General features: G+C 70.0%; 49 protein-coding genes (1 of these 49 running past the window's edge). 33 read left to right on the plus strand and 16 right to left on the minus strand.

From position 1 onward, the window contains the following. The 3 genes from DS843_RS22205 to DS843_RS22215 form a co-directional block, all read right to left on the minus strand. Positions 1–134, minus strand: the start of a protein-coding gene (locus tag DS843_RS22205) for a tetratricopeptide repeat protein (protein ID WP_149471013.1). The gene continues 2029 nt to the left of window position 1, outside the view; 134 of the gene's 2163 nt are visible here — the first part of the coding sequence; its start codon is at positions 132–134; the stop codon falls past the left edge of the window. 133 nt (positions 135–267) lie between these two features. Further along, positions 268–1641 carry a sigma-54-dependent transcriptional regulator gene (locus tag DS843_RS22210; RefSeq protein WP_149471014.1) on the minus strand — a complete coding sequence of 458 codons (1374 nt, stop codon included), beginning with the start codon at positions 1639–1641 and terminating at the stop codon, positions 268–270. Beyond that, positions 1638–3359 (minus strand): sensor histidine kinase, encoded by a 1722-nt coding sequence (locus DS843_RS22215; RefSeq protein ID WP_149471015.1) that lies wholly within the window; start codon positions 3357–3359, stop codon positions 1638–1640. The genes DS843_RS22210 and DS843_RS22215 overlap by 4 nt, the downstream gene beginning before the upstream one ends. A 302-nt stretch (positions 3360–3661) precedes the next feature. Between DS843_RS22215 and DS843_RS22220 the strand changes: the two genes are divergently transcribed. The 8 genes from DS843_RS22220 (at position 3662) to pflB (ending at position 16390) form a co-directional block, all read left to right on the plus strand. Next, entirely contained in the window at positions 3662–4963 is a 1302-nt protein-coding gene (locus DS843_RS22220) for a dicarboxylate/amino acid:cation symporter (protein WP_149471016.1), read from the plus strand. Between the two features lie 179 nt (positions 4964–5142). Then, complete coding sequence (locus DS843_RS22225; RefSeq protein ID WP_149471017.1) at positions 5143–7461, plus strand: NADP-dependent malic enzyme; 2319 nt, start codon at positions 5143–5145, stop codon at positions 7459–7461. 47 nt (positions 7462–7508) lie between these two features. Beyond that, complete coding sequence (locus DS843_RS22230) at positions 7509–9287, plus strand: tetratricopeptide repeat protein (protein ID WP_149471018.1); 1779 nt, start codon at positions 7509–7511, stop codon at positions 9285–9287. A gap of 75 nt (positions 9288–9362) precedes the next feature. Next, the gene (locus DS843_RS22235) at positions 9363–10064 is read left to right on the plus strand and encodes a hypothetical protein (RefSeq protein WP_149471019.1); all 702 of its coding nucleotides are present in this window, start codon (positions 9363–9365) and stop codon (positions 10062–10064) included. A 185-nt stretch (positions 10065–10249) separates the two neighbouring features. Next, positions 10250–11509 carry a paraquat-inducible protein A gene (locus DS843_RS22240; protein WP_149471020.1) on the plus strand — a complete coding sequence of 420 codons (1260 nt, stop codon included), beginning with the start codon at positions 10250–10252 and terminating at the stop codon, positions 11507–11509. Continuing rightward, positions 11502–13193 (plus strand): PqiB family protein, encoded by a 1692-nt coding sequence (locus tag DS843_RS22245; protein WP_149471021.1) that lies wholly within the window; start codon positions 11502–11504, stop codon positions 13191–13193. Before DS843_RS22240 ends, DS843_RS22245 begins: the two co-directional genes overlap by 8 nt. Positions 13194–13201: 8 nt before the next feature. Further along, on the plus strand, positions 13202–13798 hold the full coding sequence (locus DS843_RS22250) for a PqiC family protein (protein WP_286192255.1): 597 nt from the start codon (positions 13202–13204) through the stop codon (positions 13796–13798). 309 nt (positions 13799–14107) lie between these two features. Beyond that, positions 14108–16390: a formate C-acetyltransferase gene (gene pflB / locus DS843_RS22255; RefSeq protein ID WP_149471023.1), complete on the plus strand. Its 2283-nt coding sequence runs from the start codon at positions 14108–14110 to the stop codon at positions 16388–16390. A gap of 149 nt (positions 16391–16539) precedes the next feature. On the opposite strand, the gene DS843_RS22260 is transcribed toward pflB, so the two are convergent. Beyond that, positions 16540–17976: a sigma-54 interaction domain-containing protein gene (locus DS843_RS22260; protein WP_149471024.1), complete on the minus strand. Its 1437-nt coding sequence runs from the start codon at positions 17974–17976 to the stop codon at positions 16540–16542. 203 nt (positions 17977–18179) lie between these two features. On the opposite strand from DS843_RS22260, the gene DS843_RS22265 reads away from it, so the two are divergent. From DS843_RS22265 to DS843_RS22280, 4 genes are all read left to right on the plus strand, one after another. Next, a complete protein-coding gene (locus tag DS843_RS22265) occupies positions 18180–18755 on the plus strand; it encodes a sigma-70 family RNA polymerase sigma factor (RefSeq protein WP_149471025.1) in 576 nt (191 codons plus the stop codon). A gap of 2 nt (positions 18756–18757) precedes the next feature. Beyond that, entirely contained in the window at positions 18758–19408 is a 651-nt protein-coding gene (locus DS843_RS22270) for a ChrR family anti-sigma-E factor (protein WP_286192263.1), read from the plus strand. A 68-nt stretch (positions 19409–19476) separates the two neighbouring features. Continuing rightward, on the plus strand, positions 19477–20676 hold the full coding sequence (locus DS843_RS22275; protein WP_149471027.1) for a DNA polymerase IV: 1200 nt from the start codon (positions 19477–19479) through the stop codon (positions 20674–20676). A gap of 94 nt (positions 20677–20770) precedes the next feature. Beyond that, complete coding sequence (locus DS843_RS22280; protein ID WP_014198555.1) at positions 20771–21163, plus strand: DUF4280 domain-containing protein; 393 nt, start codon at positions 20771–20773, stop codon at positions 21161–21163. A 154-nt stretch (positions 21164–21317) separates the two neighbouring features. On the opposite strand, the gene DS843_RS22285 is transcribed toward DS843_RS22280, so the two are convergent. The 11 genes from DS843_RS22285 to DS843_RS22340 all read right to left on the minus strand — a co-directional run bounded on the left by DS843_RS22285 (position 21318) and on the right by DS843_RS22340 (position 34282). Then, complete coding sequence (locus tag DS843_RS22285) at positions 21318–21998, minus strand: toxin-antitoxin system YwqK family antitoxin (RefSeq protein ID WP_149471028.1); 681 nt, start codon at positions 21996–21998, stop codon at positions 21318–21320. A 1-nt stretch (position 21999) separates the two neighbouring features. Then, the gene (locus DS843_RS22290; RefSeq protein ID WP_149471029.1) at positions 22000–24075 is read right to left on the minus strand and encodes a type VI secretion system Vgr family protein; all 2076 of its coding nucleotides are present in this window, start codon (positions 24073–24075) and stop codon (positions 22000–22002) included. A 16-nt stretch (positions 24076–24091) separates the two neighbouring features. Next, a complete protein-coding gene (gene tssH / locus DS843_RS22295) occupies positions 24092–26698 on the minus strand; it encodes a type VI secretion system ATPase TssH (RefSeq protein WP_149471030.1) in 2607 nt (868 codons plus the stop codon). A gap of 90 nt (positions 26699–26788) precedes the next feature. After that, the gene (tssG, locus tag DS843_RS22305) at positions 26789–27916 is read right to left on the minus strand and encodes a type VI secretion system baseplate subunit TssG (RefSeq protein ID WP_286192256.1); all 1128 of its coding nucleotides are present in this window, start codon (positions 27914–27916) and stop codon (positions 26789–26791) included. Next, complete coding sequence (tssF, locus tag DS843_RS22310) at positions 27913–29709, minus strand: type VI secretion system baseplate subunit TssF (RefSeq protein WP_149471032.1); 1797 nt, start codon at positions 29707–29709, stop codon at positions 27913–27915. Before tssF ends, tssG begins: the two co-directional genes overlap by 4 nt. 15 nt (positions 29710–29724) lie before the next feature. Further along, positions 29725–30198 (minus strand): type VI secretion system baseplate subunit TssE, encoded by a 474-nt coding sequence (tssE, locus tag DS843_RS22315; protein ID WP_149471033.1) that lies wholly within the window; start codon positions 30196–30198, stop codon positions 29725–29727. A gap of 210 nt (positions 30199–30408) precedes the next feature. Continuing rightward, positions 30409–30924, minus strand: a complete 516-nt coding sequence (locus DS843_RS22320; RefSeq protein ID WP_149471034.1) for an Hcp family type VI secretion system effector — start codon at positions 30922–30924, stop codon at positions 30409–30411. A gap of 38 nt (positions 30925–30962) precedes the next feature. Then, on the minus strand, positions 30963–32432 hold the full coding sequence (gene tssC, locus DS843_RS22325; RefSeq protein WP_094306711.1) for a type VI secretion system contractile sheath large subunit: 1470 nt from the start codon (positions 32430–32432) through the stop codon (positions 30963–30965). Positions 32433–32481: 49 nt separating this feature from the next. Continuing rightward, a complete protein-coding gene (gene tssB / locus DS843_RS22330) occupies positions 32482–33018 on the minus strand; it encodes a type VI secretion system contractile sheath small subunit (RefSeq protein WP_014198564.1) in 537 nt (178 codons plus the stop codon). Positions 33019–33203: 185 nt separating this feature from the next. After that, entirely contained in the window at positions 33204–33839 is a 636-nt protein-coding gene (locus tag DS843_RS22335; protein ID WP_286192257.1) for a hypothetical protein, read from the minus strand. A gap of 137 nt (positions 33840–33976) precedes the next feature. Continuing rightward, positions 33977–34282, minus strand: coding sequence for a hypothetical protein (locus DS843_RS22340; RefSeq protein ID WP_149471036.1), 306 nt, complete (start codon positions 34280–34282; stop codon positions 33977–33979). Positions 34283–34437: 155 nt separating this feature from the next. On the opposite strand from DS843_RS22340, the gene DS843_RS22345 reads away from it, so the two are divergent. From DS843_RS22345 to modC, 19 genes are all read left to right on the plus strand, one after another. Then, positions 34438–35199, plus strand: coding sequence for a hypothetical protein (locus tag DS843_RS22345; RefSeq protein WP_149471037.1), 762 nt, complete (start codon positions 34438–34440; stop codon positions 35197–35199). After that, the gene (locus DS843_RS31880) at positions 35196–37139 is read left to right on the plus strand and encodes a hypothetical protein (RefSeq protein WP_286192258.1); all 1944 of its coding nucleotides are present in this window, start codon (positions 35196–35198) and stop codon (positions 37137–37139) included. Before DS843_RS22345 ends, DS843_RS31880 begins: the two co-directional genes overlap by 4 nt. After that, the gene (locus DS843_RS22355) at positions 37136–39172 is read left to right on the plus strand and encodes a SpoIIE family protein phosphatase (protein WP_149471038.1); all 2037 of its coding nucleotides are present in this window, start codon (positions 37136–37138) and stop codon (positions 39170–39172) included. Before DS843_RS31880 ends, DS843_RS22355 begins: the two co-directional genes overlap by 4 nt. Positions 39173–39333: 161 nt before the next feature. Beyond that, on the plus strand, positions 39334–39933 hold the full coding sequence (locus DS843_RS22360; RefSeq protein WP_286192259.1) for a lytic transglycosylase domain-containing protein: 600 nt from the start codon (positions 39334–39336) through the stop codon (positions 39931–39933). A gap of 10 nt (positions 39934–39943) precedes the next feature. Then, entirely contained in the window at positions 39944–40447 is a 504-nt protein-coding gene (locus DS843_RS22365) for an SPOR domain-containing protein (RefSeq protein WP_149471040.1), read from the plus strand. Between the two features lie 216 nt (positions 40448–40663). Further along, complete coding sequence (locus tag DS843_RS22370) at positions 40664–41404, plus strand: SPOR domain-containing protein (protein ID WP_149471041.1); 741 nt, start codon at positions 40664–40666, stop codon at positions 41402–41404. Positions 41405–41439: 35 nt separating this feature from the next. Continuing rightward, positions 41440–41859 (plus strand): hypothetical protein, encoded by a 420-nt coding sequence (locus DS843_RS22375; protein WP_286192260.1) that lies wholly within the window; start codon positions 41440–41442, stop codon positions 41857–41859. Between the two features lie 30 nt (positions 41860–41889). Then, positions 41890–43233 (plus strand): type VI secretion system baseplate subunit TssK, encoded by a 1344-nt coding sequence (gene tssK / locus DS843_RS22380; protein ID WP_149471043.1) that lies wholly within the window; start codon positions 41890–41892, stop codon positions 43231–43233. A 17-nt stretch (positions 43234–43250) separates the two neighbouring features. Beyond that, positions 43251–44120 (plus strand): DotU family type IV/VI secretion system protein, encoded by an 870-nt coding sequence (locus DS843_RS22385; RefSeq protein WP_286192261.1) that lies wholly within the window; start codon positions 43251–43253, stop codon positions 44118–44120. A 15-nt stretch (positions 44121–44135) separates the two neighbouring features. Further along, positions 44136–48284, plus strand: coding sequence for a type VI secretion system protein (locus tag DS843_RS22390; protein WP_149471045.1), 4149 nt, complete (start codon positions 44136–44138; stop codon positions 48282–48284). 8 nt (positions 48285–48292) lie between these two features. Beyond that, entirely contained in the window at positions 48293–49396 is a 1104-nt protein-coding gene (tssA, locus tag DS843_RS22395) for a type VI secretion system protein TssA (protein WP_286192262.1), read from the plus strand. Positions 49397–49399: 3 nt separating this feature from the next. Further along, positions 49400–49957: an Hcp family type VI secretion system effector gene (locus DS843_RS22400; protein ID WP_149471047.1), complete on the plus strand. Its 558-nt coding sequence runs from the start codon at positions 49400–49402 to the stop codon at positions 49955–49957. Next, positions 49954–50541, plus strand: coding sequence for a TIGR00645 family protein (locus DS843_RS22405; RefSeq protein WP_149471048.1), 588 nt, complete (start codon positions 49954–49956; stop codon positions 50539–50541). The genes DS843_RS22400 and DS843_RS22405 overlap by 4 nt, the downstream gene beginning before the upstream one ends. Before the next feature lie 26 nt (positions 50542–50567). Beyond that, a complete protein-coding gene (locus tag DS843_RS22410) occupies positions 50568–51509 on the plus strand; it encodes a ligand-gated ion channel (protein WP_149471049.1) in 942 nt (313 codons plus the stop codon). A gap of 83 nt (positions 51510–51592) precedes the next feature. Next, on the plus strand, positions 51593–52324 hold the full coding sequence (locus DS843_RS22415; RefSeq protein ID WP_149471050.1) for an SIMPL domain-containing protein: 732 nt from the start codon (positions 51593–51595) through the stop codon (positions 52322–52324). A gap of 102 nt (positions 52325–52426) precedes the next feature. Continuing rightward, on the plus strand, positions 52427–53218 hold the full coding sequence (locus DS843_RS22420) for a TOBE domain-containing protein (RefSeq protein ID WP_149471051.1): 792 nt from the start codon (positions 52427–52429) through the stop codon (positions 53216–53218). 26 nt (positions 53219–53244) lie between these two features. Beyond that, a complete protein-coding gene (gene modA / locus DS843_RS22425) occupies positions 53245–54003 on the plus strand; it encodes a molybdate ABC transporter substrate-binding protein (RefSeq protein WP_149471052.1) in 759 nt (252 codons plus the stop codon). Positions 54004–54037: 34 nt separating this feature from the next. Continuing rightward, positions 54038–54706 (plus strand): molybdate ABC transporter permease subunit, encoded by a 669-nt coding sequence (gene modB / locus DS843_RS22430; protein ID WP_149471053.1) that lies wholly within the window; start codon positions 54038–54040, stop codon positions 54704–54706. After that, positions 54703–55794: a molybdenum ABC transporter ATP-binding protein gene (gene modC / locus DS843_RS22435; RefSeq protein ID WP_149471054.1), complete on the plus strand. Its 1092-nt coding sequence runs from the start codon at positions 54703–54705 to the stop codon at positions 55792–55794. Before modB ends, modC begins: the two co-directional genes overlap by 4 nt. On the opposite strand, the gene DS843_RS22440 is transcribed toward modC, so the two are convergent. Next, positions 55760–56680 (minus strand): DMT family transporter, encoded by a 921-nt coding sequence (locus DS843_RS22440; RefSeq protein WP_149471055.1) that lies wholly within the window; start codon positions 56678–56680, stop codon positions 55760–55762. The genes modC and DS843_RS22440 overlap by 35 nt on opposite strands. Positions 56681–56829: 149 nt before the next feature. On the opposite strand from DS843_RS22440, the gene DS843_RS22445 reads away from it, so the two are divergent. Further along, on the plus strand, positions 56830–57135 hold the full coding sequence (locus DS843_RS22445) for an acyl carrier protein (RefSeq protein ID WP_353618372.1): 306 nt from the start codon (positions 56830–56832) through the stop codon (positions 57133–57135). Positions 57136–57223: 88 nt separating this feature from the next. After that, the gene (locus DS843_RS22450) at positions 57224–57652 is read left to right on the plus strand and encodes a DUF1489 family protein (RefSeq protein WP_149471057.1); all 429 of its coding nucleotides are present in this window, start codon (positions 57224–57226) and stop codon (positions 57650–57652) included. Positions 57653–57671: the final 19 nt, after the last annotated feature.

The following is a 57671-nucleotide window of genomic DNA, read 5'->3' on the forward strand; positions in this document are numbered from 1 at the left end:
AGTGCCGCGGCTTGCTCCACGCGCCCGGTCTGCCCACACAGCACGCCGAGCAGGTGCCGCGCGTCCGCCTGCTCCGGATCGGCGTCCAGGATGCGCCCGTACAGGATCTCCGCCTCGGCCAACCGTCCGTTCATGTGGTGGTCGAGAGCGGCGGCGAGGGCTTCGGCTATGGTCGCCAGGGCGGGCCTCCGGTGTCCGGGTGCGCGGTTGAGGGTCGGAAGTTCTTTTCGCCCATCGCGGCCCGTCCGTCCACTGCCGGACGGGCGCTCATTCGACGAAATCCTCGCGGCTGAGCCCGTAGCGTTTCAGCTTGTCGTAGAAGGTCTTGCGGGGAATGTTCAGCGCCTCGATGGCGGCCTTCACGCTGCCCTTGGCACGCGCCAGTTCGCTTTCGATCAGGCTCTTCTCGAACAGGTCCACGCGCTCCGCCAGCGACAGGCCGTTGGCCGCCGGGGGTGGAGCGGCGGCGCCCACTGCGGACAGCGCGTCGTCCAACCCCAGGACAAAGCGGTCGGCGGCGTTGCGCAACTCGCGGACGTTGCCGGGCCAGTCGTGGGCCATCAGCCGCTGCACCTGCGCCGGGGACGGCGCGCGCGGCTCGCGGTTGTAGCGGGCGGCGGCCTGGACGACGAAATGCTGGAACAGCAGGGGAATGTCGTCGCGGCGGTCGCGCAGCGGCGGGATGGTCACCACGACGACGTTGAGGCGGTAATAGAGGTCCTCGCGGAACTTGCCCTCGCTGGCCGCCTTGCGCAGGTCCACCTTGGTCGCGGCGACGACGCGCAGGTCCACGGGGATCAGTTCGTTCGAGCCCAGCGGCTCGACCACCCGCTCCTGGATCACCCGCAGCAGCTTGACCTGGAGCGACAGCGGCATGCTCTCGATCTCGTCCAGGAAGAGGGTGCCGCCGCTGGCGTGCTCGATCCGTCCGATGCGGCGCTTGCCGGCCCCGGTGAAGGCCCCGGCCTCATGCCCGAACAGTTCGCTTTCGAAGATCGCCTCGGGCATCGCCCCGCAGTTCAGGGCGACGAAAGGGTTCTTGCGGCGGATGCTGCCGGCGTGGAGCGCGCGGGCGACCATTTCCTTGCCCGTTCCGGTCTCGCCCAGCACCAGCACGTCGGCGTCGGTGTCGGCCACGGCGGCGATGGCCCCGCGCAGCCGCTCGATCCCCGGCGTCCGCCCGACGATGGGGGAGGCGTCCCCGGCGGGCAGTCCGGCCAGCCGGTCGCGCAGGAGCCGGTTCTCCAGGACCAGCCGGCGCTTCTCCACCGCGCGCCGCGTCACCTCGACCAGCCGGTCCGACGGGAAGGGTTTTTCCAGGAAGTCGTAGGCGCCGCGCCGCATCGCTTCCACCGCCATCGGCACGTCGCCGTGGCCGGTGATGAGGATGACCGGCAGCTCGGGGTCCAGCGCCAGGGCGCGTTCCATCAGTTCCAGGCCGTCCATCTGCGGCATGCGCACGTCGGTGACCAGAGCGCCGGGCCAGTCGCGGCCCAGATGCCGCAGGGCGCGCTCCGCCCCGTCGCAGGCGGTGACGTCGAAGCCCGCAAGCTCCAGCGCCTGCTGCCCGGCGAGGCGGACGGCCCGCTCGTCGTCCACGAAAAGGACGGAGCCGCCCGTGGCGATGCTGCCGGTCGTCATGTCTGGGTTTCCCTGCGCTTGAGGCGGACGGTGAAGAGGGCGCCGCCCTCCGGATGGTTGGCGGCGGAAAGGCTGCCGCCGAAATCCTCCACGATGCCGTGGCTGATCGACAGGCCGAGCCCCACCCCGTCGCCCGCCTCCTTGGTCGTGAAGAAGGGCACGAAGATGCGTGGCAGATCGGCCTCCGCGATGCCGGGGCCGCTGTCGTGGACGGTCAGCACCGCCTCGTCCCCTTCCTCGGACAGGGCGATCCGGACATGGCGGCGGGGGGAGCCGCGCATGGCGTCGGCGGCGTTGCCGATCAGGTTGACCAGCACCTGCTGCAACCGCACGTCCTCCCCGGTGACCGGCAGGGGGCCGGGCGGCAGGTCGGTCTCCACCGTCACGGAGTCGCGACGCAGCCGGGCCTCCAGAAGCGCGAGAGCCTGCCCGACGGCGGCCTGGACAGAGACGGGGCCGAGCGTGCCGGACGCCCGCCGGGCGAAGCCCTTCAGGCTGCGGGTGATGGCGGCCATGCGGTCGGTCAGGTCGGCGATTTCGGTCAGGTTGTCGCGCACCGAGTCGGGGCGCCCGCGCTCCAGAAGCACCACGGCGTTGTCGGCGAAGCTGCGGATGGCGGCCAGCGGCTGGTTGATCTCGTGCGCCATGGCCGCCGACATCTGGCCCAGCGCCGCCAGCTTCGCCGCCTGGGTCAGCTCGTTTTCGGTGGCGCGCAGCTCCGCCGTGGCGGCGGCCACGCGGCGCTCCAACTCGACCCGCGCCTCCTCCTGAAGGGCCAGCCGCTCCACGAGATTCAGGCGCCGCTGGGCCAGCGCGTGGCCGGTCAGGGCGGCCAGGGCGACCACCGCGGCGGCGAGCAGGCCGGCCTGCTGGGCGCGGGTGGCGACCGGGGCGAGGCTGGTCAGGGCGTGGATGGTCCAATCGCCGCCGGGTACCGCACCGGATTGCAGGAGGTGGCGCCGCTCCGCGTTCCCCTCCCTCAGCGTGATCCGGTCGGACGCCCCGCCGAAGGCCCAGGGCAGGGTGGGGATCTCCTCGGTCGGGGTGGACTCCGTGGCGGGAAGCGTGACCGGCAGGCGGCGGGGCAGGGCGTTGTAGCGCCAGCCTTCCACGTTGGTGATGAAGACGATGCCGTCCCGGTCGGTGACCAGCACCTTCTCCCGCCCGTGGGACCACGCCCGTTCCAGCTCCTGGAAGCCGACCTTCAGGACCACGACGCCCGCCGCACGCCCCTCTGTGCGGTTTTCCGCCATCACCCGCTGGGCGGTGTAGTAGCCGGGGACGAGCGACGTGGTGCCGAGCGCGAAATGATGCCCTTCCCCCCGCTCCATGGCCGATTGGAAATAGGGGCGGTAGCTGAAATTCTGCCCGACGAAGCTGGCCGGGGCGTTCCAGTTGCTGGCCGCGACGGTGGTGCCCGCCGGGTCCATGACGTAGAGGGCCGAGGCGTTCAGCGTGGCGGCGATGGACTCCAGCCTGCGGTTCATGCGGTCCACCCGCTCCGGGGCGGGATCGCGCAAGAGGTCGGCGACCTCGCGGTCGCGGGCGAGCACCATCGGCACGGCGGCGTGCCGCTCCAGCTCCGTCCGCAGGTTGGATTCATAGAGCGAGAGCTGCGCCGCCCCCTGCTCGCGCAGGGACTCGCTCGCGTTGTCCGCCGCCCAGCCCGCCGCCACCGCCGCGGCCAGAGGCATGCCGACCACCAGAACGGCCAGCATCACCCGCCGCGGCCGGGCGAACCAGCCCCGGTTTTGCGGAAATGTCCAACGGGTGGGGGCGATCCTAACCAACGGTCCTCAGCTCATGCCGCATCGCAACAAGACATCGTGATGTGCGGATTTTCGCACATGGATTCCGGCCCTGTCGTGCGGATTCTGACCCACGCGCTTCGTCGGAGCGCTGCGAATCCTCGCTTTTGTCCTTGGCACACCGCTTGCTTTCACAGGGGCATGACGGGCCGGCCGCCGACCGCGAACCAAGAGCGGCAGCCCCTTCCAAGGAACGCCACGAGGAGACGAGCATGCACGACCAAGGGCAGCCCCAGAAAAAGCCGCTCTACACGAACCTGACCTTTCAGGTTCTGTCCGCCATCACCATCGGCATCCTTCTCGGCCATTTCTATCCGGCCCTTGCGGTGCAGATGAAGCCGCTGGGCGACGTCTTCATCAAGATGATCAAGATGGTCATCGGCCCGATCGTTTTCCTGACCGTCGTCACCGGCATCTCCTCCATCGGCGACATGAAGAAGGTCGGTAAGGTCGGCGGCAAGGCGATCCTGTATTTCGAGATCGTCACCACCTTCGCCCTGGGGCTCGGCCTTCTGGTCGTCAATCTGGTGAAGCCCGGCGCCGGCATGAACATCCAGGCCGGTTCGCTGAAGGCCGATGCCGTTGCCAAATACGCGACCGAGGCGCAGAACCACACCACCATCGACTTCCTGGTCAACATCGTCCCGGACAACGTCGTCGGCGCCTTCGTCAAGGGCGACATGCTGCAGATCCTGTTCTTCGCGGTGATCTTCGGCGTCGCGCTGTCCGCCATGGGACAGAAGGGCAAGGTGGTCGAGGACATGTTCGAGAAGGTGTCGCACGCCATGTTCGGCGTGATCGGCATCCTGATGCGCGTCGCCCCGCTGGGTGCCTTCGGCGCGATGTCCTTCACCATCGGCAAGTACGGCGTGTCGTCGCTGACCTCGCTGGGCCAGCTCATGGCCGCGGTCTACATCACCATGGCGCTGTTCGTCTTCGTCGTGCTGGGCAGCATCGCTCGCCTGTACAACTTCAGCCTGTGGTCCTTCCTGCGCTACATCAAGGACGAGCTTCTGATCGTGCTCGGCACCTCCTCGTCGGAGTCCGTTCTGCCCCGCATGATGGAGAAGATGCAGAAGTTCGGTTGCTCCAAGCACGTCGTCGGCCTCGTCATCCCGACCGGCTATTCCTTCAACCTGGACGGCACCTCCATCTACCTGTCGATGGCCGCGATCTTCATCGCCCAGGCCTTCAACATCGACCTGACGATCTGGCAGCAACTCACCATTCTCGGCCTGCTGATGCTGACCTCGAAGGGGGCGGCTGCGGTCACCGGCGGCGGCTTCGTGACGCTGGCGGCCACCCTGTCGGCCACCGGCCAGCTTCCCATCGAAGGTCTGGCGCTGCTGCTGGGCGTGGACCGCTTCATGTCGGAGGCCCGTGCGATCACCAACCTGATCGGCAACGGCGTCGCCACCGTCGTGGTCGCCAAGATGGAAGGCGAGTTCGACGAGACCAAGGCGGTCGCCGAATACCAGCAGCACTTCAAGGAACCGGCCCTGGCCCGCGTCTGAGGCGGGGCCGGCCTCCGGTCCAACCTCCGGTTCCCGAGGGGGGTGAAAAGGAGAGGGCGGTCCGCCACGGGCTGCCCCTTTCCCATTCCGGTGCTCGGGCAATTCGGGTATAAGCCGGAGGGGAAACAGTTCGTCGTTCGGCAAATTAACTGAAATTAAGTTAAAAGGGGAGAGGACGTATGTCCGGCGACTTCGACGCTATGGCGCTTGAGTACCACCGGAACCCGAAGCCCGGTAAGCTGGCGATCACCGCCACCAAGCCCATGGCGAACCAGCGCGACCTCGCGCTGGCCTACTCGCCGGGCGTGGCCGCGGCGTCCAGCGCCATTGCCGCCGACCCGGCCCAGGCCGCGGAACTGACGGCCCGCGCGAACCTCGTCGCGGTCGTCACCAACGGCACGGCGGTGCTGGGGCTGGGCGACATCGGTCCGATGGCCGCCAAGCCGGTCATGGAAGGCAAGGCCGTCCTCTTCAAGAAGTTCGCCGGCATCGACTGCTTCGACCTGGAGTTGAACGAGAAGGACGTTGACGGCCTGGTGGACACCATCGTCCGCCTGGAGCCGACCTTCGGCGCCATCAACCTGGAAGACATCGCCGCCCCGGCCTGCTTCGAGGTGGAGCGCCGCTGCCGCGAGCGGATGAAGATCCCGGTCTTCCACGACGACCAGCACGGCACCGCCATCGTGGTGGGGGCCGCCGTCCTGAACGGGCTGAAGCTGGTCGGCAAGGACATCTCTACCGTCAAGGTCGTCTCGACCGGCGGCGGGGCCGCGGGCATCGCCTGCCTCGACCTGATGCTCAGCCTGGGCGTGAAGCGCGAAAACGTCTGGCTGGTCGACCGCATCGGCGTGGTCCACAAGGGCCGCAACGAGGAGATGAACCCCTACAAGGACGCCTACGCGCAGGAGACGGACGCCCGCGTGCTGGACGACGTCATCGACGGGGCGGACATCTTCCTGGGCCTGTCCGGCGCCAAGGTGCTGAAGCCCGAAATGCTGATGCGCATGGCGGACAAGCCGCTGGTCCTGGCGCTCGCCAACCCGGAGCCGGAGATCATGCCGGATCTCGCCCGGCAGGCCCGCCCCGACGCCATCATCGCCACGGGCCGGTCGGACTTCCCCAACCAGGTCAACAACGTCCTCTGCTTCCCCTTCATCTTCCGCGGCGCGCTGGACGTCGGCGCGACGACGGTGAACGAGGAGATGAAGATCGCCGCGACCCACGCCATGGCCAGCCTCGCCCAGGCGGAGCCGTCGGACGTGGTGGCCGCCGCCTATGTGGGTGAGAACTTGCGCTTCGGCCCGGACTACATTCTTCCGAAGCCCTTCGACCCCCGTCTGGTCATCGAGGTGTCGTCGGCCGTCGCCAGGGCGGCCATGGAGTCGGGCGTGGCGACTCGCCCCATCGCCGATTTCCGCGCCTACCGCGACAGCTTGGGCCAATACGTCTTCCGCTCCGGCCTCGTCATGAAGCCGGTCATCACCAAGGCGAAGGCGGCGCCCAAGCGCATCGTCTACGCCGAGGGCGAGGACCCGCGCGTCCTGCGCTGCGCCCAGGTGGTGGTGGACGACGGCATCGCCCAACCGATCCTGCTGGGCCGCGCCGACGTGATCGAGCGGACCATCGCCGACATGGGCCTGCGCATCCGCCCCGGCAAGGATGTGGAGGTGATCGAGGCCGCCCGCGACCTGCGCTGCCACAACTACGCCGAGGTCTACCGGCAGCGCATGGGCCGCCGCGGCGTGTCGCCGGCCAACGCGCTGAACGTCGTGCGCACCCAGCCGACCGTCTTCGGCGCGCTGATGGTCCGCCGGGGCGAGGCCGACGGCATGGTCTGTGGCACGTCGGGCCGCTACGGCGACCACTTCAACCACGTCATGGACGTGATCGGCCTGCGCAAGGGCGTGAAGGTGGCTGGCGCCATGAACGGCCTGATCTCGCAGAAGGGCACGCACTTCATCTGCGACACCTACGTCAACCCCGACCCGACCGCCGAGCAGGTGGCCGAGATCGCCCGGCTGGCGGCGGAGGAGGTGAAGCGCTTCGGCATCGAGCCGAAGGTGGCGCTGCTCTCCCACTCCAACTTCGGCAGCGCGGAAACGCCGTCCGCCCGCAAGATGCGGCAGGCCTACCAGCTCATCGCGGAGGAGATGCCCGATCTGGAGGTGGACGGCGAGATGCACGCCGACGCCGCCCTGTCGGAGGTGCTGCGCAAGGGCGTTCTGCCCGACAGCCGCCTGAAGGGCGAGGCGAACCTGCTGGTCATGCCGACGCTGGACGCCGCCAACATCGCCTTCAACATGCTGAAGATCATGGCCGACGCGCAGAATGTCGGGCCGATGCTGCTGGGGGCCGCGCGTCCCGTGCACATCGTCACCCCGTCGGTGACCACGCGCGGTCTGGTCAACATGACGGCGGTGGCGGTTGTGGACGCCCAGCTCGCCGCCCCGGTCAACGCGGCTCCGCGTCCCCCGGCGATGCAGGACGGCGCGGACTGAGCAACAACGGTCGATGATCCCCTCTCCCGTCCCGGGAGAGGGGATGAATGGCGGCCAACGGAATGGTTCCCGACGATCCCCCCATCCTGGCGGCGCTGGCCGCCCGTCACCACGCCGAGGGACGGTTGGCCGAGGCGGTGACCGCCTACACCGACGCCTTGCGGCTGGACCGGCGCAACCCGGCGCTGCTCTACGGATTCGGGCTGGTGCTGCGCGATCTCGGGCAGGTGGAGGGGGCCGCCAAGTGCCTCGAGGCGGCCTTTGCGCTCGATCCCGATGGCGTGAACTCCATTGGCGTGGACGCGGCGGATTGCCTGGGCACGCTCCGCGCCGGTCAGGGCCGTTTCGCGGAGGCCGAAGCCTGCCACCGCGCCGCTCTGGCGCGGCGGGCCGACCGGGCGCCGGTCTGGAACAATCTGGGAAACGCGCTGAGCCGGCAGGCGCGCGCGGCGGAGGCTCTGGCGGCGTGGCGGCGCGCCGTGCTGCTCGACCCCGCTCTTCCGGAAGGGCTGTCCAACCTCGGCAACGGGTTGCGCGACGCGGAGCGGCTGGAGGAGGCCGAGCGGACGCACCGCCGCGCCCTGCGGCTGATGCCGGACGAGCCGCAGGCGAACAACAATTTCGGTCATGCGCTGCAAGGGCGGCTTCGCCACGCGGAGGCGGCGCGCTGGTTCCGCCGCGCCCTGGCGCTCGATCCCGGCTATGCGGCGGCGCTCTGCAACCTCGGTCTGGCCGTGCAGCGGCTGGGCGACGGGTGGCGGGCGGAGACGCTCTACGGACGGGCGCTGCGGCTGATGCCCGATCTGGCGCTGGCCCATTTCAACCGCGCCCTGCTTCGTCTGGAGCGCGGCGATCTGGCGGAGGGTTGGGCCGGCTATGGCTGGCGCTTCGCGTCGGGGCAGGTGCGGGCGGGGCGGCAGCCGCGGATTCCGGCGTGGCGCGGCGAGGATATGACCGGCCGGCGCCTGCTGGTGTGGGGGGAGCAGGGCGTGGGCGACACCATCCTGTTCTCCTCCCTCTGCGCCGATGCCATCGCCCGCGCCCGGTCCGTGGTGATCGAGACCGACCGGCGGCTTGTGCCTCTGTTCGCCCGCTCCTTTCCGACCGCTCTGGTCCGACCCCAGCGCCCCGATGCGGAGGGGGTGCCCGACTGCGACCTGCATGTCCCCATCGGCTCCCTGGCGCGGGTCTTCCGCCGGAGCCTGTCCGATTTCACGGCGCGCGGCGGCAGCGATGGCGGCGGTGATGGTGGCGGCTGGCTGGTGCCCGATCCCGCGCGGGTGGCTGTCTGGCGGGAGCGGGTCGCGGCGCTCGGCCCCGGCTTGAGGGTGGGGATCGGCTGGCGCAGCGCGCTGATGACCGAATCGCGCCGGACCGCCTACAGCCGGCTCGACCAGTGGGCGCCGCTGTTCGCCCTGCCGGGCGTGGTCTTCGTCAACCTCCAGTACGGCGCGTGCGAGGCCGAGCTGGCCGCGGCGGAGGACCGCTTCGGGGTGAGGGTCCATCGCTGGAACGATCTGGACTTGGCCGACGATTTCGACGGGACGGCGGCGCTGATGACGGCGCTGGATCTGGTGATTTCGCCCGCCATGGCGGTGGGGGAACTGGCGGCGGCGCTCGGCGTGCCGGTCTGGCGGTTCGGACGGCGGGACTGGACCCAGCTCGGCACCACGGTGCGGCCCTGGTTTCCGGCGCAACGCCTGTTCCAGCCTCGGCCTGGGGAGGACGCCGCCGATGCGCTGGAGCGCATGGCCGCGCAACTTGCCGGGCGCCCTATCCGAAATTTCGGCGAAAAACAAATCGCAACCTTACGTGCTTTGCGGTAGGATAGGGGTTCAGCGATCCATTCGCGCGTCTCCAAACCGGCCCGAACCGGGGCGCGCCTGAAGGGAGAGGGTGTCATGTCAGACGCAATGGCCGGCGTCGGCCAGATGGTCGCGGACCTCAACAAGTCCGTTTCCGCCGCCGTCGAACGCCTGAATGCCCAGCGGGAGGCCCAGTCGGCGGCGGCCGCGAACGTGCAGGAATTCCGCAAGGACGTCCGCAAGTCCTCGGTCAACACCCCCGGCTTCGCCACGGACATCGGCGTCCTCGCCAAGAACATGACCCGCCTGAACGTGGTCGGCGCGCTGGGTGCCAACGACCCCGTCGATTTCTACAAGTTCCGCGTGACCACGAAAGGTGAGATGACGCTGGGGCAGGTCGGCGACGAAGGGCTGCGAGTCCAGGTCATGTCGAAGTTCGGCACCGTCGTCGCCGACAGCGACAAGGGCGCCGGAAAGCAGCACGACGCCTTCAAGAGCATGATGCAGGGCGAGTTCGAACTCGACCGCGGCGAGTACACGCTGCGTTTGACGCGCGAAAAAGGCCAGTCCGCCAAGGACCCCAAGAATTACGCCATCCAGCTCAGCATGGGCAGCTACACGCAGGATTACGACACGGTCGCCAAGGCGCCGAAGAAGGGGGAAAGCCCCTTCAACCTCTCCACCGGCCAGCAGGCCATGCTGGACGGGTTGAACCAGGCGGCCGCGAGCCTGAATTCCATTCCCACCGGCCAGTCCGGCACGCAGAAGCTGATGGGCAGCTTCAACCTGTTCGTCTGATCGCGTTCGTCTGACGCACTCTTCCGTTCGCCGTCCCGTTCCCCGTTGAATGCCGAAGCCCTTCCCCTACCCTTGGGGGAAGGGCTTTTCCATTGGGGCTTCACGGACTTCCCCGGTCGAAACCCACTCCGGCGCTATCCGCATTCCACGGACCTTTCCTCCTCGGGAAATGTTAAGCCAACGCTATGACCGCTTTGGACCACCCGATCATTCTCTGCCACGACTGCGGGGTGCCGCATGTCCTGCCGCCGGCCTTGCCCGGACACCGCGCGGAATGCCGCCGTTGCGGCGCGGTGCTGCGCCATTTCCGGACGGGCGGGCTGGAGCATGGGACGGCGCTTGCCATCGCTTCGGCGATCCTGTTCGTCACCGCCAACCTGTTTCCGATCCTGACCTTCGAACTGGAAGGGAGGGCGCAGACGGCCACCCTGCTCAGCGGCTCCGTGGCGCTGTGGAACGGCGGATACGAGGTGCTGGGCGCCCTGGTCTTCTTCGTGCTGTTCCTGGCGCCGCTGGCGCAGGTTCTGGGAACGCTCTACGTCGTGATGCCGCTCGCCGCGGGGCGGACCGCGGCGCCGGGGGCGGCCTGGATCTTCCGGACGGTGGGGCGGCTGCGCCGCTGGGCGATGGCGGAGGTCTTTCTGCTGGGCCTGATCGTCGCCTACGTGAAGCTGTCCGATCTGGCGGAGTTGGAGGTGGGGCCGTCGCTGGCCGCGCTGGTCGCCTTCATCCTGGTGCAGGTTTGGGGGCAAGCCACCCTCAGCCCCTTCGAGGTGTGGGAGCGGATCGCGCCGCAGACGCGCGTGGCGCAGACGGCCGGCGCCGATCCGGAGCGGCTGACCGCCTGCCACGACTGCCGTCAGGTGGTCGCCGGGACGGCAAACGGTGATGGGGGAGGCGACTGCCCGCGCTGCGGCGCCGGGTTGCACCGGCGGAAGCCGGACAGCCTGCGGCGAAGCTGGGCGCTGATCTGCGCCGCGACGATCCTCTACATCCCGGCGAATCTGCTGCCGATCATGACGGTGGTCTATTTCGGCGCGGGCCAGCCAGACACCATCCTGTCCGGGGTGGAGGCGCTGATCGTGGCGGAGATGTGGCCGGTGGCCCTGCTGGTCTTCTTCGCCAGCATCACCGTCCCGGTTCTGAAGCTGATCGGGCTGGTCTATCTGCTGGTCACCGTGCAGCGGCGATCGCCGGAGCGGCAGCGGGACCGGACGCGGCTGTACCGGATGATCGAGGGGGTGGGGCGCTGGTCCATGGTGGACATCTTCATGATCTCGCTCCTGGCGGCTCTGGTCCAACTGGGCGCCATCGCCACCATCCATGCGGAGCTTGGGGCCGTCGCCTTCGCGGCGGTCGTCGTCATCACCATGCTGGCGTCGGAGTCCTTCGATCCGCGCCTGATCTGGGACGCGGCCCGGCGGCAGGACTCCTCCCATGACTGAGCGGAACTCCACGGAGCCGGTCAGCCCGGTGGTCCGCCGCCGCCGCGGTCTGCCGCTGGTCTGGCTGGTGCCGCTGGTCGCCGCTCTGGTCGGCGGATGGCTGGCCTGGACGACGCTGAGCGGGCGTGGCCCGACCATCACCATCACCTTCGACACGGCGGAGGGGCTGGAGCCCGGCAAGACCCGCGTGCGCTACCGCGACGTGGATGTGGGGACGGTGCAGGGGGTGGCGGTCTCGCCCGATCTGGCGAATGTCATCGTCACCGTGCGGATGGTGAAGGGGGCGGCCTCCTACCTCAACGACCGGACGAGATTCTGGGTGGTGAAGCCCCGGCTGGGTTTCGGCGGCGTGTCGGGCCTCAGCACGCTGGTTTCGGGCGCCTACATCGGGATGGACCCGGGAATGGGGAACGGCGAGGCGATGACCGCCTTCCGGGGGCTGGAGGAGCCGCCGCTGATCCGCTCCAGCTCGCCGGGGCGGCGCTTCGCGCTGCAGGCCGACCGGCTGGGCGGGCTGGGGCCGGGGGCACCGATCTACTACCGCGGCATCCAGGTCGGCGAGGTGGTGGGGTACGAGTTCTCCCAGGACTGGCAGTCGCTGACCATCCCGGTCTTCATCCATGCCCCCTATGACCGGATCGTCCGGCCCAACACCCGCTTCTGGAACGCCAGCGGCCTGTCGGTGACCATCGGGCCGGAGGGGCCGACGGTCGCGCTGGAATCGCTCCAGTCGCTGGCGACGGGCGGGGTGGCCTTCGAGACTCCCGGGCTGGGCGGCCCCTCCGACAACGGGGAGATCGCGGCGGAGGGCACGGCCTTCCCCCTCTACGACAGCCGCAACGCCGCCAGCGATGCGCGGTACACCCGGCGGGTGCCCTTCCTGGTGCATTTCGACGGGTCGGTCCGCGGCCTGCATCCGGGGTCCGCGGTGGAGTTCCGCGGCATCCGCGTGGGCGAGGTGACCGACATCCGCCTGGACGTGGACCCGGTGACCGGCGAGGCCCGCATTCCGGTGACCCTGAACATCGAGCCGGAGCGGCTGGACGGCGACCGCGGCACCGCGCACGACGCCGAGACCGCCTATGCCCGCATGAAGGTGCTGGTGGAGCAGGGGCTGCGGGCGCAGTTGCGCACCGGCAACCTGCTGACCGGCGAACTGATCGTGACGCTCGACCTGTTCCCCGACGCGCCGAGGGAGACGCTCATCACCGGCGGCCCCTATCCGGAGTTGCCGTCCCAGCCGAACGTCCTCGACACGGCGACCCGCACCGCCACCGACCTGATGAACGAGCTGGCCCGCGCGCCCATCGCCGAGACGGTGACGGAGCTTCGCTCAACCATCCAGAAGGCCGGCGCGCTGCTCGGCTCGCCGGAGGTGGCGCAGGCCGTCGTCTCGCTCAGCCGCTCCCTGGCGGAGCTGGAGAAGACGACCCAGGCGCTGGGCACGGAAGGGGGGCCGACCATCCGCGCCCTGCGCGACGTGGCGGAGAACACGTCGAAGCTGGTCCGGCAGGCGGAACGGACCCTCGGCAGCACGGACAGTCTGGTCAATTCGTCCCGCCCCGCGGTCAGCGACCTGCAAGGGCTGGTGCGCGAACTGACCGCGGCGGCCCGGTCCATCCGTGGGCTGACCGATTATCTCGAACGCCATCCCGAAGCCCTGATCCGGGGCAAACGCGGTTGAGGATTTCCATGGCCCCAATTCCGAACGTCCGTCGCCTCCTGCTGTGCGCCTGCGCCGTCGCTCTGCTCGCCGCTTGCGGAACGCCGCCCAGCCGCTTCTACCACCTGAACGCCACCGCGCCGGACGCCGCCCAGCCGCGGAGCGGCGAAGGCCAGCGGCGGGTGATCGGCCTCGACGGGGTGGAGATTCCCGGCTATCTCGACCGCCCCGAACTGGTGCTGCGCGCGCCGGGCAACCGGCTGGTCGTCATGGAGTTCGACCGCTGGGGCGGCCCCATCGACGAGATGGTGACCCGCACGCTGCTGCGGAATCTGGAAGCTGACCTTCCGGGGGCGGAGGTGGTCGGCCTGCCGCTCCAGCGTGATTTTCCGCTGTCCCAGGTGGTCGAGGTGACCTTGGACCGCTTCGACGCGACGGAGGGCGGGCCGGCGGTGCTGGAAGCGCGCTGGCGCGTCTTCGACCAGGGCGGGGACCGGCTGCGCCGGCTTGGCCATACCGCGGTGCAGGAACCGATGGCTGAAGCCGCCGATCCCGGTGCCGTCGCGGACGCGCTCAGCCGAACCTTGGCCCGGTTGGCGCAAGATATTGCAAGCGCGCTGCGCTGATTTCGGTCATCCGTTCCAAATCGGCGCGCCTAGATGAAAATATTCGGTTTTCGCTGGGTTGCCTCAAATGCTGCGTTGCAATGACCGCAATTTGTCTCAAGATTTGGGACCGGATGTAATTTGGATGGAGACCTGCGTAATTCGCAGAGATTGATTGACTGGGATCAATGTGACTGAGAACCTTCCGGCGCCTACTGATCGGGCAAGCGCGATGCTTGGCCGGGCGGTCCGTCCGGTCCGGCGCCGCGCAACGTGGCGCGGCCCCCGCCGGGGAGGGCAGGGACCGCCGCAGACCAATAGAGGCGCGTCATGGATTCCCTGCTGTTCGAACCGAAAATCCCCGTTGCCGAAACCACGGCGCCGGACCCCTGGCGCGGTTTTGCGCCCGGTTCCTGGCGGACCGCGGTCGATCTGCGCGATTTCATCGTGAAGAACGTCCGCCCCTACGATGGCGACGGCAGCTTCCTCTCCCCGGCCAGCGACCGCACCCTGTCGCTGTGGAGCAAGGTCCGCGATCTCCTGAAGGAGGAGCGCGCGGCCAAGGGCGGCGTGCTGGACGCCGACACGGAACTGGTGTCCTCCATCGTCAGCCACGCCCCCGGCTACATCGACCGGGACCTTGAGGTCATCGTCGGCCTTCAGACGGACAAGCCGCTGAAGCGCTCGATCATGCCCTTCGGCGGCTGGCGCATGGTCAAGACGGGCCTGGAGGCCTACGGCTTCACACCGTCGCCCAAGCTGGACGACGTGTTCCCGGCGCTTCGCAAGACTCACAACGACGGCGTGTTCGACGTCTACACCGAGGAGATGCTGCGCTGCCGGAAGTCCGGCGTCATCACCGGCCTGCCGGACGCCTACGGGCGCGGGCGCATCATCGGCGACTACCGCCGGCTGGCGCTCTACGGCGCCGATTTCCTGATCGAGGACAAGAAGGCCCAGTACAAGAGCCTGGAAGTCGACCGCATCGACGAGCACACCCTGCGCCTGCGCGAGGAGATCACCGAGCAGATCCGCGCGCTCCGCGATCTCGTGACGATGGCGAAGTCCTACGGCTTCGACGTGACCCGCCCGGCGGCCACGGCCTTCGAGGCGGTGCAGTGGACCTATCTGGCCTATCTGGCGGCGGTGAAGGAGGCCAACGGCGCCGCCATGTCGCTCGGTCGCGTCTCCAGCTTCCTCGACGTCTACATCGAGCGCGACCTGCGCGAAGGCCGTCTGGACGAGGCGGGCGCCCAGGAACTGATCGACCAGTTCGTCATCAAGCTGCGGATGGTGCGGTTCCTGCGCACGCCGGAATACGACCAGCTCTTCTCGGGCGACCCGACCTGGGTGACGGAATGCATCGGCGGCATGGCGCTTGACGGGCGCACGCTGGTGACCAAGGGCAGCTTCCGCATGCTGCACACGCTCCAGAATCTCGGGCCCGCTCCGGAACCGAACCTGACGGTGCTGTGGTCGGAAAGCCTGCCGGAGGGCTTCAAGGCCTTCTGCGCCGAGACCTCGATCAAGACCTGCTCGGTGCAGTACGAGAACGATGATCTGATGCGGCCCTATTGGGGCGACGACTACGGCATCGCCTGCTGCGTCTCGGCCATGCGGATCGGCAAGCAGATGCAGTTCTTCGGCGCCCGCGCCAACCTCGCCAAGACGCTGCTCTACGCCATCAACGGCGGCCGCGACGAGGTGTCGGGCGAGCAGGTCGGTCCGGCCTTCGCGCCGATCACCGGCGACGTGCTGGACCACGACACGGTGGTCGCCCGCCTGCTGCCGATGATGGAATGGCTGGCGCGCGCCTACATGAACACGCTCAACGCCATCCACTTCATGCATGACAAGTACATGTACGAGCGGCTGGAGATGGCGCTGCACGACCGCGACGTGCTGCGCACCATGGCCTGCGGCATCGCCGGCCTGAGCGTGGTGGCGGACAGCCTGTCGGCGATCAAGCACGCCACGGTCAAGGTGGTCCGCGACGAGCGGGGCCTCGCCACCGACTTCGTGATCGAGGGCGACTATCCGGCCTTCGGCAACAACGACGACCGGGTGGACGGCATCGCGGTGTGGCTGGTCGAGACCTTCATGGGTCTGCTGCGCAAGCAGAAGGCCTACCGCGACGCGGTGCCGACGCAGTCGGTGCTGACGATCACCTCGAACGTGGTCTACGGCAAGAAGACGGGCAACACGCCGGACGGGCGCAAGGCCGGCCAGCCCTTCGCGCCGGGGGCCAACCCGATGCACGGGCGCGACCGCAAGGGGGCCATCGCGTCGATGGCCTCGGTGGCGAAGCTGCCCTATGCCCACGCCCAGGACGGCATCAGCTACACCTTCACCATCGTGCCCGGCGCTCTGGGCCCGACCGAGGGTGAGCGGGTGGACAATCTGGTGGGCATGCTGGACGGCTATTTCGGCCAGGGCGGCCACCACATCAACGTGAACGTCTTCGACCGCGAGACGCTTCTGCACGCCATGGACCATCCGGAGCTGTACCCGCAGCTCACCATCCGGGTGTCGGGCTACGCGGTGAACTTCATCAAGCTGACCCGCGAGCAGCAGATGGACGTCATCAGCCGCACCTTCCACGGCGCGCATTGAGTGCCTGAAAGTCCCCTCTCCCCTCCGGGGAGAGGGTTAAGGGTGAGGGGGCGCCCGAAGGGCGGAAACGCAGCCTCATTGCAGTGCGTTTCCGGCCTTGCGGCCGCCCCCTCATCCCATACCCTTCTCCCCGGAGGGGAGAAGGGCTTTTACACCGCCCCCTGCGCATCCTCCCTGATCCCCAGCGCCTGCATCCGCTCGTAGAGCGAGGCGCGGGAAATTCCCAGGAGCTTGGCGGCCTTCGCCTTCACCCCGCCGGTGCGGGACAGGGCGCCGACGATGGCCGCGCGCTCCGTGTCCTTCAGCACGTCGCTCAACGGGCGGGTGCCGCCCTCCATCGGACGGTCGCCGGAACCGGCGGAACCCGCCGTGCGGGGAAGGGCGGCCTGGATGTGGTCACGGGTCAGGGCCAGATCGTCGGTCATGGCGGACACCCGCTCCAGCACGTTGCGCAACTCCCGCACATTGCCCGGCCAGTCGTAACCCTCCAGCGCGGCGGTGGCTCCGGCGGTCAGCTCCCGCGACGGGGTGGCGGCGGCGAAGGCCAGTTCGTCCAGAATACGGTCGGCAATGCTGCCGATGTCCTCCGTCCGCTCGCGCAGCGGCGGCAGGGTGATCGGAATCACGTTCAGACGGTAATAGAGGTCGGCGCGGAACTGCCGCTCGCGGACCAGGGCGTCCAGGTCGCGGCTGGTCGCCGCGATGACGCGCAGATCGACGCGGACCACCTTGTTTGAGCCGACCGCCTCGAACTCCCGCTCCTGAAGCACACGCAGCAGCTTGGCCTGGAGCGGAAGCGGCATGTCCCCGATCTCGTCCAGGAACAGGGTGCCGCCGTCGGCAAGCTGGAACTTGCCCTCGCGCATCTTGCGGTCGGCGCCGGTGTAGGCGCCGGGGGCGACGCCGAACAGCTCCGACTCCAACAGGTTTTCCGGGATCGCCGCGACGTTCACCCCGACGAAGGGCGCATTGGCGCGCGGGCTGGCGGCGTGGATGCCGTGGGCCAGCAGCTCCTTGCCGGTGCCGGTCTCGCCCAGCAGAAGGACGGTGCTGTCGAGCTGCGCGGCGCGGCGGGCCAGACGCTTCACCTCGCGCATGGAGTCGCTGTTGCCGATCATCTGCGACAGGGAGTATTTCGCGCGCCGCTCCTGCGCCAGCTCCTGCCGGGTGCGGTTCAGCTCCTCCTGGAGCTTCTGGTACTTGGACATCAGCGGGCGCAGCCGGTCGGCCCGGTCGAACAGGGCGAAGCCGATGGCGCCGATCAGCGTCCCGTCCTCCTCGCGCAGCGGCAGGCGGGTGACCACGATGGTCCGCTCCCCGATGTCCATGAGGTCGAGCAGCATGGTCTGCCCGCTCTCCACCACATGGCGCATCTGGCTGTTGGGGATGACCTCCTCGACCGGGCGGCCCAGCGCGTCGTCCGGGTTGCCGGAATAGCCCAACAACTCCAGGTAGCGGTCTCCGATCCAGGCGATGCGCGCGTCCCGGTCCACCACGATCAGCCCGACGCAGGCGTCCGCCAGATGCTGGAACAGCGAATCCACGGCCCTGGCGCGCAGATGTTCGAAGTTCGGTTCGAGGCTCATGCCTTCTTCCTTCTTGGCGTCGGGAGGATGCGTCACGGGTGCGGACCTAGCATCAAGTGGGGGTGCCATACCAGGGAATCCAGTTGGGCGATCACCGGTCCGAACGGACGGCCGCGGCCCCGCATCGAATTACGCCGTGTGCCGCAGGGCCGGCTGTTGTATGGTGCCGGAAGATACCGACCGACCGAAGATTCCGCACTGGCATGCTGCCGAAGGCCGATCCGAACGACCCGACCATGCCGGACCACGAGCAACTTCTGCTTGCCGTCGCCCGCAACCGCGATTCCGTGGCCTTTCGCACGCTGTTCGATCACTTCGCGCCGCGCATCAAGGCCTATGTGCGGCGGCTCGGCGCCGACAGCAGCACGGCGGAGGAGTTGGTCCAGGACGTCATGATGGCGGTCTGGCTGCGGGCGGACCGCTTCGACCCGGCGCTGGCCAGCGTGTCCACCTGGATCTACACCATTGCCCGCAACCGCCGGATCGACCGTGTCCGGCAGGAGCGCCGGCCCGAGCTTCAACCCGGCGACGTGGTGCCGGACGGCGGGGAGGAGCCGCCGCCCGACCACCAGTTCGAGGCCGCCCAGACGGCCTTCCGCCTGCGCACGGTGATCGGCGACCTGCCGCCGGAACAGGCCGACGTGCTGCGGCTCGCCTATTACGAGGACAAGGTCCATGCGGAAATCTCCGCCGAACGCGGCATTCCTCTCGGAACCGTGAAGACGCGCCTGCGGCTGGCCCTGGGCCGTCTGCGCCGGGCCTTTGGGGAGGGGGTTTGACCGTGCCGGCCCACCATCCCGCCCCCGAACTGCTTCTCGACTACGCCGCCGGCAACCTGCGGGAAGTGCAGGCGCTGCTGGTCGCCTCGCACCTCGCCTACTGTCCGGACTGCCGGGCGCAGGTCGCCGAACTGGAAGCCTGCGGCGGCGCCCTGCTGGAGGATCTGCCGCCGGAGCCGGTGTCCGATTCCCTGTTCGGCGCCGTCATGACCCGGCTGGGCGAAACCGCCGCCGCACCGCCGCCGCCCGCGCCGGAACCGCCGTCCCGGAGCCTGTTTCCCGGCCCGCTGCGCCGCGCCATCGGGGCGGAGCCGGAGGCGCTGGACTGGGTGCGGATCGTGCCGGGCATCCATTTGTCCTCCTGGGCGATCAGCGCCGGACCGGCCTCGGCCTGCCTGCTGCGGATGGGGCCGCGGGCGCGGGTACCGGCCCACCGCCACACCGACAGCGAAATGCTGCTGGTGATGAAGGGCGGCTTCTCCGACCAGTTCGGGGCCTACCGTGTCGGCGACGTGGCCTCGTACGAGACCGGCACGCCGCACAACGCCGTGGCCGACGCGGATGGGGAATGCCTGTGCCTGCTGGTGCAGGACCAACCGCTGGTGTTCACCGGCCTGCTCGGCTGGCTGCTCAACCGGGGTTTCCGCTTCTGACCGGAAAACTGGAACGGGGCGGGAACATTCCCTCCCCGCCACGGGCGCGCTGCTGCTAGACTGCGGCCATGGCTGAGTTCGACGATTGCAAGGCCCTGTGCCGCGACTGCGCGGCGGCGCTCCGCGGAACCGAGCCGCGCTGCCCGAAATGCGGCAGCCGGCGGCTGGTCCGGCACGAGGAGCTGCACGGCCTCGCCATCGGCCACATCGACTGCGACGCCTTCTACGCCACGGTGGAGAAGCGCGACCGGCCCGAACTGGTCAGCCGCCCGCTGATCATCGGTGGGGACCGGCGCGGGGTGGTGGCGGCCTGCTGTTATGTCGCGCGGATGGCCGGGGTGCGCTCCGCCATGCCGATCTGGCAGGCGATGGAGGCGTGCCCCGACGCCGTGGTGCTGCGGCCCAACATGGCGAAGTACAAGGCGGTTGGCCGGCAGGCGCGGGAGCTGATGCACGCCTTCACCCCGCTGGTCGAGCCGCTGTCCATCGACGAGGCCTTCCTCGACCTGTCCGGCGTGGCGGAGCGGCTGAGCATCAGCCCGGCCCAAGCGCTGGTGGAACTGGCCCGCCGGTTCGAGAACCAGTTGGGCATCACCGCCTCGGTCGGGCTCAGCTACAACAAGCTGTTCGCCAAGATCGCCTCCGACCTGGAGAAGCCGCGCGGGTTCTCGGTGATCGGACAGGGGCAGGCGCTGGATTTCCTGGCGCCGAAGCCGGTGTCGATCCTGTGGGGCGTCGGGCCGGTGCTCCAGCGCAAGCTGCAATCGGACGGCATCCGCACGGTGGGCGACCTGCGCGGCTGGTCGGAGATCGACCTCGTGCGCCGACACGGCAAGATGGGCCGCCTGCTGCACCGCTTCGCCCGCGGCCAGGACGACCGCCGGGTGGAGCCGGAGTCGCCCAGCAAGAGCATTTCCGCCGAGACGACCTTCGACTGGGAGACCGCCGACAAGGCCGCGCTGAAGGATGCGCTGCGCCCGCTGGCCGAGACGGTCGCCCGCCGCCTCGACGCCGCCGGGCTGCGCGGGCGCAGCGTGGTTCTGAAGATGAAGACCGCCGATTTCCAGACCATCACCCGCTCCCGCCGCGTCGATCCGCCGGCCCGGTCGGCGGGGCTGATCTGGCAGACCGGCTGCGAGATGCTGGACGCCGAGATGGACGGGCGCTCCATCCGTCTGATCGGCGTCGGCTGCACCGACCTGCTGGACCCGGAGACCGCGGCGGAGCCGGACCTGTTCGACGGCTTCGGCCCGTCTCCGCCGGGGTGAAGCGAATTCGGACCATTCCGGTCCAGGGCCTTCTTGCCGCGGCCCGGCGGGGGCGCTCACTCTTCCCGGTGTTGCTTGGGAAGGGAGGAGCGCGATGAGTCAGGCGGTGTGCGCGGGCGCCATGATGACCTGCAGCTTCGGGGCGGCGCCGTCCGCTCTGGTGGTGCTGCCGCTGAACCGGACGATGGCCGGCGGGCCGCCCATGGCGAACATCATGGACAACAAGCCGATCATGAACATCCCGCCCTTCGGCGTGTGCACCAGCCCGGCCAATCCCGTGGTCGCTTCGATGATTCCAGTCCCGCCGCCGGGCGTGATCAAGCCGCAGCCCTGCGTTCCCTGCACCGTCGCCCCCTGGGTGCCCGGCGCGCCTACGGTGATGGTCGGCAACATGCCGGCCCTGACCTCCACCAGCAAGCTGATGTGCAATTGGGGCGGGGTGATCCAGATCGTCGTGCCGGGGCAGTTCACGGTGCAGACGCCGTGAGGTGCGTGGTGGTCTTGCCCCCTCCGCCTCTTGCCCCCACCCCGCCCCTCCCCCGCTTTGCAGGGGAGGGAGATTATCGCGAAGCGGCGGCAGTCCCCTCCCCTGCGCAGCGGGGGAGGGTTAGGGTGGGGGCAACACCGCCCCAAGGTTTCTCTCACCCCGCCGGAGGCTGCAGCACGGCGATTTCCTTCCCGTCCTCCGAATAGGTCCGCAGCGGTTCGATCAGCAGGCCGCGGCGGTAGACGCCGTGCTGCATCAGCGCGCCGGAGGGGAAGAAGCGGCGCAGCACCCCGTCCTGAAGCCCGTCCAGGAACGACGCGCGCTCGCTGACCGTGCCGTCGTCGTAATAGCCGAGAACCGGGCCGTGCAGGCGGTCGTCGGCGTAGCTTTCCCGCCGCATCGGGCGGCCCTGCGGGCTGTGGAACAGCGCCTCTCCCTCGCGCTTGCCGTTGCGGTATTGGAAGACGGCGGCGACGGTGCCGGTTTCGTGGAAGAAGACGGAGGGGCCGTCGAGAAAGCCGTCGCGGTAGGTCATCCGGCAGGTCGGGCGGGCGTTGGCGTAGAAGGTGGTCAGCCCGTGCTGCACGCCGTCCGCATACTCCGCCACCTGGACCAGCGCGCCGCCGGGGGCGTAGTTGCGCACCTCCCCATGCAGTTTTCCGGCGCGCAGCCGGGCGCGCAGGACGGGATGGCCGTCGTCGCCGTAGGCGGTGTAGAGGCCGTGGAACAGCTCGCCGCGCGTCTCGCCGCTGCGGACGATGCGGCCCTGCTCGTCGCGCTCCTCCACCGGTTGGGGACCGGCGATTTGGGGATCGGATACGGTATCGTCGGCCATCTCAGTTCACCTTCACCAGGGTGCCCTTGACGGTCAGGATGGCCCCGGCGCTGACCTCGCCCATGGTCTGGGCCTTCAGTGTGGCGGACAGCCCCTCGGCGGACAGGGCGAGGCCGGCCTTCAGGTTCATTCCCATGCTGGCCTTGAGGTCCAGGCCCATGCCGGACTTGATCTCCATCGCCATGCCGGACTTCGCGTTGAAGGCTCCGCCCGCGTCGAGCTTCATGTCCGTTCCGGACTTGACGCCGACCTCGCCGGAGGTGGCGGTCACCTTCACCGACTTGCCCTTGATGACCACGTCGCCGGTCACGTCGATGGTCAGGTTGCCCTTCACGGTCAGGGTGTAGTCGCCGTCCGCCTTGTGGGTGAAGTCGGCCTTGTTGGTGTGGGTCTCGTTGCCCTTCACCGTCACGGCGCGCGTGCCCTTCGAGACGTCGTGCGTCTCGTTGCCTTCCGACACGGTGATGCTGCGATCGTTCTTCACGGTCAGCTTGCGGTCGTGCTGGACGTCGATGGTGCTGTCGTTCTCGATCGTTTCCACCTCGTCGTGCTTCACAAGGCGGGTCAGGTCGTTCAGCACTTCGACGTTCATGTCCTTCTGGGCGTGAACGAAAATCTCTTCGCTGTCGGCCTTGTCCTCGAACCGGATCTCGTTGAACTTGCCGGTGCCGTTCTTGGAGGTCTGGGTCTTGATGGTGCTCTTGGTCGAGTCGTCGGGCAGCGTGTAGGGCACGGTCTGCTCCGCGTTGTAGACGGAGCCGGTGACGAGCGGACGGTCGGGGTCGCCGTCGAGGAAGGTCACCACCACCTCCTGCCCGACGCGCGGAAAGAACATGATGCCGTAGTTCTTGCCCGCCCAGTTCTGCGCGACGCGGACCCAGCAGGAGCTTTTCTCGTCCTTCTTGCCCAGACGGTCCCAGTGGAACTGCACCTTGATGCGCCCGTACTTGTCGAGCCAGATCTCCTCCCCGCTCTTGCCGACGACGATCGCGGTCTGGGTGGAGTGGATGCGCGGCTTCACCGCCGTGTCGAGCGGGCGGAAGGGCAGGTCGGGCGGGAAGGCGGTGAAATGGGCGTTGAAATGGCCGCTCGCCCCGTCGATGCGCACGGAATGCAGGACATATTCGGCGTTCAGGTCGCTCTTGCGGTGGCCCGACACGGTGATGCGCGTCCCGGTCTCCAGCGAGCGGCATTCGCCGCTGCCGCGCACCCGGCGTCCGGGGAAGGCCAGGGCCTGCTGGCGCAGCTTGGCCATCGCCTCGCCATCCGCCGAGGTGGTGTGGCGGCCCATGTAGTCGTTGACCGTGCCGAAGCCCGACGCGCCTTCCGCCGTGGCGTAGAGGTCGGTCGAGGGCGTCTCGAAATGGTAGCCGTCGATGCCGTAGCTCTTGGGCGTGACGCGCCGCTCGACGCTGAGGCCGGTCAGCACGTTGTCCTCGTCGTCGTGCCCGTCGGTGGCGCGGTATTCGAAGGCGTCGAGCAGCGGGCTCTTGGCGAAGGCGTTGGCTCCGTCGCCGAGCACCAGCGTGTGCTTTCCGTCTTCATGCGCGAAGTAGTAAAAGATGCCTTCCTCTTCGAGCAGCCGGGCGACGAAGTTGTAGTCCGTCTCCCGGTACTGCACGCAATACTCACGCTTGGCGTAGGTGCCGGTGAGCGACTTCTTGATGTCGGTGTAGCCGGCGCCCTTGCAGACCTCCTCGACGATCTCCGGCACCGTCTTCTCCTGGAAGATGCGGCAGTCGCCGGAATGGGTCAGCATCCACAGCCAGGGGTGCAGTTCCGCCTCGTAATGGGCGACCTGGCTTCGGTCGTCCACATGGGTCAGCTCGATCCGCCCGACGATGGCGTTGATGTAGCGGACCGTCTCCTGGTCGCCCAGCGTGATGGCGACGGTCACCGGCTTGCCGACGACGCGGTCGAAGGCGATGTCGTCGTCCGCCGAGATCATGGTGACGCGGTAGGTGAACAGCGACGAAAGCCGCTCCTCCCCCACGATGGTGCGCAGCGCCAGAACGTCCGGCCCCAGCGGGGTGGTGATGGACAGATACTGGCTGTCCTGGGAAAAGCGCTTCGCCATGATCGCGGCTCCCCGGTCAGCTTGCCGTGCCGACCGTGAAGCGGCCGTCCGCGCCGTGGTCCACGGTGATGCGGCCCACCGGCTGGCCGGCGGCGACGCGGTCGAGGATGCGGATGGCAACCTCCGGCACCACGAACTCCGACAGCAGCGTGTCGATCATGCGCGCCCCGGCGTCGGAGTGCAGGGCGCGTTGAACCAGGGCCTCGACCGCCGCGTCGGTCACCGCCAGTTCGGCACCGCGGTTGCCGGCGGTGCGGCGTTGCAGCTTGTCCAGCTTCATCGTCACGATGCGGCGGATCTGCGCCTCGCTCAGCGGGTAATAGGGCACGACCGACAGGCGGCCCAGGAAGGCCGGGCGGAAGCGGCGGCGCAGCACGTCGGAAATGGCCGCCAGCCCCTCCTCCCGCGCCTCGCCGATGCGCCCGGCGTCGAGCGCCTCGCGGCCCAGCGCGAACAGTTCGGTGTCGCCGAGATTGCTGGTCAGCAGGATCAGCGTGTTGCGGAAATCCACCTCCACGCCCTCGCCGTCCTCCAGCACGCCCTTGTCGAAGACCTGATAGAACATGTCCAGCACGTCGGGGTGGGCCTTCTCCACCTCGTCCATCAGCACCACGGCGTGGGGGCGGCGGCGCACCGCCTCGGTCAGAACGCCGCCGCTGCCGTAGCCGACATAGCCCGGCGGCGCGCCGCGCAGGGTCGCCACGGCGTGGGCCTCCTGATACTCCGACATGTTGATGGTGATGAGGCTGTCTTCGCCGCCGTTCAGAAGCTCGGCGAGCGCCAGCGCGGTTTCGGTCTTGCCGACGCCGCTCGGGCCGCTCAGCAGGAAGACGCCGATGGGGCGCTGCGGCTCGCCCAGACCGGCGCGGTAGCCGCGCACGGCCCGCGCGATGGCCTGGAGCGCCTGCGGCTGGCCGACGACGCGGGCAGCCATGCGGTCCTCCAGCGTGGCGACCACCTCCAGATCGTCCTTGGACATGGAGCCGACCGGGATGCCGGTCCAGTTCGACACCACGGCGGCGACCACCGCACCGTCCACCCGGTGCGGGACCAACGGGCTGTCGCCCTGCACGGCCTTCAGCTTTTCCGTCGCCGCGGCGGCCTCCACCGCGTGCCCGGCCTTCAGAGCGGCCTCCACCGCCTCGACAAGATCGCGCTCGCGCTTCCAGCGCTCCTCCAGAGCGGCCTTTTCCAGGGCGAGGGCGCCGCGGCGTTGCGAAATCTGCGACAGGCGGGCGTGGTGGGCGGTGCCGGGTTCGGCCTCCAGCCGTTCCGCCTCGCGGGCCAGGATGGCGTCCTCGCGCTCCATCGCCTCGATGGCCTCGGGCTTGGAACTGCGGGCGATGGCGACGCGGGCGCAGGCGGTGTCGAGCACGCTGATCGCCTTGTCGGGCAACTGGCGGGCGGGGATGTAGCGGGCGGACAGGGCCACGGCGGCGGCGATGCCGTCGTCCAGCACGCTGACCCCGTGATGCTCCTCGAAGCGGCGGACAAGGCCGCGCAGCATCGCCGCCGCCGCCGTCTCGTCCGGCTCCGGCACCGAGACGGGCTGGAAGCGGCGGGCCAGCGCCGGGTCCTTCTCGAAATACTTCTTGTACTCGGCCCAGGTGGTGGCGGCGATGGTGCGGAACTCGCCGCGCGCCAGGGCGGGCTTCAGCAGGTTGGCGGCGTCGCCCTGGCCGGCGGCCCCGCCCGCGCCGATCAGCGCGTGCGCCTCGTCGATGAAGACGACCATGGGGACGGGCGAGGCCGAGACCTCCTTGATGATCGACTTCAGCCGATTCTCGAACTCGCCCTTCACCCCGGCCCCGGCCTGGAGCAGCCCGAGGTCCAGCGTGCGGATGACCATGCCGCGCAGCGGCGGCGGCACATCGCCCTCCGCGATGCGGAGCGCCAGCCCTTCCACGATGGCGGTCTTGCCAACGCCGGGGTCGCCGACGAGGATCGGGTTGTTCTGGCGGCGGCGCATCATCACGTCGACGACCTGCCGGATCTCGCGGTCGCGCCCGATCACCGGGTCGATCTTCCCGGCCTTGGCCTGGGCGGTCAGGTCCAGGCTGTATTGATCGAGCATCGACCGCCCGTCCGACGCGGCGGCGCTGGCGGAAGCGGTGGCGGGGGGATCGGACGCGGCGGCGGACGGCCCGCCCTCCTTCAGGACGCGCACCAGTTCCGGCAGGTCGGACGCGGTGCGCTCGCGCGGCAGGGCGAGCAGGGAGGGGGCGGATTCCGTCACCACCGCCCGAACGGAATCGCAGGCGACCGCGGCCCAGAGGATGGCCGGAAGCACGATCTGCGGGCTGTCGAGGTGGGTCACGGAGATCAGCAGCGCCGTCTCCAGCATCTCCGGCACGCGGGGGGAGAAGGCCGGGGTGCGGCTGTTGCCGCGGCGGATGCGGTCCAGCGCCGCGTCCAGTTCCGTCTCCAGCCGGTTCGCCTCGACGCCGTAATGGCGCAGGATGCCGGCGACGGTGGCATCCTTCAGGCGCAGCAGGGCCAGCAGAACATGCTCCGCCTCGACGTCGTAATGGGTCTGCGACACGCACAGGGCGGCGGAGCGCTCCAGCACCTTGCGGCCGTCGCGGTCGAGCTTTCCGATGAGGGACTTGATGTCGGCGGTCACGGGACGGCTCCCTGGAATGACGTTGCGGGCGGGGCGTGGGCGAGGGTCAGGAGGGGGCTTGGAAGTCCCCTCTCCCCTCCGGGGAGAGGGTTAGGGTGAGGGGGTTGTGCGTTTCGGAACGTCCGGCACGAGCGCAACCCCCTCACCGGCCCTCCGGGCCACCCTCTCCCCAGGGGGGAGAGGGTTAAAAGGGGCGGGATCAAGGGTCAGGCGCCCATCTTTCAAATTCGGGCGGCCCGGCGCCCGCAGCCAGGAGGTCCAGCCGAGACGGCTGCCCTCCGGCGGCTTGCTGGACAGGCGCGTCGGCGGCACCTTGGCGGCCTCCAGCACCAGCACGATGCGGAAGTCCATGCCGTCCCCGGTGTGGAAGCGGGCAAGCGCGCAGAGCGTCTGGTGATGCCGCCCGTCGGGCAGGAATTCGCGGAAGCGCTCCAGGCTGTCGAGCGTCAGTTCGATGGCGTAGCAGCTCTGCTGGTCCCAGACGCGGCGGCCCAGAACCACCGTGCGGCCCAGGCTGTTGTTCCGCGCGCCGAAGCCGCCCCCGATGCGGGTCTGGCTTTCGTCATCCAGCGGCAGCCAGCGCCCGACGAAGCTCTCCACCCGCACCTTCACCCGGAAGACGGCGCCGAGGATCGCCTCCAGCCCTGCGGAGGAGCGGCGCCGGTTGGCGAGGATGCCGGAAAAGGCCAGAAGCATCCGGTCGGGCGTGCCCGGCAGGCGCTGCTCCAGGCCGGGCGTGGCGATGCCGGACAGGGCGCGCAGAACGCGGGCCATCAGGGTGCGTTCCGGGTCGCGCTCCAGCAGGGGCAGGCTGCCCTGACGCGTCCGGTAGAAGATCGACATCAGACGGTGGTTGAAGATGTCGTAGAAGGCCGTGCCCGCCGTGTCGCGCCGCGCCGCCCGCTCCACCAGAAGCTCCGTGGCGACGTAGGGCAGGGGACCGTTGATGCCGGCGACACCCAGCACGGGAGACCGCACCACGCCGCGCCCGTCCGGCGTCCGGCGCGCATCCACCACGTCGCTGGCCGGGAAGACGAAACTCGGGTCGTGCTCGATGCGGACGGCCTCCTGCTCCGGGTCGATGCCGGTGCCGAGGGGCGCGAAGCCGGGGGCGGCGCGCTCCAGCAGGGCGATGGCCTGCAACAGGTCGAAGCCCCAGGGCTCGGCCTCCAGCCGGTCGATCAGAGCGGCTGGGGAGTTGACGGGCCGGTCCGTCACAGGACCGGCTGGCTGCCGGCAAGGCGCGACCATGCCTTCCACACCCCTTCCCGTTGCACCGAGCGCAGCCGAAGCTGGGCGAAGGCGTTGACGTTGACGTAGAGGCCGAGGAAGCGGCTGAGCACGCCGCCGAAGACCAGCGGGCTGGCGCCGACGAAGTTGCGCTCGTCCAGATCCACCGTCACCTCCAGCCCGCGCACGAAGCCGCGCCAGGCATCCTGCCCCATGCGGTGAAGCACCGGGCGGGAGGACAGGCCCTGTACGCCGCGGATCTGGTGCTGGGCCGGAGGATCGTCGGGCGCGTGCAGCAGCAGGATGGATTGCAGGGCGCGCAGCCCCTCGGCGTCGCCGGTCAGGCTGAGATGATTGACCGACAGGTGCGAGATGAGCTTCCAGGCCGAGGAGCCGCCCGCCGGGGCCGGGCGTCCGGGCGTCGGCTTGTGCAGGCAGCGGATGGTGGCGATGGGCGCCGCCTCCTCGATCATCAGCGCCGCACCCGCCGGCACCTGCTCCGCCAGCGCCCGGTTGGTGCAGAGCGTGCGGACCAGAAGCGTCTCGTCCGCCGGATCGGTCGGCGTCAGGTCGAGGTGGTGCAGGCTGAGATGCAGGTCGGTGCCCGGCACGTCCTCGCGCTGGGTCGGCTCGCGCGACGCCAGCCAGAAGCCGCGCGGCTCCGTTTCGGCCTCGGCGTGCTGGTGGGAGAAGAGGGGGACGTAGCGATGGTGCATCCCGTCGCCGTCGCGCAGGCCGCTGACCTCCAGGATGGAATGGACTTCGGTCGTCCGCTCGCGCAGGGCGTCGGGGACGACGCGGTAGGCGGTGCGCCGGTGGTTCAGCCGGATTGGCTCCGCCGTGCGGTTGAACAGGTTGACGATGGGCGTGCAGCCGAGGACGAAGCTGTCCTTGCGCAGCGTCAGCCGGTTGGGCAGCGGACGCGACACCGCGATCAGGATGTCCACGACCTCCCCCGACAGCCGCCCCTTGGGAATCGGCAGGTCGTAGAAGTCGAACTTCTGCGGAAACTCGAAATACTCCTGCAGCAGGCCGTAGGCGGGCTGGGCGTGTTTGGGATGGGGCAGCACCGTCTCGTCGGGGCCGAAGCCCACCGGGGCGATCAGGTTCTCGCCGCGCAGCCGCACCGGCGGCTTGCCGGGCTGGGCGTAGGCGATCTCCACCACGCCGCACAGGAACAACTCGTGCAGGGCGGAGGTGAGGATCGTCTCGCCGTCGATGAACAGGCGCAGCGTGTCGATCGGCAGATTCTCGAAGGACTGGTTGCGCGTTTCCAGCCGCAGCCGCAGCACCGACGCGGTGGCGGCGCCGTCGAGGAAGTCGTAGCGGTCCGCCGGTTCCACCGCGGCGTCGGTCACGGCGACCGGCCACAGCGTCACGTCGTAGGCGGTGCGGAAGCGGCAGCGGATGTTGTCCTCCGCCACGGCGTGCAAGGGCGTGCCGCGCGGCACGCGGAAGCCGCCGGTCAGCCGTCCCTCGCCGGGCGTCGGCTCCATCCGCGCGATGCCCATGGCGGGGATCGGCGCGATCATCTGCGGGTGCAGGATGCCGAGCAGCGCCTCGGAGAAGCGCGGGAACTCGCGCTCCAGATTCAGTTGCAGGCGCCCGGACAGAAAGGCGAAGGATTCGATCAGCCGTTCCACGTTCGGGTCGGCGGCCTGATCCGGCCCCAGCGCCAGCCGTCGCGCGATCTTGGGATAGCTGCGCGCGAAGGCTTCGCCCGCCCGGCGGACGTACAGAAGCTCGCGTTCGTAATGGTCGAGGAGATCCTCGCGCCGCATGCGGGTGCGTCCTTATCAGCCGGGCTTGACGGGCTCGTTGGTGGCCGGGGTGCGCAGGCCCACGTCGAACTCCAGCCGTTCGGTGACGGTGCCCGCCACCACCTCGCCGGAAATGCTGGTGACCATGGTGCCGCGCCCGGTCCCGGCGCTGACCGTCACCCGCGGGCGCTTCAGCCGCGGTTCGAAATCGATGATGGCCTGCCGCACCAACCGCTCCACCAGACGGCGGTCGGCATCGGAGGCGGCGTCCAGATGCGTGATGTCGGAAAGCCCGTAGTCCAGCGCCGTTCCGCCCAGGTCGGGGCGGCGTCTGCCGGTGCTGCGGCTGTCCAGGATGCGCGCGATCTCGCGCCGGATGGAGGACTTCAGGTCCGCCATGGAGAGCACCGTGGCGGACGGCTCGTCGCCCGTCGGACGGTCCGGCTCGAAGTCGATCAGCCGTTCGAACAGCAGCGACCGTCCGCCGGTCATGGTCTTGGGCTGGGTCATCGCCGTGTCCGTTGGGGGGGAAATCCTTCTCCCGCCTCTCGCGCCCGCTTGCGGGCGCTGACGGCGTCAGGCGGCCTTTGGCCGCCGAGAGCCCCGGGAGAGGGAAGGGTGAGGGTCGTGCAAGGATCAGTACCTCAATCCTCGCACGACCCTCACCCGCCCGCTTCGCGGGCACCCTCTCCCGGGGCGGGAGAGGGTTCGTTCAGCGGCTTAGCTGTCGGAAACCGTGCCCTTCAGCAGGTTGAACTTCACGCCGCCGCCGCCTTCGTGCTTCTGCTCCTCGGTGTAGCGCTTGTAGGTCCAGTAGATCTCGGTGGCGTTGATCTCGATGGTCTCGGTCGTGTCGCCCTCGTTGACGCTCAGGCTGTGCTTGGCGATCAGCGGGTTGGTCAGCTCGATCGTCAGGAACTCGCCCCACTGGTGGGTGTCGCCGATCGGCTTCAGGCAGTGGATGGTCCACTGCTTCTTCGCCGTGTCGGAGTTGGCCGAGCGCAGCAGCAGCGAGATCAGCTTGGGCGAGGCCCGGTCCCACTTGCGCTCCAGCGTGATGTTCTCGACCTTCGGGGTGTGGACCGTGCGGCGGGCGTTGGTCGACACCTCCATTTCGACGGTCATGTCCTGCGACAGGGATTCGCACAGGATCATGTCCTTGAACACCGTGCCCCCGGCGATCTCCACCGCGGACTCCCCCTGGACGTTGGGGATATCGAGAATGATCATAGACATGCGGATTTACTCCGGACGATGCGTTCGGGGGGAGGGGATCAGGCTTCCGGCGCCGGCAGTTCGGCGACCATGCGGATGGAGGCCGACAGCTCTTCGAGCTGGAAATGCGGACGCAGGAAGATGTTGGCGCGGTAGACGCCCGGACGGCCCGGAACGTCGTAGACGTCGATGCGGGCCTCGCGCAGCGGGAAACGGGCCTTCGTGCCCTGCGACGCCTCGTCGTCCAGAAGGACGTAGTTGGCGATCCAGGTGTTCAGGTGGTCCGTGATGTTGTTGCGCGTCAGGAAGGCGCCGATCTTGTCGCGCAGCATCACCTTCAGGTAATGGGCGAAACGCGACGACACCAGCATGTACGGCAGCATCGCGGAGATGCGGGCGTTCGCGTTGGCCTCGTCGGTGTTGTAGACCTTCGGCTTGTTGGTGGTCTGGCCGCTGAAGAACGCCGCGTAGTCGGTGTTCTTGCAGTGGACCAGAGAGATGAAGCCGAGGTCGTTCAGCTCCTTCTCGCGGCGGTCGGTGATGGCGATCTCGGTCGGGCACTTCAGGGCGATGTCGCCCTCGTCCGTCTTGAAGGTGTGGCTGGGCAGACCCTCGACCTTGCCGCCGCCTTCCACGCCGCGGATGGCCGCGGTCCAGCCGTGCTTGGCGAAGCTGTCGGTGATGCGCGCGGCCAGCGCCCAGGAGGCGTTGCCCCACAGATACTTGGAGTGATCGCGCCCATCGGTGTCCTCGACGAAGTTCATGCCTTCGACCGGAACCGTGTTCGGGCCATAGGGCAGGCGCATCAGGACGTGCGGCATGGTCAGCGAGACGTAGCGGGAATCCTCCGACGCGCGGAAGGACCGCCACTTCACCATCTCCGCCGTCTCGAAGATCTTCGACAGGTCGCGCGGGGCGCCCAGCTCGCCGAAGCTCTCCATGTCGAACATCGCCGGGGAGACGGCGCTGATGAACGGCGCGTGGGCCGCAGCGGCGAGGTTGGACATCTTCTCCAGCAGGGAGATGTCCTGCGGATGGCGCCCGAACTCGTAATCGCCGACCAGCATGCTGTAGGGCGTGCCGCCCAGCGTGCCGTATTCGGCCTCGTAGACCATCTTGAACATGGCGCTCTGGTCGAACTCGACCGCGCTGTCCAGGTCCTTCTGGAGGTCCTTGCGCGAGACGTTGAGGACGCGCAGCTTCAGCGTCGTCGAGGTCTCGGTGTTCATGACGAGGTAGTTCAGGCCGCGCCACGTCGCTTCCAGCTTCTGGAAGTCGGGGTGGTGCATGACCTCGTTGAGTTGGTCGCTGATCAGCTCGTCGATCTGCGCGATGCGCTGGTTGATCGCCTCGACCACATCGACGGCGGAGGCGTCGCCGGTCTCGGCGAGGACCTGATCGACGAATTCGGTCAGAAGGTCGCGGGCGTAGGGCCGTTGGCCCTCCTCGCGCGCCATCTTGCCTTCGACCATCATGCGGTCGAGCAGGGACAGACTGGCGGCGCTCTCAACGGACGTTTCCGTGCTCACCTGTTCGCTCCGTGAAGGGGGTTCTGATTGGGCTTGACGGGACGGGGGATCAGGCGGGCTCGCCCGCGGGCTCGCCGGCCGGGGCACCGGCCACCGGGCCGAGGAGCTTCTTCAGCTCGTCCTGCTGTTCGGTGCTGGTGATGACGTCGTTCAGCAGGCCGTTCAACTCGTCGTTGCCGTCCAGCTTGGCCAGCAGGTCCGACAGCTTCTGGCGGGCTTCGAACAGGCGGCTCAGCGTCGGCACCTGCTTCAGCACCTCCACCGGCTGGAAGTCGTCCATGTGGCGCATGTTCAGCAGGATGTTCAGCTTGCCGCCGTCCTCCTGCAGCTTGTTGTCCACCTGGAAGGCGAGGCGCGGGCCGACGGAGGCCATCACGTCGTTGAAGTTGTCGCGGTCGATCTCGACGAACTTGCGCTCCTTCAGCTTGGGAAGGGGCTTTTCGGGCTTGCCGCTGAGATCGGCCAGGATGCCGACCAGGAAGGGCAGCTCCTTCATCTCCTGGGCGCCGCCGGTGTGGACCTCGTAGGTGAGCTTGACCCGCGGCGGGCGGACGCGCTCCAGCTTCTTCTGACTGCTCTCGCTCATATCTGACGACCTCATAGGGTTGTGCGCGTCGCGCGCCGGCTGTCGAGCTTCGCCATCATTCGAAAGGCACCCCCATGGAGGCCAGCCGAGATGGACCCCAATTGGACGACATCGCCCCGGAACACCTCCGTTTCGGAGGGAATGGCGTTTCGGAGGGAATGTCCGGCGCACGAAGCATCGCCCGCTCAGCTTTTCAGGTGCTGCAAGAGGAAGTTGCGGGCCTCCAGCAGTTGACTCATCCGTTCGGCGTTGGACAGCAGGCCGGTGTCGGGATGGAAGATCGGGGCCAGCGTGCGGAAGCGGCTGTTCACCGTCTGCGTGTCCAGCCCCCATTCGTGGGTGAAGCCCAGCACGTAGGTGGCCTGCCAGGGCTTGCGGATCGGCTGGCGCAGCGGGCGGAAGGCCAGCGTTTCCAGGGCCGCCGTCAACTGCTCCAGCCGCAGGCGGCAGCGGCTCATCTCCGTCTCCACGGCGTTCAGTTCGCCCGCGGTGATCAGGCGGGCGCCGTCCTCGCCGCTGACCGTGGCGGCGACCCAGGCGGCCTTGCGCACGGTCGCCGCGTCCAGCGGGTCCGGGTGGCGCACGCGCAGCTTCGGCACCACGCGCACGCGGCGGGTGCCGCCGCTCTTCAGCGTCACGGTGCGGTGGGAGACGTCCACCGGCTCGGGGCTGCCGGGATCGGGCAGATGGATCAGCGCCTCCGGCCCGACCAGCGTCAGGCAGGAACGGATCAGGGCGGGCACCGTCATGCCGCGCGCCGCCGCGGCGGATTCCACGGCGGACAGAAGGGCATGCTGACAGGGTGCGGTGATGGTGGGCAAAGGGCCTCCGGGTACGCACGGCGGTATGGCCCCGCAAGGTGTGCGATGGAGCGCTTGCGCGGAACGGCTTGTTGGTCCACTCCCGGAGTCACGCCGCCGGAACTGCGTCCGTTGCGGAGCGAAGCCGGTCAGGCGCCTTATCCGCCGCGGAGTTGTGCCAGAACGGCGTGGATGCCGGTTTCCAGCGCCCGGACGCGGCGGCGCTGCCGCTCCTCGCGCCGGGTGGCCTCCTGCGCCTCGCCGCGCAGCCGGTCGACCTCCTCCACCAGCGAGGGGGCGACGGTGCCGCGGTCGGTGTAGAAGAGTCCGACCTGGATCACCTCGTGAAGGGAGGTGCCGGCGGGCATCAGCCGCTCCAGCGCGGAGAGGGCGGCCAGCCGCTCGCCGGGGGAGTCGCTGCGCAGCCGGGCGAGGATGGCGTGCAGGCGGGCATCCCGGTTCATGATGGCCGCTTCATGATGGAGCGCGTCCTTTCTGGTTCGCCGGGGGAGTATCGCAGGGGCCGGTGGGCGGCAAAAGCAGATCAGACCAAGTTGGGCCAATCTGACCGGGCCGCCCCCACGGAAAGCCGCTATAGCCGGACCCTGGGAGGCTGGCCATGCTCTACGGTTTCGGGCGTCTGGCGCTTGTGTTGTGGCTGTGCGCCGTGGGCGGGCAGGTGTTCACCCTGTTCGCCTTTCACAACGCGGTGGCGGAAGCGCACACGGCGGAAATCGCCGCGCGCGCGTCGGCGCTGGCCAGCCGCGTGGCGGCCAGCGCGGCGGAGCGTGCGGCCATCGGCTTTCCGCTCGCCGGGCAGAATGATTTGCAGCGTCTGATCGAGCTGGCCGCCACCGGCGGCGGGGGTGTGCGCCTCTATGTCGTGGACCCGCAGGGGACGGTTCTGTTCGCCACCGTGCAGGCGGCGGGGACTCCGGTGCCCTCCTCCTGGCTCGGCGGGGGTGGTGGTGCGTCGGGACTGCCGACGGAACCGTGGAGCCTCGCGGACCGCGACGGCCTGCTGGCCGGCGTGCCGGTGGCGGACGCGCTGGGGAAGCCCGCCGGGGCCGTGCTCGGCCTCGCCCCGCAACAGGACGCGCGGGTGGAGGTTCTGGCCGCGTTGCGCGAGACGGCCACGGTCACCGCCGTCTTCCTGGCGGCCATCGGGGTTCTGGCCGTGCTGGGCACGCGGCTTCTGCTCTCGGGAATTTGCCGGTCCGTTCTGGAACGGACGGCCTTCTACGCCGCCGAGGCGCGGCAGCTTCAGGCGCACGCTCCCACGGCGGCGGCGGTGGGCGATCCGGCGCTGTCCGCCGTCCTGGCCGGGCTGCGTGCGGCGGAAGCCGAGGCCGCCCGCATCGACGGGGAGGTTCCGCGATGACCCGCGAGCCGATGAGCCCCTCCAAACACGGTGTCCTGCGACGCTTCATCCCGCTGATGGCCGTGGTGGTCGTGGTGCCCTGGCTCGCCACGCTGGCGGCGGCGCTGATCGCGGCGGCGGGGCTGGCCGACCGCGGAACGGCCTCCCGCGCGGAGATCGTCGGGACGGGCATCGCGCATGACCTGGAAAAGGCGCTGGCGCTCGGCCTGCCGCTCGACCGCATGGCCGGCATGGACGACTATCTGGGCGAGGCGGCGGGGGTCTTTCCGGAGATCGAGCTGATCCTCGTGGTGGACGGCGCCGGGCGCCCGCTGTTCCAGAAATCCGACGCGGCGCGCCCCGACCTGTCGGTCCGGCTGGTCCCGGCGGTAACCGATTGGGCCGCGCTGGGGCTGGTCCTGCAACGCTTCCCCATCCGCCAGGGCGCCGCCACGGCGGGGGAGGTGCTGCTGGGCCGCAACGCCGTGGCGCAGCCGGCCAACGCGCCGCGCATCCTGATCGACTTCGCGGTGGCGCTGAGCATCGCGCTGGCGCTCGGCGGGCTGGCGCTTCGCACCATGCTGCACGCCCAGGTCACGGCGCCGCTGCGGCTGGCGGCGGCGCTGGAGGCCAACCTCGCGCGCTCGTCCTACGACCGCATCGCCCCGCCGGTGGAGCAAAGCCTGATCGGCGGGCTTCTGGCGGAGATGAACCGGGTTGTGACCGGCGTGAACGACCGCTTCGCCCGGCTGCGCAGCTATCTGTTCGAGGTGCGCGACCTCAGCTTCAACAAGGATGCCGCCGCGCAGGTGGCGCCGCTGATCGAGCGGATCGAGCGGCTGGGCCGCTTCTCCCCGGACAGGCTCACCGCGTTGGCCCCGCCGGACGCCGGGTCGCTGCCCTACGCCGCCGCCTTCTGCGCGGGCGTGGGGACGGCCATCGCGGCGGCGGTGGCGGCGCAGCACGGGCCGCACGCCGTTGCGCTGGCCGGCGTGGCGCTGGGGCTGGCCGCCGCGGTGCCGCTGGCCCTGGCGCTGGGCCGCCGCGCGCCTTTCGCGGTGGTGCTCCTGCTGCCGGGCTGGGTTCTGCTGAACGGGTTCGGGGACGGACCGGCGGCGTGGCTGGCCGGCGCGGTTCTGGGCGGGCTGGCCGCCGGGCTTCCCTTCCAGGCGGTGCGCCCCTCCGTCGAGGGGCTGCACGCCGGTCCGGCGGTGTCCGCGGCGGGCGGTCTGGTGGCCGGGGCGGGCTTGTCGGTTCTGTGCATCGGCGGAGCGGTTCCCGCCGTCCTGATGGCCGCGGCAGTCCTGGCGGCTCTGGCCGGGGCGATGGCCGCCTTCCGGCTCGAGCGGCGGACCGCGCTGACCCTGCCGCGCGTCACCCTGCGGCATCTGCTGGCTCCGGATCGCTGGTGGGCGGACGGGACGGTGCGCCCGAAGGGCTGGGGTCCGTGGCTGGTGACCGCGCTGGCGGTGGCGGCGCTTGGCCATGCGCAGGGTGACGGTGCCTTGGACGCGCGCCGGGTGGCGGAACTCTTCTGGCTGCACGCCACCCCGGCCTGGGTGGCCGCCGTGCTGGTCGCGTCGCTGGTTCGGCGGAGCGCGGCGGTTCCGGTGAGCCTGGGCGGCACGGCGGTCGCCGGGCTTCTGCTGGCCTTTGGCCCGGTGGAGCCCGGAACGGTCATGGCCCTGGCCGTGGCGGTGGCGCTGGGCGCCGCGCATGCCGGGCTGGCGGCGTCGGGGGAATGGGGCGTCCTGGCCGCCGCGCGCGCCGCCCTGGCGCTTGCCGGCACCTCGGCTGTCCTGTGGCTGGCCGGCGGAAGCGGGACGGTCGTGGCCGCCGCGCTTCTGCCGTCGCTGGCGATGCTGGCCGGAATCGCCGCCCTGCCGCCGCTCGCGGTGTCTCTGTGGAGGCGTGCCACGCCGCGCCGCCGCGTCACGGTCGAAGGGGAGGCCGTGCGATGACCGGGCTTCGCCAGCGCATGACGGTCGCCGCCGCGGCGGTGGTCCTGGCCGTGCTCGCCACCGCGGCGGTCTTCGCCCTGCTGCGCATCGAGACCGAGGCCACCCGCCACGCGGAGGACGAGGCGCGGATGCAGCTCCGCCTGTGGGAGGCTCTGCTGGACCAGTCCGCCGCCGCCGCGCGGGTGGCGGCGGGCGATCCCCGGCTGACCGAAGCGCTGGAGCGCGGCAGCGCGGCGGCGGCGGCCGACCGGCTGGGCGCGCTGGGCTTCACCGCCGTGACGGTCGTCAACGGCGCCGGGCAGACGCTGCTGTCCGTTCCGGCGGACCATCCGATCCGGGCTTTGGACGAACGGCGCATCGGGCAGGTGTTGGCCCAGAACGACACGCAGGACGGACTCGCCCTGACCGGCGGCGCGGTGCAACTGCTTCTCGCCCGGCCTCTCGGCGCGCAAAGGCCCGCCGATCGGGCGCTGGTCGCCACCCGCCCCCTGGCGGGCAGTCTGGAGGCGCTGGCCGGTATCCTCGGCGGCTCCGCCTTCCTGGCCGGGGCGGACGGCGCGCTGTACGGCCACGCCGGGCCGCTGGCCTGGGCCGACGTGCGCCGCGCCGTGGATCGTGGGGCGGAACGCGGCGAGGAGGCGCAGGCGGTCATCGGCACCCGCAATTACGACGTGCGCAGGCTGCGCCTTCCCAAGGTCGCCGGGACGGAGGGCGACGGCGCGCTGTACCTCGTCACCGTGCGCGAGACCACGCTCGCCACCATGGCGGACAGCCTGCTGGACAGCTCCGCGATCCTGGTGGTGCTGACGGTCCTGGTGGCCGGCACGCTGGGGCTGGACTGGTATTTCCGGCGCGTCTTCACGCCCGTGTACGCCTCGATGTCGGCGCTGTCGGCCTTGGCCGCCGGGGACACCGGCGTCGCCGTCCTGGGGGCGGAGCGCGCCGACGAGGCCGGGCAGCTCGCCCGCACGGTGGAGGTGTTCCGAAGCCGCAGCCGCGCCTTGCGCGACGCGGATGAGCGGCGCGCCCGCCACTGGCTGCGCCAGCAGGCCTTCATCCGCCGCCAGATGCACCGCCTGTCCGAAACCCTGCCCGAGCAGGGCCGGCTGGAGCTTCTGGCCGACCTCGCCCGCATCGAGGCGGCGTCGGAGGGCAAGACCCCCGGCGGGCGCACCGACGATCCCGGCGCGCTCGCCGTCGCCTTCGAGGTGATGGCGGAGCGCGTGCGCGACCAGCACACGGCGCTGGACGCCATGGTCCGGCAGCTTCAGGCCGCCCTGGACACCCGCACCGAGCTTCTGGAGCTTCAAAAACAGTTCGAGATCGCCCGGCGCATGCAGGCGGCGATCCTGCCGCCCGACCTGACCGGCGCCCCGGACCTTGAGGCGTCCGGCCTGATGCGCCCGGCGGCGGAGTTCGACGGCAGCTTCTACGACTTCTTCCTGACGGCGGACGGAGCGCTGGCGGTGCTGCTGGGGCAGGTGTCGGGCGGCGGTCTGGCGGCGGGCTTCATGACGGTGACCGCGCGCGCCGCCCTGCGGACGCTGGCGGAGGCCGGGTTGGGACCTGCGGCCTGCCTGACCGGCGCCAACCGGCTGCTGGCGGCGGACAACGCCGCGGGGCTGTCCATCGGGCTCGCCATGGGCATCGTCGCGCCGCGTTCCCGCCGGCTGGTCTTCGCCGCCGCGGGCGTGCCGGAGCCCTTCCTGCTGCGCCGCTTCGGCGACGTGGTCGATCTGCCGGTGGCGGCCAACCCGCCGCTCGGCCTCGACCCCGCGATGACGGCGGTGGAGACGGCGCTCGACCTGCCGGTTCCCTCCACGCTGGTGCTGTGCAACGGCGGCCTTCTGGACGGGGAGAACCGCTTCGGCGTGCCGTTCGGGCGGGCGCGGCTGACCGGCATCCTGGGCAACCTGGACGACCTGTCCGCCGCCAGCGTCACCGCGGCAGTCTCCGCCGGACTGGCCGAGCATGCCGGCGGCGCCCCGATGGCGGTGGACCGGCTGTGCGTCGCCCTGCGGGTGCGGGCATGAGGGCGGGCACGCCGCCATCCCCTCTCCCGTCCCGGGAGAGGGTGGCGCCGAAGGCGCCGGGTGAGGGTCGTGCGAGGATCAAGGCGCTGATTCTCGGCGGCACCCTCACCCTCCCACCGCTTCGCGGCGGGTCCCTCCCTCTCCCGGGACGGGAGAGGGGTTTGAGGGCAGGGCGTCTTTTCGCGGGTGTCCTGGCCCTGACCGCCGCCCTGCTGGCCGGGCCGGCGGCGGCGCAGGTGGCTGCGGCCTCCGATGGCGGGCCGGCGCTGTTCCAGTGCGGCCGCTACCTCCGCAACGGGGAGACGCTCTACGGCATCCCTCCGGGCATCCTGCACGCGATGAGCGTCGTGGAATCCGGGCGGGCGGGCATGCCCTGGCCCTGGGCGCTGAACGTTTCGGGACGCCCGCACTATCCGGCGACGCGGCGCGAGGCGCTGCGGCTGATGCAGGACGGCGAGGGCGGACTGCGCGGCGACGTGGCGGTCGGCTGCATGCAGATACACACGCGCTGGCACGCCGGTTCCTTCGCGGGGGGCGAGGACATGCTGGACCCCGCCGTCAACGTCGCCTACGCCGCCCGCTTCCTGCGGGAACTGTTCGACCGTCACGGGTCCTGGACGGAAGCGGTGCGCCGCTACCACGCCAGCGATCCGGCGGCGCAGAACACCTATCTCTGCCTCGTTCTCGACCGGCGCGTCCAACTCGGCTACCAGCGCGAGACGGCGGAGATGCGCCGGCTGTGTGGCGGTTCGGCCTCGTGAGCGCGGCGTCATGAAGAAACTCCTGGTCGGCGTGCTGGCGCTGCTTCTCCTCCTGGTCGCCTTCGCGGGCGGGTATTTCCTGGCCGGGGGCGGAATGCCCGGAGCGGCGGAGGACCCCGCGCCCGCCGAGGCGGCTGCCCCGTCCGCAGCGCCGCAGGAGACGGCGAAGGCGGAACCGGAGAAGGCCGCGCCGCCGCCGGTTCCGGTCCGTCCCATCGCTCCGGCGAAGGCGGGGGCGGCGCGCTTTTCCATCGAACTCGGCGTCTTCCGCTCCGCCGAAAATGCCCGGGACTTCGCCGCGGTGCTCGCCGAACGGGGGTTGCCGGTGGAGATCGTGGAGACCATGGACGCCGCCGGGGGGCAGTGGTTCCGGGTCCGCGCCGGGGCCTTCGCCGACCGCTGGCAGGCCGAAGCGCGCCGCCCCTCCTTCGAGCGGACCGCCGGGATCGGCGGGGTGGTGGTGGAGGAACCGCTTCCCGCCGCCCTTCCGGCAAAGGCCGGCGGCGGCGAATGATCCAGTTCGGACCAACGGGGTAACCCGCCGGATTTGCGGGCTTTTCCGCATGGCCGGGCCGGCGTCCGCGCCAGCCCCGTGGAAGCCCTGGCGGACTACGCCAGAACGAACCAGACAACGCGCGGATTCGGGGCGCCGGGATGCTTCTATCAGGCTGGGCCGACGCCCCGCGCGGCGGGTGGCCCGACCCGAACTTCCTTCCCAGGATTTCCCGCGATGGCGACGATCACGCTCGGACGATGGCAGGTGGCGGCTCTGGCCGCCGGTGTCGCCGTGCTGACCGTCGTGGCCCTGCTGCTGGGCGCGGTGATGGCGGCGCTGATCCTGACGGGGGACGGGGCGGCGCCCGTCGCTTCCGCTTCCGCTCCCGCCGCGGCACCGTCTTCCGGCGGCGGCCTCGCCGCGATGGCGCGGCGGAACGTCGCGGACAGCTTCGAAGCGCGCCAGGGCGTGATCGAGACGGCGGATATCTTCAGCGACGAGGCGCGCGGAACGGCCATCTCCGCCACCGAACCGCTGACCCGTGGTGCCGCCGACGCGGCGCGGCGCTTCCTGCCCGGCTGGATGGCCGGCAGCGCCGCCCACGTCATCGAGAAGACGGGCTACCGCGTCACGGAATTCGCCGGCAACAGCGTGGAGGGCCTCGTCGAGGACACGCTGAACGACCGGCTGGACGCCATGAAGGAGGAGGGGGCGGCTCCGGTCCGCCTCTACGCCATCGAACTCGGGCGCTTCGCCACCCCGTCCAACGCGGAATCCTTCGCCGCCGCCGCCGCCCAGCGGGGCGTGCGCGGCACCGTCGACTTCGCGCCGCTTCCGGGAGGCAACGCCCCCTACGCCGTGCGCACCGGACGCTACGCCGCCGCCGACGAGGCCGCCCGCGCGCTGGACGCGCTGTCGCGGTCGAACGGCGTGTCCGGAACCGTCGTCACCCTTGCCGAAGCGGGAGAGCGCTGAACGCCATGACTCCGGTGAACGGAAAGCGATCGAGGTTGGCCGGCGCGCTGGCGCTGGCGCTGCTGGCCGCGGGCTGCGCGGAGAAGCCGCGCGCCGGTCTGGACAGCGTGTCCTTCGCCGTCGCCCCAACCGCCAATGACACCACGCCGGTCGCCATCGACCTTGTGGCGGTGCGGGACAAGGCGCTGGTGGACAAGCTGGGCGCGCTGACCGCCGCGGAGTGGTTCGCCCAGCGCGATCAATCCATGCGCGACCATCCGGCCACGCTCGGCGTGACGAGCTGGGAACTGGTTCCCGGCCAGACGCTGAAGGCGGACCTGCCGCCGGGCGAACCGGCCTGGGCGATCCTGGTCTTCGCCAACTATTCCACGCCGGGGCCGCACCGCCTGCGCGTGCCCGACACACGAACGCTGACCCTCACCGCCGGGGACAAGGATGTCGAACTGGTTCCGTGATGTTCTTCCCACCGCCGCTTTGAGGGCCGCATGACCGAGGCGCGCGACATTCCCGACGCCATCGACTGGCATGACGGGATGCTGCTGGCCCCGCAGCATTTCCAACAGCAGGCGCTGCGGCACGAGCGGCAGCTCACCTACCATGTCCGGCAGGCGCGGCCCTTCCATTGGGGCGTGGTCCATCTGCAGATCGACCGCGTGCAGCTCGTCTCCGGGCTGGTGCAGGTGCGGGAGCTGGAGGCGATCCTGCCCGACGGCCTTGTCGTGGAGTACCGCGCCGGCACCGACGAGCCGCTGGAGGTGGACATCTCCGCCTACGCCGACCCGGTGGGGCAGACGCAGATCACCATCCACCTGATCGTTCCCGCCGCCCGCGGCGACCGTGCGCCGGGACCGGGGGAGACGCCGCGCTACGTCTCGGTCGAGGGCGCGCCGGTCGCCGACCGGCATGGCGGGGAGGAGCTGTCCATCGCCCGGCTGCGCCCGCGGCTGTCCCTGTTCGCCACCACCGGGCCGACCCAGAAGCCGCCGCAGAAGTTCGTCTCCATGCCCATCGCGCAGGCGACCTTCCGCAACGACGCCTTCGTGCTGACCGACTTCGTTCCCCCGGCGCTGACCGTCGCCGCCAACGCGCCGCTCGGGCGGCTGGGGGCGGAGGTGGTGCGGCGCGTGCGCGAGAAGGCGCTGTTCCTGGCCGAACGCTCCGGCGTGGGCAACGGCAACCCGGCGACCGAACTGGCCGAGGCCGCGCGGGCGGAGATCCGCAGCCTCGTCACCGGCCTGCCGCCGCTGGAGGCGCAGCTCGGCGTCGGGGTCTGCCACCCGTTCGACGTCTACATGTCGCTCTGCACGCTGGCCGGGCACCTGTCGGCCTTCGCCAGCGGCGCCGTTCCGGCCAAGCTGTCGCGCTACGACCACGACGACCCGATGGCGAGCTTCGGCGAGGTGCGCGATTTCATCCTGCGCATGATCGACCGGGTGAAGGAGGGCGTCGCCCGCATCCCCTTCACCTTCGAGGACGGCATGTTCGGGCTGCTGATGGACGAGACCTGGCTGAAGGGCCGGCTGGTCGTCGGCGTGCGCGGCCCGGCCTCGGCCCCGGTCAGCGAGGTCGCCGCCTGGATGGAGAACTGCATCGTCGCCTCCCGCTCCCGGCTGGAGACCCTGTCCGGCCTGCGCGTGAAGGGGGCCGAGCGCATCGCCCTGGACGACAGCGGCGAGGCCGGTGTGGCCGCCCCGCGCGGCGTGGTGCCGTTCGAGGTCAAGGTCGATCCCCGCTACATCGTCCCCGGCGAACGGCTGGAGATCTGGAATCCGGACTCGCTGGGCAGCCGCTTCCGCCCCGTCGAGATCACCCTGTTCGTCAGCGCCTGACCCTGGGAATGACCGCCATGCTGCACCGCCGGGATCTGGTCGATCACTTCCTCGCCTTCGCGCGGGAACTCCAGCAGCACCGCGCCGCCGTCAGCGCCGGTCGCCCGGTCGCCGCAAAGCCGGCGACCGCCGCTGGGGAGGCCGCGGAGAGCCTGCCCGCCTTCCTGACGGAGGACGTCCTGGCGATCCCCGCACCGCGGGGGGCTGCCGCCACGGTGCCGGCCCTGGCGCTGGAGCCTGACGCCGAGATCATCATCCGCCGTCTCCAGGAGTTTCTGGAAGCGCAGGCCGCCCAGGTCGGGCGCACCGGCACCGACCTGACGATCAGCCAGCACCGCGAGGCGCAATACGCCATGGCGGCGCTGGCCGACGATCTGTTCATCCACGACGTGGAATGGAACGGGCGCGAGCTGTGGCGCAGCGTCCTGCTGGAGCAGGCGGTGTTCCGCACCCGGCTGGCCGGCGAACGGGTGTTCGACCGGATGGAGGCGCTTCTCGCCAGCAACGACCGGCGGCTGGTCCAGTTGGCGGCGGTCTATCTCTGCGTGCTCGGCATGGGCTTCAAGGGGCGCTGCCGGGTGCCGGGCGGCGAGTCCACCCTGCGCGACTACAGCGCCCGCCTGTTCGAGTTCATCGCGGGGCGCGAGTCCGAACTGGGCGCCGGGGTGCTGCCCGGCGGGCGGACGCTGATCCCCGCCGCCTACGCCAACACGCTGACCGACGGCAAGGCGCGCACGCTGGCGCGCGGGCCGCGCTGGCCGCTGGTGCTGGGGGCCATCGCCGGGCTGTGGCTGGTGCTGGGGCAGGCGCTCTGGTGGATGTCCACCGCACAGCTTTCCAACGCGGCGGACGCGGTGCTTCAGGCATCGGTCCGCGTGACCCGCTGACGGGAGAGGACGGTCATGGAACTCCTGGCAGCGGTCCTGTCCGGCATCGCCGGCAACCGGATCTGGGTCTTCGCGGGGCTTCTGGTCCTCGTGCTGATCATCATCGCGGTGATGGCGGTGATCCTTCTGCGCGCCCGCAGCGCACCGCCGCCCGCCCCGGCGGAGCCCGCGGCCCTGCCGCCGCCCGACGCGGTGGCGGAGGAGGGCGGAGCGGTCCCGGCGCTGGCCGCGGCACCGCCGGATGTCACCGTCCGCGACATCCGCCGCCTGTTCCGCGACGGTCTGGCGGCCTACCGCGAGACGCTGTCGCGCAACGTCTATCTGGTGCCCTGGTATCTGCGCACCGGTGTTGCGGCGTCGGACGACGCCGGCCTGCTGTCCTGCGCGGAGGAGGTGCGGCCCCCGGTGACCGCCGAGCGGCACGCCGGCTTCTCCTGGCGCTTCTACGACCGGGCGGTGGTCATCGACGTGGACGATCCGCGCGCGGCATGGGCGGGCGTGCTGGACCTGCTGGGCCGCCGCCGTCCGATGCTGCCCGCCGACGGGCTGATCCTGACCGTTCCCCTGGCCGAGCTGGACGACGTGCGCCGCGCCACCGCGCGCGGGACGGAACTGTACGCCCGGCTGTGGGAGATCCAGCGCACGCTGGGCTTCGCCCTGCCGGTCTATGTGGTGGTGACGGGCTGCGAGGAGGCCCCCGGCTTCGCGGCGCTGGCCGAGGCTCTGCCCGGCCCGCTGACCGGCGGGATGCTCGGCTGGTCCAGCCCCTACGCGCTGGAAACGGCCTTCTCCCCCGACTTCGTGAGCGAGGCGTTGCAGTCCCTGGCGGATGGGCTGCTGGCGGTGGAACTGGAGGTGTTCGGCGCCACGGCCACGCCGGACGGCGCCCCGCTGTTCGCCCTGACGGAGCGGCTGACCGGGACGGAGGCGGCGTTGCGCGCCCTTCTGGGCACCGCCTTCAAGCGCACCGCCTATCAGGAGACGCTCTACGTCCGCGGCATCTACTTCACGGGCCGTCCCGATCCGGATGCGCCGGCCCTGTTCGGGCGCGACCTGCTGAACCGCAAGATCTTCCCCGAGGCCGGGCTGCCCAAGCCGACCCGCGCGCTGGCCGCGTCGCGGGCGTGGCGCCGCTATTCCTGGCCGGTGGGGACGGGGGCCGCGGCGGTTGCCGCGATCCTGCTGCTGTGGATGGGGGTGCAGCGCGCGTCCACCCTGTCGGACCGGCTGGTTCCGGTTCTGGCCGACATTCCGGGCGGGCTTCAACAGTTGGCCGACCAGCGCCCGGCGGTCGAGGCCGGGGCGCCGATGACCGCCGCCTACACCGATCCCGCCGCACGCTTCGTCCAGGGCGTGACGATGCTGTCCACCGACTGGACCTTCAACCCGCTGCCGGCCGCTTGGATCAGCGGCGTTCCGGATTCGGTGTCGGGCGCTCTGGCCGTCGGCTATCGCCGGCTGGCCCTGTCCACCGTGCGCGACGTGGCGGAGGACCGGCTGCGCCGCCTGACCCGCGACGGCGGACCGGGTCCGGCGGGGGCGGGCGCCTTCGAACGGCTGCGCGCCTTCGCGGGCGAGGTCGGCATCGCCGAGGGGCTGGCCCGCGCCTACAACAACGTGGACGCCCGCGACCCGTCCCTGCCGCTGGACGAGGTGCTGGACTTCGCGCTGGGCTCCGGCGTGGCGCGCGGCTTCTCCGCGCGGCTGCATGGCTGGGAGATCGACCAGCCGCCGGGCGGCACCGCGATCCCGGCGCCGGGCCCGGGGGCGCAGCGCCCCATCGACCTGACCGCCCACCGGGCGGAGGTCGGGCGCCGTTTCCGGCAACACGCCGACGCCTACCTGCGCGACCTCGCCATGGGCGGCCTCGCCGCCGCGCGGCTGTCGGTCGCCGCCAACGAACTGGAACTGCTGGCCGGTGGGGCGCGGTCCGGCGCCGACGCGGCGGCGGCCTACGCCGAGGTGCTGTCGAGCCTGGAGGACGCCGCCCGAGGCCTGGGGGCGGAGCGCGGCGCCTGGATCGGCGCCAACGGCCCCGTCCTGCCGCCGGAGTTCGAAGCGCTGCTGGGACGGCTGGAGAAGTCCGACCTGCTCGGCCCCAACCTGCGGGCCGACATCCTGGATCTGGCGCAGCGGCGCTACGACGAGGCGGGCGTCGGCGCCCGCAACCTGGACTCGGTGATCGGCCGCCTGTTGGAGCAAGCCCCGAATGGTGGTGCCCGGCTGGCCCCGGCGGCGGAGCAGCTTCGCCGCACGCTGTCGGTGTGGATGGCCCGCCGCTTCATGAAGACGGACGAATCCGGCGCGCTGGCGATGCCCGCCGTCGGTGCGGGCTGGGACCGCGCGGCCCTGGACGGCATTCCGCCGCTGGTCGAGGACTATCTGCTGTTCGACGCCAAGGACCTGCCGCAGGCGCCGGCCATGCTCCGCGCCTCCATGCGGGCGGCGGCGCAGCACCAGCTTCGCCAGGGGGTGGAGCGCATCCTCGCCCGCGCCCTGGCCGGCAGCCCTGCGGGGGGCGGCGTGGACCGGGCCGGCGGGCTGGCGCAGCTCCGCGCCTCCGCCCACGCGCTGCGCACCGCCTTCCCGGTGCTGGCCGAGACGATGCAGTCCTTCCGCCAGATCGGGCTGACCACCTCCGCCGACGCCATCCGCGACACGGTGGCCCGGCAGGCCAACGCCGTGCTGGCCCAGGCCGACCGGCTGCTGGAGGGCGACCAGCTCTACCGGCCCGACGCCCACGCGCTGGATGTCTGGGTGGACGGGCCGCTGGTGCCGCACCTGCTGTTCGGGCAGACCACGCCCGCCGGGCTGGCGCTCTATCTAGGCAACGCCCGGCACGAGGTGACGGTGCTCGCCCGCGACATCGCCGCCCCGGTGGTGGACATCCTGGAGCGCCCGGTGATGGGCGCCGGGACCGGTTCGGGCGCCGCGTCCAAATGGGCGCGCATCATCGCCGAACTGGACAAGTACGACGGCGGACGCCCGAACAGCTCCCTGGCGCAGCTCGAAAAGTTCGTGACGGTGGAGAGCGCCGCCGTGGACGCCGCCGGCTGCCAAAATCTGGGCGCCATCGACGGGGTGCCGGACGACTTCTTCCGCAGCCGTCTGGCCGAGTTGAAGCAGTGGATCGCCACGCGCTGCGTGCTGGCCGCCGACGCCCGCGTCTACGATGCCTACGTCGATCTTGCCGCCGGGTTCAACGAGATGCTGGCGGGCCGCTTCCCCTTCGCCGCCGCGTCAGTGCCGGGCGAGCAGGCCGACCCGGCGGCGGTGCGCGCCTTCTACGAGCGGTTCGACGCCCGCGCGGCCTTCGTGCTGGAGGGGTTGCGCCGCGGCGGGCGGTTCGGAACCGCCGGGGGTGAAGCGCTGCGCTTCGTGGAGACGATGGAGCGGGCGCGCCCGCTGCTGACCGCCGCGGTGACTCCGGACCAGAGCGGCGGTCTGACGCTCGACCCCGCCTTCCGCGTCAACCGCAACCGTGAGGCGGGCGGCAGCGACATCATCGAGTGGAAGCTCGCCACGTCGAACGGCGCCCTGTCCAGCATGCTGCCGCGCACGCCGCTGCGCTGGTATCCGGGCGACAAGCTGAGCGTCACGCTGCGCTGGGCGAAGGACGGCACGGTGCTGCCGGTGTCCGGCGTCGGTGCCGGGGTGACGGTGGACGGCCCCTCGCTGCGCTTCGATTATGACGGCCCTTGGGCGCTGTTCGCCCTGGCCAGCCGGCAGGCCGCGCCGCAGCGCGACCGCCGCCCCGGCCCTGATACCGATCCGCTCCTGTTGTTCGAGGCCACGGCCAGCGGTCCGGTCAAGGAGGCCGCCGCGTCCGCCCCGACGCCGATCGCGCCGGCGCCCCAGGCGGCGCAGCCGCCGGTGGTGAAGCCCAACGTGCGGGTCTTCATGACGCTGTCGGTCAAGCGCACCGTCCTGGCCGACGGCAAGCCGCCGCGCGAGGAGAAGGTGGCCGTCCCCGCACTGCCCGCGCAGGCGCCGCCGCTTGCTCCGGTCGGTTCCATGCGGCGGATGCCGGGGCTGGCCGGCTGGCCGGCGCCCCCCGGGGCGATGTCCGGCGCGGTGGCTCCGGCGGACCGCGCCTTCTTCGATCTGGGCAACGCCCCGTCCCAGCCCCCGATGCTCCGCCCCGCGGCCCAACGCTTCCCGTGAGCAGTTCCATGACCGCATCTCCCCCTCTGATCGACATCGGCGCGTTGCTCCAGCCCATTCCCGGCGACGATCCGGCGGGCGACGATCTGCGCCACGGCCCGGAATTCGACGCGCTGACCGAGGCGCGCCGGATGGACGACGATCTGGACCAGGGCATCTGGCAGACCACCATCAAGAAGGCTGACTGGAAAGGCGTCGTCCATCAGGCGTCGGACCTGCTGAAGACCCGCACCAAGGATTTGCAGGTCGCGGCGTGGCTGGTCCAGGCGTTGGGCCGCCTGCACGGCCCGGCGGGGCTGGCGCCTGGGATTCTGCTGGTCCATGGACTGGTGGAGGATTTCTGGGACGGTCTCTACCCGCGGCTGGACGACGGCGACCCGGAACCGCGGCTGGCGCCGCTGGTCTGGCTGGACAGCCAGTTGTCGCGCGACCTGATGGCGACCACCGTCACCCAGCCGGGCTCGAACGCCGACGAGACCCACCGCTTCCAGGACTGGCAGAACGCGCAGCGCCTGCGCAAGCTCGCCACCCGCGACCAGCGCGCCTTCCAGGCGGCGGTGGAGGACGGGGAGGTCACGGTCGAGCAGATCCTGGCCGCGCAGGACCGCACGCCGCCGGACTTCTACCAGATCCAGCACGCCCATCTGCGCGACACGGTGACGGCGGTGCGCACCCTGGCGGCGGCGCTGGACGCCCTGGCGGGCCGCGCCGCGCCGGGGTTCACGCAGCTTCTGAAGACGCTGGACAGCCTGATCCAGTTCCACCGCGAAGCGCTCGCCAAGCGCGGCATCGACCCGGACGGCGCCTCTGCCGCCGCCGCGGAGAGTGCCGGCGGCGGGGAGGAGGCCGCCATGGACACGCCTGCCGAGATCGTTCCCGCCGCCGCCTTCGCCCGGCCCGGCGGGCCGCGGACCCGGCAGGAAGCCTACGCCATGCTGCACCAGATCGCCGATTTCCTGGCGCGGGAGGAGCCGCACAGCCCGACCTCCTACCTCGTGCGCCGCGCCGCCGCCTGGGGGAACCTGTCCCTGCCGGAGCTTTACGCCGAACTGCTGGGCGACCGCGGCGAGGTCGGGCGGATCTTCGGCCTGCTGCGGCTGGAGGAGCGCTGAGCCATGCCCCGCATCCTGCTCGACTTTCCCGGCATCAAGGGCCAGTCGCTGATCCGTAACTACAAGAATCTGGCGGAGTGCTTCAGCTTCGACCTGTCGTCGGGCAAGCGCGAGGTCGGCGGTTTCAACTACGACGACCCGATCGAGGACAATTCCTACCTCGGCAGCCGGAAGGCGCAGAAGCAGAACAAGCTGGGCGTGGACAGCCTGAAGCTGGAGCGGCACTTCGACCTCGCCTCGCCCAAGCTGATGCAGGCGGCCTTCGATCCGCAGAAGAAGGACGTCACGGCGACGCTCCACTTCTTCCGCACCTTCGCCCAACTGCAAGGCGGCGAGTATTTCGGCGAAAGCGACATCTTCGCCGAGCCTTATCTGACCATCGTCCTGAAGAACACGCAGATCACCGAATACGAGTTGTCCGTGGACGACGACGACGGCAGCAACGGGACCGAGACCATCTCCCTGGCCTTCGACCAGTTGCAGATGACCTACCAGCACCAGATCGACGGCCGGAAAATCGGCCAAATCCGTGGCGACATCACCTTGGCGAGCAAGTCATGACCCAGTCGAACCCGTCGGCCCTGGCCGGCGACACCCCCGTCCTTTCCCGCAACGGCGAACGCCGCCGCGGCCCGGGACGCCGGGCCGAACATTTCCTGGAGCAGTTGATGTTCCAGAGCCGTTGGCTCCTCGCCCCTCTCTATGTCGGTCTGGTGGCGGCACTCCTGATGATCGGCTGGCGCTTCGCGCTGGAACTGGCGCACGCGCTTCCTCTTCTGCTCCATGGCACGGAAAACGACATCATCCTGATCGTGCTGGGGCTGGTCGATCTGACGATGGTCGGCAACCTCGTGCTGATGGTGATCTTCAGCGGCTATGAGAACTTCGTGTCGAAGATCGACGTGAAAGGCCACGCCGACCGTCCGGAATGGATGGGCAAGCTGGATTTCAGCGCGCTGAAGGTGAAGCTGATCGCCAGCATCGTGGCGATTTCCTCCATTCAGATTCTGAAGAGCTTCATGAACGTGTCCGAAATCTCCGACCGCGACCTGATGTGGCTGGTGGCCATTCACGTCACCTTCATCGTCTCCGGCGTGCTGCTGGCGACCATGGACGTTCTGGTCAAGAAGAGCCACGCGCACTGACGTCGCACAGGAAAGGAGACGACATCATGATTCGGTATGCGCTGGCCTTGCTGGCCGTCCTTCTGACCGGTCTGCCGGGCGCGCTGAAGGCCGAACCGGCCAAGGTCTTCGTCGGCACCTACGTCAACCAGATCACCGGAGTGAACCTCCGCGACAATCAGGTGAATGTGGACTTCTACGTCTGGTTCCGCTGGGACGACGATTCGCTGAACCCGCTGGAAAGCTTCGAGCTGATGAACGGGCGGATCGAATCCCGTACGCCGACGCCGATCCGCAAGCTGAAGGACACCAACTACGGTCAGGCGCGCGTCCAGGCCGTTCTGAACCAGCCCTGGGACGTGAGCCGCTTCCCCCTGGACAGCCAGACCATCCGTCTGGTGATCGAAGACAGCGACATGACGGCGGACCGCATCGTCTACGTCGCGGACACCGACAACAGCACCATCGATCCCGACGTCGATGTCTCGGGATATGATCTGTCCAGCAACGCGGCGACCGTTTCGGCGCACCGCTACCGCACCAACTACGGCGACATCACCCTGCCGAAGAACCACGAGTCCGTCTATTCCCGCTACACCCACTCGATCACCCTGGAGCGGCCGGATTCGATCTATTACATCAAGACCTTCTCGACGATCTTCATCTCCTCCCTGGTGGCCTTCCTGGCCTTCCTGGTGAAGCCGGTGGACCTTGACCCCCGCTTCGGCCTGGGCATCGGTGCGCTGTTCGCGGTGGTGGCCTGCTACTTCGTCATCGCCAGCGACCTGCCGCGCAGCAGCGGCTTCACCCTGTCCGACCGGGTGAACCTCGCCTCCATGGGCATGATCTTCCTCAGCCTGATGCAGAGCGCCGTGTCGCTGATGATCTATGAGCGGAACGCGGCGAAGTCCCTGATGCTCGACCGGGTGTGCCTGGTGCTGTTCCCGGTCGCCTACGGGTTGATGTGCGTCTGGTTGACGATGGTCTGACGGCGTAGCGGGAGCGTGCGGCCGGCCTGAGCTTCGCCACATTCTTCCTTGAAGCTCCGTAAGGTGCGACGAGGGAGACTGACATGATCGGAAACCGGACGGCGCTGGCCGCGGCGGCATTTCTCGCCATCGGGATCGCGGTGGCGGGGTGGGCGGCGGGGCGGGAGGTGGCGCAGGTCCGGTTGGCCGACCGCTTCGTCACCGTGAAGGGCTCCGCCGAGCGGGAGGTCAAGGCGAATCTCGCGCTCTGGCCCTTGCGCTTCGTCGCCACCGGCGACGACCTGTCCGCCGTGCAGGCAAAGACCGCGGCGGACGAAAGGGCGGTTCTGGCCTTTCTGGACCGCCATGGGCTGGGCGCCGATGCCGTCGTCTCGCGCTCCCTCGACCTCGTGGACCTGCTGGCCCAGGCCTACCGCCAGGGGCCGGCGGACCAGCGCTACATCCTGACCCGCACCCTGATGATCCGCAGCCCCGACGTGGACCGGGTGGACCGCGCCAGCCAGAACCTTGCGGAACTGCTCGACCAGGGCGTGACGCTGGGCGGGGAACCGGGGATGGGCTCCGGCCCCAATTACCTGTTCACACGCCTGAATGACGTGAAGACCGAGATGATCGCCGAGGCGACGGCCAAGGCGCGCGAGGCGGCAGCGCAGTTCGCGACCGACAGCGGGGCGACGCTGGGCGGCATCCGGCGCGCGAACCAGGGGCTTTTCCAGATCCTCGCCCGCGACGAGGCCCCCGGCATCATGGAAAACCGGCAGATCGACAAGATCGTCCGCGTCGTGTCCACGCTCGACTGGGAACTGGTGGACTGACGGCGGACCGTTCCGCCGCGCCTCCGCCAGAAAGTGGTGGTTCACGCACAGCAATTGTGGTTATATAGTCCTGGTATATAGCGAAGCCGGGGGCTATCCCACATGACCGTCCACCCGCAGGTGTCGTTTGCCGGCCCTCATGCGTCGCCGATCGGCGCGGAGCGCATCCGGCTGCTGGAGGCGGTCAGGCGCGAGGGCAGCATTTCCGGCGCGGCGCGGTCGGTCGGCATCACCTACAAGGCGGCCTGGGACGCCATCGACGCCATGAACAATCTGGTCGGCCGCCCGCTGGTTGAGGCGCAGGCCGGCGGCAAGCGCGGCGGCGGAACGGCCCTGACGCCGGACGGCCTGCGGCTGGTCGCCACCTTCCACCGTATGCAGAGCGAAATGATCCGCGCCTTCCAGGCGCTCGAACCGGAACTGAACGGCACCGGATTGTCCGCCGCCGGCCTGATGTGGGGATTTTTCATGCGCACCAGTGCACGCAACGTCCTGACCGGTACCGTCACGTCCATCACCGATGGGGCGGTCAACGCCGAAGTCACCCTGGCCCTTTCGGACCAGACCTCGATCGTCGCCATCATCACCCGCGACAGCGTGCGCGACCTGGGCCTGTTTCCGGGGCGCGCGGCGACGGCGCTCATCAAGGCGCCCTTCGTGATCCTGGCCCCGGCGGACGAGGCGCGGCGCACCTCGATGCGCAACCGCATCGAAGGCACGGTGTCCCGCCGCGAGGACGGGGCGGTCAACAGCGAGATCACCCTGGACATCGGCGGCGGCAAGACGCTGACCGCCATCATCACGCTGCGCAGCGCGGAGGACATCGGCCTGAAGGCCGGCGATCCGGCCTGCGCGCTGATCGACGCGTCGCACATCATTCTTGCGGTGGATTGACGATCGGACGGGAAGGAGTTTTTCGAATGAAGCTTTTCCTGCTTGCCGCCTTCGCATTGCTGTCCGTCCCGGCGGCGGCCCAGGCCGACGAATTCAACGTCGCGGTCGCGGCCAACTTCACCGCCCCGGCGAAGGAGATCGCCACCGCCTTCGAGCGGAAGACCGGCCACAAACCCATTCTGAGCTTCGGTGCGACCGGCCAATTCTACGCCCAGATCAAGCAGGAGGCCCCCTTCGTCGTCTTCATGGCCGCCGACGACGAGACTCCGAGGAAGGCCGTGGAGGAAGGGTTGGCCGTCCCGGAGTCCCGCTTCACCTACGCCGTGGGCCGTCTGGTTCTGTGGACCAAGGCCAGCGGCTCCCCGCTGGGTGAGGACACGCTGCGCAAGGGCGCCTTCGACAAGCTCGCCATCGCCAACCCGGCGACCGCCCCCTATGGCGCCGCCGCCGTGCAGGCCATGAAAACGATGGGCGTCTTCGAGACGCTTCAACCGACGATCGTCCAGGGCAACACCATCGCCCAGACGTTCCAGTTCGCCGAGGCCGGCGCTGCCGAACTGGCCTTCGTCGCCCTGTCGCAGGTGATCGCCAGACCGGACGGTGCCCGTTGGCCGGTTCCGGAAGCGCTGCACGCCCCGATCCTCCAGGACGCCGTCCTGCTGAAGAAGGGCGCCGGCAACGAGGCCGCCAAGGCGTTTCTCGCCTTCCTAAAAGGGCCGGAGGCCGCCACCGTGATCTCCAAGTACGGCTACGGCACGAAGGCCGATCCGGCGGCATCGAATTGACCGTGCCGGCATCCACGGCAAGGAAGGCCCGCCGATGAGCTGGCAACCGATTATCCTGACGCTGGAACTGGCGGCGTTGACGACGGTCATTCTTCTGATCGTCGGCACCCCCCTGGCCTGGTGGCTGGCGCGGTCCGGAGTCTGGTGGAAGGAGGCGGTCGCCACGGTGGTGGCGCTGCCTCTGGTGCTGCCGCCCACGGTTCTGGGCTTCTACCTGCTGATGCTGCTGGGGCCGAACGGTCCCGGCGGCTGGCTGGCGCCGCTGTGGGGCGCCCGCTCCATGGCCTTCACCTTCGAGGGGCTGGTCATCGGGTCGGTGCTGTACTCCATGCCCTTCGTGGTGCAGCCGATCCGCAACGCCTTCGAGGCGTTCGGGGACCGCCCGCTGGAGGCGGCGGCGACCCTGCGCGCCTCGCCGCTCGACACCTTCTTCACGGTGGCGGTGCCGCTGGCCCGCCGCGGCTTCCTGACCGGGGCGGTGCTGGGCTTCGCCCACACCATGGGGGAGTTCGGCGTCGTCCTGATGATCGGCGGCAACATCCCCGGCCAGACCAAGGTGCTGTCGGTGGCCATCTACGACTATGTCGAAACCCTGCAATGGGAGGAGGCGCATCTGCTTGCCGGCGGAATGCTGGTCTTCTCCTTCACGGTGATCCTGACGATGATGATGCTGGAGAAACGCATCGGGCGGGGCGGGCGATGAGCCTATCGGCGCATTTTCACGGGAGGCTCGGCCAGTTCGATCTGGATGTGGCATTCGAGGCGCCGGGCCGCGGCATCACCGCCCTGTTCGGCCCCTCCGGCTGCGGCAAGACCTCGGTTCTGCGCTGCGTGGCCGGGCTCCAGCGGCTGAACGGGCGATTCGCCCTGGACGGCGACGTCTGGCAGGAGGGGCGCAGCTTCCGCCCGACGCACAAGCGGCCCATCGGCTACGTCTTCCAGGAGGCCAGCCTGTTCCCGCATCTGTCGGTGCGCACGAACCTGCTGTTCGGCCATCGCCGGACGGTCGGGCGCGGCGCGCCGGAGCGCATCCGGCTGGACGATGTGGTGGATCTGCTGGGGTTGGGGCATCTGCTCGACCGATCGCCGGAGCATCTGTCGGGCGGCGAGCGCCAGCGGGTCGGAGTCGGCCGGGCGCTGCTCTCGCAGCCGAGCCTGCTGTTGATGGACGAGCCGCTGGCCGCGCTGGACCGTTTCAGCAAGGAGGAAATCCTTCCCTATCTGGAGCGGCTGCACGGCGTGCTGTCCATCCCCGTCCTCTATGTCAGCCACGACATCGCGGAGGTGGAGCGGCTGGCCGACCATCTGGTGCTGCTGCGCCAGGGGCGCGTCGTCACCGCCGGCCCGATGCAGGAGCTTCAGGCCGATCCCACCCTGCCCATCGCCCGCATGCCGGAGGCCGGCGTGACCCTGCCCGCGGTCGTGGAGGGGCGGGAGGAGGGCTATGGCCTGACCCTGCTGCGGCTGGACGGCGGGCACCTGCTCGTTCCCGGCGACCTTGGGCCGCAGGGCGCGGCGCGGCGTGCCCGCATCGCGGCGTCCGACGTCAGCCTCGCCCGCCATCCGGCGGAGGGCAGCACCATCCTGAACGTCCTGCCCGCCCGAATCGTCGCGGCGGAGCGGCACGACGACGTCCAGATGATGGCCGTCGTCGCCTTGGGCGAGGAGGGGCGGGGCGCGCGCATGCTCGCCCGCGTCACCCGCAAGAGCTGGGACGCCCTGGGGCTGTCTCCCGGCCAGCCGGTCTACGCGCAGATCAAGGGGGTGGCCCTGGTTCAGGAAGCGGTGTGACCCGCCTGGGCCGGCGCAGCGCTCCCGTGCCCATCGCGATCCCGAACAGCACGCACAACAGCCCCGCCGCGTGGGCGAGCGTGAAGGCTTCCCCCAGGAAGACCACCGCGGCCAGCACGCCCGCCGCCGGGATCAATCCGGTGAACAGCCCGGCCCGGCTGGCCGGCACATGGGCGATGCCGCGCATCCACAGCACCACCGCCAGCAGCCCGCCGGTCAGGCCGGACGCCACGAACAGAAGCCAGACCCAGCCGGGCACCGCCCCCGGGTCGAAGCCGCCCGATGTGGCGAGCGCTCCCGGGGCCATCATCGCGGCGGCCAGGGCATTCGCCAGGAAGGTGAGGGTCAGCGGAGGAATCCGGCCGCCGAGTTGCCGCGCGAAGACTCCGTACAGCCCCTCCGACACCACCGCGCCCAGCACCAGCGCGTTGCCGATCAAGGAGTCCTCGGGGCCGCCGCTGCCGCCGGGCCGCAGATTCAGCGCGACCATCCCCAGAACCGCCAGCGCGATGGCCGCGGCGCTTCCGGCCCCGATCCGTTCGCGCAGGATCAGCGCCGCTCCCAGCGCCGTCATGGCCGGAATGGTGCTGGTGATGATCCCCGCGGCGACCGCGCTGGTCTCGCGCAGGCCGTACAGAAGGAACAGGTTGAACAGCACCATGCCGAACAGAGCGAGCAGGGCGAGGCTGGTCCAGTCCCGCCCATTCCCGGGAAGCACGGCCCTGCCGCCGCGCAGGGAGAAGGGCGCCAACAGCACCGCGATCAGAGCGAAGCGGATCTCCGCCGCCACGAGCGGTGGGATGTGGGCCACGATCACCTTGGAAGCCGGAACGGACAGACCGACCAGGGTCATCGACAGGGCGAGGTTGAGATGGGCGTTGCGCATGGTCCGCATTCTATGGACGTCGGCACGGTTCTGCGGAAGCGGCATTTTCACGCAATGAATTTGCAAAGAATGCGTGTCATTCTTCGTGCCGAATTCGCGTGTATAAGGGGCGGGGTATGTCGGAGCCGATCCTCGGGATCACCAATTGGATGCACCTTTTCCGTTGGATCGTGAAACTGATCCGCGACGAGTACGGCGTCGACGAGAAGATGCTGACCCGCAACGCCCATCTGGACGGTGGGATCGGGCTCACCACGGAGCAGCTCGAACAGGTGCTCGACCATATCGCGGAAACCTTCGAACTGACCTTTCCCGAGAACACCCTTCACGAAACCGTTCGGCTGGAGGATCTGTGCACGCTGACGGCCTGGATGCGCGGCTTGCTGAAGAAGCCGGACTTCGTGACCCCGATCTTCGAAGAGCGCTGCCGTTCGCTCAACAACGTGCCCGCCTGAAACCGCCCTCTCCGATGGCTGGACATGGCCGAGCCGCACCCCATCTGGGGCAGCGGAGCGTCCCGTCAACCGTGTTTTCGAGCCTTCCATGCCGTTGCACCTCATCAAACTGTCCGTCGGAATCGACGACATCGATCATCTGGCGGCGGTGCAGGCCCGCCGCGCGCGGACCGTCGAGGGGCGGCCGGTCATTCCCGTCTTCACGCGCCGCCTGCCCAAACGGGCCGAAGAGATCCTGGCCGGCGGGTCGATCTATTGGGTGATCCGCGGCAGCGTCGCCGCCCGGCAGCGGGTGGTCTCCATCGACACCGCCGTGGACGAGGAGGGGGAAAGCTGCTGCATCCTCGGAATGGACCCTCAACTCGTGCCTACGATCCCAACGCCTCATCGTCCTTTCCAGGGGTGGCGCTATCTCGATCCGCAGGTGGCGCCCAAGGATCTGGCTGACGCGGGCGGGCAGGGCGATGAATTGCCGGCCCATCTGGCGGCTGAACTGCGCGCGCTCGGCCTCCTGTAGCCGCAATGACCGGCGGCGG

The organism is Roseomonas genomospecies 6, from assembly GCF_008365375.1.
In the GTDB taxonomy this organism is placed as follows: domain Bacteria; phylum Pseudomonadota; class Alphaproteobacteria; order Azospirillales; family Azospirillaceae; genus Azospirillum.

Bases quoted from the DNA above. Each gene is read 5' to 3' on its own strand.
- DS843_RS22210 (WP_149471014.1), bottom strand. From the start codon at position 1,641: ATGACGACCGGCAGCATCGCCACGGGCGGCTCCGTCCTTTTCGTGGAC.
- DS843_RS22215 (WP_149471015.1), bottom strand. From the start codon at position 3,359: ATGCTGGCCGTTCTGGTGGTCGGCATGCCTCTGGCCGCGGCGGTGGCG.
- DS843_RS22220 (WP_149471016.1), top strand. From the start codon at position 3,662: ATGCACGACCAAGGGCAGCCCCAGAAAAAGCCGCTCTACACGAACCTG.
- DS843_RS22225 (WP_149471017.1), top strand. From the start codon at position 5,143: ATGTCCGGCGACTTCGACGCTATGGCGCTTGAGTACCACCGGAACCCG.
- DS843_RS22230 (WP_149471018.1), top strand. From the start codon at position 7,509: ATGGCGGCCAACGGAATGGTTCCCGACGATCCCCCCATCCTGGCGGCG.
- DS843_RS22235 (WP_149471019.1), top strand. From the start codon at position 9,363: ATGTCAGACGCAATGGCCGGCGTCGGCCAGATGGTCGCGGACCTCAAC.
- DS843_RS22240 (WP_149471020.1), top strand. From the start codon at position 10,250: ATGACCGCTTTGGACCACCCGATCATTCTCTGCCACGACTGCGGGGTG.
- DS843_RS22245 (WP_149471021.1), top strand. From the start codon at position 11,502: ATGACTGAGCGGAACTCCACGGAGCCGGTCAGCCCGGTGGTCCGCCGC.
- DS843_RS22250 (WP_286192255.1), top strand. From the start codon at position 13,202: ATGGCCCCAATTCCGAACGTCCGTCGCCTCCTGCTGTGCGCCTGCGCC.
- pflB (WP_149471023.1), top strand. From the start codon at position 14,108: ATGGATTCCCTGCTGTTCGAACCGAAAATCCCCGTTGCCGAAACCACG.
- DS843_RS22260 (WP_149471024.1), bottom strand. From the start codon at position 17,976: ATGAGCCTCGAACCGAACTTCGAACATCTGCGCGCCAGGGCCGTGGAT.
- DS843_RS22265 (WP_149471025.1), top strand. From the start codon at position 18,180: ATGCTGCCGAAGGCCGATCCGAACGACCCGACCATGCCGGACCACGAG.
- DS843_RS22275 (WP_149471027.1), top strand. From the start codon at position 19,477: ATGGCTGAGTTCGACGATTGCAAGGCCCTGTGCCGCGACTGCGCGGCG.
- DS843_RS22280 (WP_014198555.1), top strand. From the start codon at position 20,771: ATGAGTCAGGCGGTGTGCGCGGGCGCCATGATGACCTGCAGCTTCGGG.
- DS843_RS22285 (WP_149471028.1), bottom strand. From the start codon at position 21,998: ATGGCCGACGATACCGTATCCGATCCCCAAATCGCCGGTCCCCAACCG.
- DS843_RS22290 (WP_149471029.1), bottom strand. From the start codon at position 24,075: ATGGCGAAGCGCTTTTCCCAGGACAGCCAGTATCTGTCCATCACCACC.
- tssF (WP_149471032.1), bottom strand. From the start codon at position 29,709: ATGCGGCGCGAGGATCTCCTCGACCATTACGAACGCGAGCTTCTGTAC.
- tssE (WP_149471033.1), bottom strand. From the start codon at position 30,198: ATGACCCAGCCCAAGACCATGACCGGCGGACGGTCGCTGCTGTTCGAA.
- DS843_RS22320 (WP_149471034.1), bottom strand. From the start codon at position 30,924: ATGTCTATGATCATTCTCGATATCCCCAACGTCCAGGGGGAGTCCGCG.
- tssB (WP_014198564.1), bottom strand. From the start codon at position 33,018: ATGAGCGAGAGCAGTCAGAAGAAGCTGGAGCGCGTCCGCCCGCCGCGG.
- DS843_RS22340 (WP_149471036.1), bottom strand. From the start codon at position 34,282: ATGAACCGGGATGCCCGCCTGCACGCCATCCTCGCCCGGCTGCGCAGC.
- DS843_RS22345 (WP_149471037.1), top strand. From the start codon at position 34,438: ATGCTCTACGGTTTCGGGCGTCTGGCGCTTGTGTTGTGGCTGTGCGCC.
- DS843_RS31880 (WP_286192258.1), top strand. From the start codon at position 35,196: ATGACCCGCGAGCCGATGAGCCCCTCCAAACACGGTGTCCTGCGACGC.
- DS843_RS22355 (WP_149471038.1), top strand. From the start codon at position 37,136: ATGACCGGGCTTCGCCAGCGCATGACGGTCGCCGCCGCGGCGGTGGTC.
- DS843_RS22365 (WP_149471040.1), top strand. From the start codon at position 39,944: ATGAAGAAACTCCTGGTCGGCGTGCTGGCGCTGCTTCTCCTCCTGGTC.
- DS843_RS22370 (WP_149471041.1), top strand. From the start codon at position 40,664: ATGGCGACGATCACGCTCGGACGATGGCAGGTGGCGGCTCTGGCCGCC.
- tssK (WP_149471043.1), top strand. From the start codon at position 41,890: ATGACCGAGGCGCGCGACATTCCCGACGCCATCGACTGGCATGACGGG.
- DS843_RS22385 (WP_286192261.1), top strand. From the start codon at position 43,251: ATGCTGCACCGCCGGGATCTGGTCGATCACTTCCTCGCCTTCGCGCGG.
- DS843_RS22390 (WP_149471045.1), top strand. From the start codon at position 44,136: ATGGAACTCCTGGCAGCGGTCCTGTCCGGCATCGCCGGCAACCGGATC.
- tssA (WP_286192262.1), top strand. From the start codon at position 48,293: ATGACCGCATCTCCCCCTCTGATCGACATCGGCGCGTTGCTCCAGCCC.
- DS843_RS22400 (WP_149471047.1), top strand. From the start codon at position 49,400: ATGCCCCGCATCCTGCTCGACTTTCCCGGCATCAAGGGCCAGTCGCTG.
- DS843_RS22405 (WP_149471048.1), top strand. From the start codon at position 49,954: ATGACCCAGTCGAACCCGTCGGCCCTGGCCGGCGACACCCCCGTCCTT.
- DS843_RS22410 (WP_149471049.1), top strand. From the start codon at position 50,568: ATGATTCGGTATGCGCTGGCCTTGCTGGCCGTCCTTCTGACCGGTCTG.
- DS843_RS22415 (WP_149471050.1), top strand. From the start codon at position 51,593: ATGATCGGAAACCGGACGGCGCTGGCCGCGGCGGCATTTCTCGCCATC.
- DS843_RS22420 (WP_149471051.1), top strand. From the start codon at position 52,427: ATGACCGTCCACCCGCAGGTGTCGTTTGCCGGCCCTCATGCGTCGCCG.
- modA (WP_149471052.1), top strand. From the start codon at position 53,245: ATGAAGCTTTTCCTGCTTGCCGCCTTCGCATTGCTGTCCGTCCCGGCG.
- modB (WP_149471053.1), top strand. From the start codon at position 54,038: ATGAGCTGGCAACCGATTATCCTGACGCTGGAACTGGCGGCGTTGACG.
- modC (WP_149471054.1), top strand. From the start codon at position 54,703: ATGAGCCTATCGGCGCATTTTCACGGGAGGCTCGGCCAGTTCGATCTG.
- DS843_RS22440 (WP_149471055.1), bottom strand. From the start codon at position 56,680: ATGCGCAACGCCCATCTCAACCTCGCCCTGTCGATGACCCTGGTCGGT.
- DS843_RS22445 (WP_353618372.1), top strand. From the start codon at position 56,830: ATGCACCTTTTCCGTTGGATCGTGAAACTGATCCGCGACGAGTACGGC.
- DS843_RS22450 (WP_149471057.1), top strand. From the start codon at position 57,224: ATGCCGTTGCACCTCATCAAACTGTCCGTCGGAATCGACGACATCGAT.